This is a genomic window from Actinomycetota bacterium (assembly GCA_009923495.1).
In the GTDB taxonomy this organism is placed as follows: domain Bacteria; phylum Actinomycetota; class Actinomycetes; order S36-B12; family UBA5976; genus UBA5976.
Map to the genome: position 1 here is coordinate 1 of RFTJ01000004.1, position 57,671 is coordinate 57,671.

Here is a 57,671-nt window from a genome sequence, read left to right on the forward strand (position 1 = left end):
GTTCAATCTCTGATTTACTAACAACAGGTTACGGCTTGTTGGTGCTTGCAAAAATTATCCTTTTCGGCCTCATCTCGTACACAGCAATTAATGTCCGCAAGTCACTGGTCGAAAAGCGTCGAGCAAGCCATTTCGTGCTCTGGGAACTAGTGATGATGGGCTTGGCGGTTGGAGTTGGCGTTGCTCTGCAATTTACTGCGCCAACTCGGATTGGTAGAACTGGAAATAGCGCAGCTGAGGATTTGCTCGGCTTCAATTTTCCGCCACCGCCAAATTTTCAAAATTACTTTTTTGGCTGGCATCCAGACTGGCTAATACTGACTTTGGCACTTGTGGCTAGTGCGCTTTATGTTCGTGGGATCGCTACTTTAAAAGTGGCAAAGATTTACTGGCCTGCGCTTCGCACGATTTCTTTTTTTGCTGGCATCGCAATGCTGATTTGGGTTACCTGTGCTGGCATTGCGAAATATGCAATGGTCGCCTTTAGCGCACACATGATTCAACACATGGTTCTGGCTATGATTGTGCCGATATTTCTAGTGCTCAGCGCTCCAATTACTTTGGCACTGCGAGTATTGCCAACAAATACTCAAGACGAAAACCGATCTGCCAGATTTTGGATTATCTCATTACTACACAGTAGATATTCGAGGTTGGTAACCAATCCACTGCTCGTTCTGTTTATATTCACGGCGAGTTTATACGGAACATACTTCACAAGTATCTTCTCAGCCTTGATGAGCAGTCACGTTGGTCACATTGCTATGGAAATGCATTTCTTGATTACAGGAATTCTTTTTTCATTTCTCGTAATCGGTGTTGACCCAGCACCACGAAAACTCCCTTACTGGGCAAAACTGTTGCTGGTTTTAGTCTCGCTGTCAGTCCACGCATTCTTTGCCTTAGCAATTATGCAATCTGGAAATCCGATCGGAGTTCAGTGGTACTCGCAGGTGCAACCGCCATGGATAAAAGATGCGCTAGTTGAAACACATAACGGTGGCGGCATCGCTTGGGCGATTGGTGAAATTCCAATGTTTATTTTGTTATTAACTGTTGCAGTGCAATGGTCCCGTGCAGATGCTCGCGTGGCGAAACAAAAAGATCGAGCGGCTGATCGAGATAATGATGCTGAACTAGCTCGATACAACGAGCATCTAACTAATCTCAATAAAGAAGATGGGCGTACTTAACCTTCTTCGGTCTTGAATGCCGGCCCAAATGTAAATGCATTCTCGGTATCTATCAGTAATGCAGACCAATCAGGAAGTTGCTCAAACCAGCGGGCTCCGTCAGTCCCTTCAATCAGCAGTGCTGTTGCCAAGGCATCGGCTAGTCCGCCGTCAGGTCCAATTACAGTGGCTGAAATTAAAGCTAAGTCACGATTTCTAGTCGATGGATTAATTATGTGCTTTCCGCGTTCATACTCACCAGATGTGGCGATAGCTGAGTTAAATATTGCTGCCATAGCCAAGATCCCATCCTTATTAAATGGATCCTGAATACCTACTAGCCAAGGTTCACCGGGTGCTTGAAAGCCCCGACAGCTCACGTCTCCAGCCGCATTGACATTAACATTTAATAGTCCGCCATCCACTAAAAAGTCAGCGGCGACATCAGCTGCCCATCCCTTTACATACCCTGATGGATCTACACCGCCTGGCACTGCCCAAGGGTCGAAAACGCCATCGGTGAGTTTCTTGATTTGCTCACACTGCTCAAGTACTTGTGCAACAACTTCAGGCATCTGCACTAAGTCGGCAAAGCCCATTCTTAATGCGCTAATCGGAGTGTCAACCCGATAGGTAGAAAACCAGTCGTCAACCTGATGTAAAAACGCACTGGCCTCTTGCATAACTGTTTCGGCATTAATTGGCAGCAGTTCAGCGCGGGCCTCAAGGACTACAACTGTCCCCCAGACTTCCTCGAGATGAATAGCTTTTTGCCAGCCGTCATCGGTTGAACCGACCTGGAAAGTTGAATTCATTAGCTTCTAGAGTCCAGCATTTGTCATCGCACTAGCTAGCGACTTTCTAAAGGCATCTGAAGTGAATGAGGCACCACTTATGGTGGCGACACTTGATGTTTGATTAGTAAGGGCAGCCTGCACCAGTTTTGGGATTGAGTAACCAGAGATTCTTGAGGAATCGCCACCAGTTGGAAACTGCAATGGAGTAATGGCAGTCATTTGGCCATCCTTGACCGTTATTTTTACTTGAACAACGCCATATCCTCTCGCCCAAAACCCAGTCCCAGTGAAGGTTTGATCGGTCGTGATGGTTGGGGTAGGGGTAGTGGTTGGCGTCCTAGTAACCTCTGGACTGGGTTTGGGAGGAGTTGGCTTAGTTGGCTTTGGCTTTGGCTTATCAGTTTGCTTAGTTGATGTAGGTGTTGCTGTAGTTTTTGGCACCCTAGTTGCGGTTGGTGTCGGCGTAGATGCTTTTGATGCAGTTACCCGAGGCACTTTTGGTGTCACCTGAGTATCTGGTGTTTGGCTACTTCCTGAATCAAGTGGAATTGGTTTGCCAAGCGCCAAATCAGTTCCGGAGTTTAGTAATGGATTATTTGGCGTGTAACGAAGGGTTGCGGTAAGGCCAGCAATGGTTCCTACCGTTACGAAAAATGATCTCTTCATCTACCCTCCCTTCCTAGAATGCAAATGATTCGTGGTGTATGCGCTTTTCTGGTACTCCTGCATTGACCACCATCTTGATAACGGAATCCATAAATCCATTTGGACCGCAGACATAGATGTCGCTTTCGAGCAATGCTGGTGCGAATGCCGACATGTATGCGACCGTCATCGGATGTTGTTCCCGATTGCCTTCTAGGTAAACCAGGTTCCAGCCTTTTTGTTTCGCCAGCACATCAAGTTCTGTTTTAAGTGGGGCGTTTTGTAATTCGGACACTCGGTAAATGAAGGTTGTGTTTACCGAATGAGGCAAATCTTCAATCATTGCCCTTATCGGAGTTACACCGATGCCAGCGGCAAAAGCAGTGACGGCATTCGTATATCGCTGCTTTGCCGTGAAAACTCCATAAGGCCCTTCGGCTATGACTCGAGTTCCAGGCTTCAAATCAATTAGCAAACTAGAAGATTGGTCGCCTAGATGTTTTACTGTAATTCGTAACTGATTTGCAGTTGGCTTCATACTTAATGAATACGGATGGGCCTGCCACCACCAAGTCCGAGTCATAAATCGCCATTGAAAAAATTGTCCGCCGCTTGCGTTGAAACGGCCTAAGTTGCGGCCGGAAATATAGACACTAGCCACATCGGAACTTTCTGCAACTACTCGCTCTACCTTCAGCCCACTTTGAAGTGAAAGCCAGAGAGGAATGAAAACCCTACTCACGGCTATCAGTACAGCCACTGCAATGTAGAGGGCAATCCAAAAGGTTTTTAACAGAGGGTGCGCGATAAAAAGTAAACTCGTATTGATTTGATGACCAAACGCCAATGCAATTGCGATGTAAAAGTAGAGATGAGATGTCCACCAAGTCTCATATTTCATTCGCCTTCTAGCAATTCGGTGCGAGGCAAATCCCAAGCCAACCATTAACACAAATGCAACAGCTGCTGGAAGCATCCAGCCGTATGTAGTAACCAAAAGCCAAAGCTGATAGAGAACTCCCTTTCCTGATGACTGCGCATATCCGATGGTGGTAAATAAGACATGGACTGCAATCAGGACTAATGAATACGGCGCTATTGTTCGGTGCCACAGAATCATGCGATCATGCCCTGCTTCACGTTCTAGCCAGGCTATGCGCGATATAAGAACCATTAGCATCAAGCAAAGATAGGTCCCAGTCATGGCAGCAGTGCTACCAATCGCATTTGCTACGCCACCAGCACCTCCCACATTTGGCAAAACCGTTACTAGCGAACTACCTAGTACTGCGCCGAAGCCTAGACCCGCTATCAGGGTTGCGACATTAACTCGCCACTTTACTGGTGGCTTGTGAGTGGCTGCAATGTTTTGCGTCATTAGAATTTCCAACCGATCCAACTAACTAGTAGCTAGTAATTAGTCGTCGTCTTCCCAATCTTCATCTTCGTCATCATGTTCATCTTCAGAGTCATGATTCTCGTATTTGTCGTCGTCTTCATCGTCTTTGCTTGGTTTGTAATCTGGCGGAACGATTGGCAGGCTTGGGGCTGCAGTCTCGGTAGGTGCTGCTGGGTTTGGATTGTCTGGGTTTGGATCTGATGTATCCGCAGAACTATCCATGGGATTGACATTTGATTCATCGGAATTCGTCGATCCTTGACTACCTTCCACCGGTGGCAGTCCAGTATCCGAATTGCCACCAGAATCCAGACCTGGTGCAATTTTCTTGGAACTTGGTAGTAAAGCATCGCGATTTAACTCATCTGTAGTGACGACTACTCGCTCAACGGAGTGCTTTTTTAGCGCCTGTGAATTGATGGCAAAAGCAGAAGATCCCGCAGCCACAACGCCAGCAACGGTAAAAATCGAGATCAGCTTTGCGCTCATGTCTCTACCGTACCCAGTCATTTGCTAGGTCTCATATCCGGGAAATCCAAAAAACATCCAAATTGGGTTTGGGGACTGTTTATTTCCATAAAAACCGACAGAATTGCAGTGTGAACATTCTGCTGATTGAAGATGACCCTTCGGTAGCATCCAGTGTTAAAGACAGCTTGGAGCACGAAAACTTTGTTGTCCAACATGTAGCAACCGGAAAGGCTGGGATTGCTGAAGCAAAATCTGGTGTTGCTGACATGATTCTGCTTGACCTCGGTTTGCCAGACATAGACGGTCAGCAAGTTTGCCGAACTATTCGACTTGAAAGTAGCACACCAATAATCATCCTCAGTGCTCGCAGTGAAGAAGTAGATCGAGTCTTGGCCCTTGAATTTGGTGCAGACGATTATCTAGTCAAACCATTCGGCACTCGAGAACTTGTTGCAAGAATTCGAGCGGTTAGTCGCCGAACGAGTCTGCCAGAAGTTGAAGCCGCAGCCACCGAAAAAGTTATCGGGGCTCTTAAAATTGATACTCGTAGCCAGCGGGTTTATGTTGACAATGTAGAAGTTACTTTAACCTCAAAAGAATTTGACCTATTAGTTTTTCTGTGTTCTGACCCGGGTGCAGTTCGCCGACGCAATGACATCATGCGAGATGTGTGGGATACCGACTGGTATCAAACCACTAAAACCGTAGATGCACACATCGCTTCACTTCGTAAAAAACTTGGACACCAAGATTGGATTGAAGCAGTTCGAGGTGTTGGCTTTCGGATTTCGATTCCTTCATCATGAAACGGCGAATGCTAGCAGCCTTAGTTGGACTAAGTGTTGGTGTTTTGTTGGTACACGATGTGCCACTAGCCTCGTACCTGCGCAATGTTGAAAATGATCGACTCGTTACTGGCCTTGAGCGAGATAGCTTCATCATTGTTGGTAACGCCCATGAGGCTATCGAAGAGCCGAGCAGGAAGCATCAACTTGATCTAGAGCGATCTATTCAAAAGTATGTAGCACAAAGTAATGCAGTAGTAATTGTCACAGATGGCAGTGGACTGGTTATTGCTTCGACCGACCCAAGTATCTCAAAAGGTGACGACTTTAGCGCTCGGCCAGAGATTTCACAAGCATTGAGTGGAACAGTTGCATCTGGTCGAAGATTTTCGAACACCTTAAATTATGAGCTGCTCTATGTTTCTGTTCCAGTAATAAAGGGAAATGAGGTATTCGGCTCTGTTCGAATAACCTTCCCAGCGCAGACTGTAGACCAAATTGTTAACTCACGATTACGCATTTTGGGATCGGTTGCGGGAGTGACGATCTTGCTCGCAATTTTGTTGGCATTACTGCTGGCTTCGAGTATTACTAAGCGGCTTGACGATCTGAAAACTGTCACAGAAGAATTTGCTGCTGGAAATTACGGCGTGCGCGCAGATACAAATCACGGCGCTTCTGAAATTCGAACGCTATCGGAAAGCTTCAATTCAATGGCCGAAAGAATCTCCCTGCTTATCGCTCAACAGCGTGATTTTGCAAGCGACGCATCTCATCAACTGCGAACCCCTCTTACTGCATTGCAACTTCGCTTGGAGCGCGCGCAATCACTTGTCAGTGACGATTCATCCGAAGTTTCAGAGCGCATAGATGCTGCACTTGTTGAAACTGGTAGATTGCAGCAAATTGTTGAAGGGCTCTTAATGCTCAGCCGGGTGGAAAGTCGGTCCACCGGGAGTCTCGAAATGTTTGATCTAGCCCAAGTTGTCAAGACTCATTCTGCTCAATGGCAGGCATTGGCCAGTGACTCCGGTGTACAGCTTGACATTGAGGTTCCAGATACTGCTCGGATTGTCGCCTTGCCTGGAGTAATTGAACAGGTAGTAGATAACTACATAGATAACGCACTACATGTTTCAAGGCCTGGCTCACGGATAGTCATTCAGGTTGTTTCTGGTGAAGATTTTTCGGCACTTCATGTAATAGATGATGGACCCGGATTAAGTGAAGAAGGTCTAGACAAGGCGTTCAATCGATTCTGGCGAGCGAAAAGCGATGAGCATGGAAGTGGACTTGGCTTAGCTATTGTGGAGCGGTTGATGTTGGCCAGTGGCGGAAGTGCTGAACTGATGAATCGTCAGCCTAACGGAATTGATGCGCGAGCATTTTTCCGAAATGTTTAAACTGTTACCTGATCTGGGCCGTCGGCGTTTTTATCATTAACTTCACACATTCTCTCCAGCCACAATGCGGTAATAACCAGAATCGCTGCTGCCACCAAAATTAATCCGATAATCGAAATTCGATAACCAACCTCGGAGGTTCGAGTAAGACCAAGATTGAGAATTAGCAGGCCAGTATAAAAACCGAATACCAAGGATCCGACCCGAGAAGTTGACATGGCAAGAGCCGCAGTTCGAGCAGCGACAATCGGCGGCAGGCGCGGGCCAATCTTTTTTCGCTGCAGCTTAGGTCGAGCAATCAGAGTCCACGCAAGCAAGGTGATAGCGAGAAACCACATTGTGACTGCATTTATCCAGGGCACAGAAAGTTGGACCATAAACCAATGTGGCCAAAGGCGTCCGATTGACCAACCCAAGGCACTGGCTAAAACAGCAAGTGCGACAAGAAAACTAGGTCGCGTTCTATCAAGTTTCATGCTGGCTCAAGTCAAAATCTAGTGCTTCGAATCTCAGTACCCTTTGATTCGCTAAGGCTGATAGTAGTACCGCTACTGGCTCGCTTCCACCAAGGATCCAGTCTGGTAGAACTTCCTGTAATGGAATCAAGACGAAGGCACGTTTGCTCGCCAGCGGGTGTGGCACTGTTAAGTTTTCGCTATCTACTTGCTGGTTTTCGATGTCTACTATGTCGATATCAAGTGTTCTGGGACCCCAGCGCAGTTCTCTCACTCGACCAGCAGCTAATTCGATCTGTTGAGTTTCTGCCAACACCTGCTGCGCAGTGAGTGGAGTTTCTACTACGGCAACCATGTTGAGAAAGTCATCTTGTGCTACTTCGCCAACTGGTTCTGTTTCATAAACGGATGAAACCCCGAATACCTCTCCCACATTTTGGCGCAACTGTTCGATTGCAAAACTCAAGTTTGCTATTCGGTCGCCTTGGTTTGACCCTAGCGAGAGCACAACCTTCATCAGGGAAGTCTCCGAGTAACCGATACATCAGTGAATGGGACTTCAATCGGTGCAAATGGTTTATGAACAATGACTTCGACTGACTGAACTCCTGGCATTGACACAATTTTCTGAGCAATTAAATCTGCAAGTGTTTCGATTAAGTTGACTGGGCTGCCAGTAATTGCTGCATAAACAACATCGGCAATTAGCGCGTAATTTATTGTTTCTCCAAGGGCATCGTTAATAACCGCTTTTGAGAAATCTGTGGTTACTTCTACGTCAACACTGAATTCTTGACCCTGATTGCGCTCATGTGCCAAAACTCCGTGATATCCAAAGGCTCTGATTCCTGAAATTTTGATGGTGTCCGCCATCAACTTCTCCTTAGCTGTTCGACGACTGCTACGGCGTCTCTAGTAGTGCGGCAATCATGAACTCTTAGGGCCCATACATCAGCATGCGCCATTAGTGCACTTACCGCGATGGTTGCTGCCTCACGGTCGAGTACATCTCTAGGTTTGTCTCCCTGTGCCAGCAACTCCCCGAGAAACCGTTTGCGTGATGCGCCAATCAAAATCGGATATCCTAATTCCTGTAGTTCGTTAATTCGTGACAGCAAGGGCCAGTTTTGTTCGGGCAACTTAGCGAATCCTAATCCAGGATCAAGCACAATATGCTCAGACGCTATGCCAGCGCTGAGTGCCTTATTCACCTGACTCAAAAGTTCGGCAGTAACATCATTTACTACATCGAAGTAATGAGACTTTTCCATCATCTCGGCTGAGTGTGCTCGCCAGTGCATCATTATGTAAGGCACCTCGGATTGAGCAATTACTGAAAACATTCCGGAATCTGCCAAGCCACCGCTAACGTCATTGATTAGGTGTACGCCTGCAGCTATTGCTTGTTTTGCAACCTCTGCTCGCATTGTGTCGACACTGACAACGATTCCATCTGAAACAAGTTTTGTGACCACCGGCATTACTCGTGACAACTCTTCGTCAAGTGAAACTCTTTGTGCACCTGGTCGAGTTGATTCACCACCAACATCGACCAAATCAGCACCTGAGTCTGTCAAGTAGTGCGCGTGCTTGATTGCTGAATCTACAGATGCAAACTTCCCGCCATCACTGAATGAGTCTGACGTTACATTGATGACACCCATTACGAGTGTGCGATTAATTGCCGTCAAAGTTTCCGGTAATCCAGCAGGATGTCTACGCATGCTAATGTCCGTTTATTAGTGACATCGCTTCATTGCGGGTTGCTGCGTCCCTTAACTGACCGCGTACTGCAGAAGTTAGCGTCATTGCGCCAGGCTTGCGAATCCCGCGCATCGACATACATAAGTGTTCGCATTGAATTACTACGATGACACCAGCCGGTTTAAGTATGCGGACCAATGCATCGGCAATCTGCGTAGTCAGTCGCTCCTGCACCTGCGGGCGCCGCGCATAAAGCTCTACTAATCTGGCAATTTTGGATAGTCCGGTGATTCGCCCATCTTCACCTGGAATGTATCCAACATGTGCCATGCCATGAAACGGGACCAAATGATGTTCACAAACCGAATAAAGAGCAATATCTTTTACAACAACTAGCTCCTCGTGTCCTAATGCAAAAGTTGTCGTGAGCACATCTTCAGCTCGGGAATGTAGACCTTCGAATATTTCAGCATACGATCGGGCAACTCGAGCAGGTGTTTGCGCTAAGCCTTCACGATCGGGGTTTTCGCCAATGGCCACGAGCAATTCACGAATAGCCGCTTCAACCCGAGCGGCATCAAAAGGTGCGATTGCTGGTGGCTCAGTCAGCTGTTCGATTGGATCGACACTCACGCTTCACCAGCAGAATCTTGGTTTGGTTTCATTGAAACTGGAGGTTGACTACTAGGCAACCGACGCGCTGAACCAGTCCATGCTGGGCGTTCTGGCCGCCGCTTTAATGGAGCAAAAATTCGCTCAACCTCTTCGCGATTCAAGGTCTCTTTATCCAACAATTCGAGGACGAGCGCATCTAGTACCTCGCGATTTTCTTGGAGAATTTCGAATGCCTCATGGTGTGCGATGTCGATGAATGTTCGAACCTCTTCATCGATGGCAGCCGCGACTTCTTCTGAGTAATCGCGGGCATGGCCCATGTCGCGACCCATGAAGACTTCGGATGACTCGCTCCCGTAGCGAACTGCGCCAAGGCGCTCTGTCATTCCGAATTGGGTAACCATTTTGCGGGCCACTGTGGTTGCCTTCTCGATGTCATTACTTGCCCCGGTTGTTGGGTCATGGAATATCATTTCCTCGGCTGCCCGACCACCTAGCATGTATGCCAATTGGTTTAACATTTCGCTACGCGTAGTTGAGTATTTTTCTTCTTCTGGTAACACCATCGTGTATCCAAGGGCTCGACCGCGAGGCATAATCGTGATTTTGTGAACGGGATCAGTGTTAGGTAGTGCCGCTGCAACTAAAGCATGTCCACCTTCGTGATAGGCGGTAATAAGTCGCTCTTTATCATTCATTACTCGAGTGCGTTTTTGTGGTCCACCAATTACACGATCAATGGCTTCATCCAATATGGAATCAGTAATCAAGGTCTCGTTCAATCGTGCCGTTAGTAGTGCAGCCTCGTTCAAGACATTTGCTAAATCAGCACCGGTAAATCCAGGAGTCCGACGAGCAACAGCAGCTAAGTCAACTTCAGGTGCAAGCGGTTTGCCCTTGGCATGTACCGCCAAAATATCGCGTCGACCCAATAGGTCTGGAACATCAACAGCAATCTGGCGATCAAACCGACCAGGCCGAAGTAGTGCCGGATCAAGGATATCTGGACGGTTTGTTGCTGCAATCAGAATTACACCTGAATTGACATCGAAGCCGTCCATCTCGACCAGCATCTGGTTTAACGTCTGCTCACGTTCGTCATGTCCACCGCCTAAGCCAGCGCCACGCTGACGTCCAACGGCATCGATCTCGTCAATGAAGATAATTGCTGGTGCATTCTCTTTTGCCTGATTAAATAGATCGCGAACTCTGCTTGCACCAACACCAACAAACATTTCGACAAAATCAGAACCTGAAATAGAAAAGAATGGGACTCCCGCTTCGCCGGCTACCGCCCGAGCCAATAGGGTTTTGCCAGTTCCTGGCGGTCCGTAGAGGAGAACCCCTTTCGGGATTTTTGCCCCAACTGATAAGAATTTTGCTGGCTGGGCAAGGAAGTCTTTGATCTCCACTAGTTCTTCTACTGCTTCGTCAGCACCGGCGACATCTGCGAAGGTTGTTTGCGGCATGTCTTTGTTAACCAGTTTTGCCTTTGATTTGGCAAACTGCATGACCCGGCCACCGCCTTGCATCTGTCCGATGAAGAAAAATAGCAGGAGCATAATCAAAATTAACGGAATGATTGAGACAGCGAGGCTGACCCAAAATGATTCATGGGGAACTACAACATTAAAACCGCCAGGTAGTGCCTGCTTTTTAAGTAAATCAACTAGGTCAGTCCCTTGGCCTTGGATAAAACTAGCTACTTCTTTTGAGCCATCCGTAAGCGTTAGTGTGACCGTCTGATCTTTGTCAACGAGTACCGCTGATTTGGCTCGACCATCGGTAATGTCGGCAATCACCTTCCAAGTGTCAACCTTTTTAGCGGTATCAGATCCAGATAAGGTATTGCTCCCAATGAGAAGTGCTGTTACAGCCAGGAAAACCCAAAGAAAAGGCGAGCGGAGAAGGTTCTTAAATTTCATCGTTTTTGTTTAGTCCTAAAAGTGTCGTGACTCTTTACGGTACTACTTAAATAGGTCATCGCGCTAAGTCAGGCAAGAAGTTCTGCTAAAGGGGAAACACGGCACAGGTTCACAAATGAGTGCAATCTCCTCTTTTGCCTGTAAATCTGCCTATTCTGTAAGGGTGATTTTCAAATCGGTACTAGATTCGCGGCCTTATCCAATGCCCGAATTAACCAATGAACAGTGGGGCGAATTAGCACCGCGGCAGATTCGGTTGGATGAGCTTTCGACTATCAAGAGCACCCTTGATTTACACGAATTACTCGCAACAGATTCAACGTTCTTCGGTGACCTTTTTGCTCGAGTGGTGCGCTATCGTGGTGAACTCTACCTGGAGACTGGGCTGCATCGTGCGGTCAGAGCAGCGCTTCAAGGTCGCACATCGCTACATGCTCGGATATTCGAAATTACCGACTAGAGTCGGCCAGCCTCGTGTACGCGACGCAGAAAATCTTTAGTTGAATTTTCCTTAGGGGCATTAATTACTTGTTCGGCTGGACCCCGTTCAACAATCATTCCGTTTTCTAGAAAACACACTTCATCGGCGACTTGGGTAGCAAAACTCATCTCATGAGTTGCCAGCACCATTGTCATGCCATCGGTTTTTAAATCGCGGATGATGGATAGCACCTCATTAACTAATACGGGATCAAGAGCAGAAGTAACTTCGTCTAACAACAGCAGTCGAGGCTTAACAGCCAATGATCTGATTATTGCAACTCGCTGCTGCTGTCCTCCGCTTAACCGATCTGGATATTGATCCGCCTTATCGGCCAAATCAAAACGTCTGAGCAAGGTGAGTGCCTGGTCAATAGCTTTATCAGCTTCTAGTCCATGAACTTTGATTGGGGCTAGTGTGATGTTCTCTAATACTGTTTTATGCGGAAATAAGTTGAATGATTGAAACACCATGCCCAGCTTGCGCCTAACCAAGTCGGCATCGACTAGCGGGTCTGAAATTTCTTCGCCATCCAAAATGATTTGCCCATCATCGATGCTGTCTAGCAAGTTCACACATCTCAGCAGTGTAGATTTTCCTGAGCCTGAAGCGCCAATTAAGACTGTTGCGGTATGTTCTGGCACCGTAAGTGATACATCCGATAGGACGACTTCTGAATCAAAACTCTTTCGAAGATTAATTAGTTCTAAAACATTCATGCCGCACCTTGCGAATTCTGCTTTTCGATGGATTTTAATAAGACATAATCTGTGTACCGGGTCAACGGAATCGTGATTATCAGAAACAGAATTGCAGCAATGACATACGGTGTGTAATTAAATGTGCGTGAACTTTCAATCTGAGCGGCTCTCACCGCATCGATTACACCGAGAATTGACACTAAGCCGGTATCTTTCAATAACGAAATGAAGTCATTCAAGATTGGCGGGACTACACGCCTAAGTGCCTGTGGTAACACAACGTAACGCATTGTCTGGTTGTGAGTTAAGCCCAAAGACCTAGCCGCAGCGCGTTGGCTCGGATGAACCGACAAAATCCCACTTCGGATAACTTCGGCTACATATGCTGAGTAAGTGAGAACAATTGCAACTGTTCCCAAAATAAAGACATTTGAAGTTACGCCCTGAAGGCGAAGTGCCGGCACACCGAATCCCACAAGCAGGATAACCAGAATCAGGGGCACGCCTCGGAAAATATCTACATAAGCGGTAGCAAGAAACCGAATCGGGGTTAGCGAAGCAGAGCGAGTGGTCCTAGCCAAGGCAAGGGCCAGAGAGAGTGCGCCAATTGCCACAGAGGCTATGACCGTTAACTCAATGTTGAGTAATAAACCTTTAGCAACTACATCGACTACGGTTTGTCCATACCTGAGGTCAAAGAATGTCTGCTTAACCACATCCCAGCCAGGCGAATTGATTAGAACCGCCACGATAACTGCAAGAACTAATGCACTGGAACTAACTGATATTGCAATTCGCTTATGCAACTCGTCTTTGCGTATCTTGGCGCGCTCTTGTTCGCGGACACTCGGTGACCATGCGATAGCCCGATCCGGCTCTCGGCGAATCGGGCTATCGGGATTGGTCATGATGTTTATTTAGACAATTACTTCAGAACTGGAGCACCAGCATCGGTGCCTAACCAGGTATCGGTAATCTTCGCTAAAGTTCCATCTTTCTTTATTGCGTCTACGGCTTGGGAAACACAGCTGGTAATCGGGCTTCCTTTGGCAAGAAGTAATCCGAATTCATCGCCTGTTCCACTTGATGGCAATTGACCTACAATGATGCCATCTGGAACTTCAACCGCTGACAAATAGAAAGCGGTAGGAAGATCAACGACGATTCCATCAATCTGCTTATTTTTGAGTGCGGTGACTGCTGCTGCGTTGTCATTGAAAACGCGCGCTTGAGTTGTTGGCTTGATGACATCATTGATTGCCTGCAGTGAAGTGGTTCCTACTGCTGCACCTAACTTGGCACTGGCTAGGTCAGCGATGCCGGTCTTACCTGAAATCGGGCTTCCTTTGTAAGAAACGATTGCTTGTGGTGCTGTGTAGTAAGCACTTGAGAAATCGACGGCCTTCTTGCGCTCATCGGTAATTGAGAATTGCTGCAAGTTGAAGTCAAAGTTCTTATCACCTGGTGTAATCGCCCCATCAAATGTTGTGCGAACCCACTGGACATCAGATTTTTCAAAACCTAACTTGTCAGCGACTGCATAAGCGACTGCTGGCTCGAACCCGTCACCGGATTCGGGCTTGTCGTCAATTACCCATGGGTAATAAGCCGGATTGCCAGTTGCAATGGTTAACTTTCCTGCACTGAATGTGGTTAGCCCTTCTTTTGTGCAGTCCGATGAAATTGCACCGGTGCTCTTTGATGCACACGATGTGAGCACTGCTACAAGCGTTACTGCTGACAGTGTTGCTGTAATACGAGTTGCGATTTTCACGCTGTTCTCCTTGATGTTGTCCGTGCTTGAGCAACAGCGGTTGCTGGCCCAAGTTGGGCCCATGTGGACCCGCGCTTGCCACTTTCGTGGCCTGGTCTTTCCACCGGGGCACCCCATCGCGGTCTGCAAGGGTTGTCGGATAACTAGCCGGTACTTGTCGTTATCGCTCTTGACCTGGCTCCTATGCTAGCAAGTTCGCTAGCCAATTGGTTAATTCGTCTGCCACAATCAAGGTATGGCCAAAGACCTTGAATTGCTGATGAATTTTGCACTGGAGCAGGCAAATTTAGCTTCAGATTTAGGTGAGGTTCCCATCGGAGCAGTTGTAATCGCTGCAGATGGAAACGTCATTGGCCGCGGGCATAACGATCGGGAGAAAAGCCATAACCCCTTAGGCCACGCTGAAGTTATTGCCTTGACTCAGGCGGCGCAAAATATCGGCTCGTGGCGGCTAGATGGCTGCACGCTCGTAGTCACGCTAGAACCGTGCACTATGTGTGCGGGAGCGATCGTCCAGTCGCGTATTGCACGTTTAGTATTTGGCGCATTTGATGAAAAAGCTGGTGCTGTAGGTTCACTTTGGGATTTGGTCCGAGATCGTAGACTGCCCCATCGGCCAGAGGTAATTTCAGGAATTTTGGCCCAAGAATCTGCCCAAGTGCTGGGTGACTTCTTTGCCAGAGCCCGACAAGTTGCACCGTGATTTATTCTTTTCTTTGATTTGCAGGTAATCTAGGCGACGGTGTCGTGTCCGAGCGGCCAAAGGAGCACGCCTCGAAAGCGTGTGAGGGTTAACGCCCTCCGTGGGTTCAAATCCCACCGGCACCGCCATATCGTAACGGCTTCAGGCAATCGTCTAGTTACAAACCTTTAACGGCACTAACAACTTTAGTTAACGACTCCTTGGCATCACCGAAAAGTAGCGAAGTCTTTGGGTCAAACAACAATTCATTTTCAATTCCAGCGAATCCGGGGCGCATTGAACGCTTCAAGAAAACGACTTGACCGGCCTGATCTACATTTAGGATTGGCATGCCATAAATAGGTGCTGTCTTATCATCACGAGCAGCTGGGTTGACGACGTCATTTGCGCCAACAACTAAGGCAACATCGGCTTCGGCGAACTCTGGATTAATTTCATCCATTTCCTTCAGTTGATCATAAGGAACATTGGCCTCGGCCAGCAGTACATTCATGTGTCCTGGCATGCGACCTGCTACTGGATGAATCGCATAGTCGACATGAATGCCTTTAGCACTCAGTAGTTCGACTAGTTCACGAATAGTGTTTTGTGCTTGGGCAACAGCTAGTCCATAGCCAGGCACGATGATAACTTTTCGCGCGTAACTGAGCATGATTGCGACATCATCTGGCGAAGCAGATTTGACTGGACGGTCTTCGGTTGCCCCAGCTGTGGCTGCTGCCTTAGCTGTGAAGGCACCGAACAAAGTGTTGGTTAAAGGGCGACCCATCGCTGCTGCCATCATTCGGGTGAGCAAAGTTCCTGATGCGCCAACTAATGTGCCAGCCACAATCAGCAAGGTGTTTCCAAGTACATAGCCCGAAGCTGCTACTGACAATCCGGTGAAAGCGTTTAAAAGAGAAATCACGATTGGCACATCTGCTCCACCAACTGGCAGTACTAACAATATTCCCATCAAAAGTGACAGACCGAGTAACAGGTAAAGCAAATTGTTCGCTGGACCTGCTACCAATAGCACTGCAGTCCCGACAGTCCCAAGTCCAGCAAGTGAAGTTAGGTAGCGACCGGCTGGCAAAACTACTGGACGAGAAGTCATTAGTTCCTGGAGTTTCATGAAGGTCAGGATTGAGCCCGAAAAGGAAACCGCACCAACTAAGACCGTGAATACGGTTGCAGCCAATGCGGCTTTTGACTCACTTGCAGTCGGCGCAGAAAACTCAACTACTGAAACAACAGCCGCAGCTCCACCGCCAACGCCGTTAAATAACGCAACCATCTGTGGCATTTGTGTCATTTGTACGCGCTTTGCAGCAATCCAACCAATAATTGAACCCAGAACAATCGCCGCAAGAATGAACGGTAAGTTGTCGATGAGGTTATCTAAGCCGTCGCCATAGTACTCGTTGCCGTAAAAGAAGATCACAACGGTTGCTACGCCTGCGCCCAATGCGCCGAGCAGGTTTCCCAACCGGGCCGACTTAGGTGATGACAAACCTTTAAGCGCCAAGATGAATAGGACTGCCGCTCCTAGCTCAACAAGTCGAACCCAGGCAGGCGCTTGCGCTGTAGTTGTAGAGGCTGAAAAATTTACAAAAGTAGCGGTCATAGTTATGCCTCATCCTTTTTTGCAGGCTTAGGTTTAAACATTTCAAGCATCCGATCTGTTACAACAAATCCGCCAACCATGTTTATCGCGGCCAGAATTATCGCCCCAAGACCAAGAAAGAATCCGATACTGTATTTATCCGATTGGCCAGTTACCAAAATTGCACCAACTAGTACAACACCATGGATGGCGTTTGCACCCGACATCAGCGGAGTATGCAAGACTGCGGAGACCTTAGAGACAACCTCAATCCCGACAAAAATGCTAAGAATGAAAATTGTTAGTAGCGAAATAGCATCCACGATTAGTTTCCTTCCAAAGTTTCAGCTAAGGCTGGTAAACCTAATTGCTCACGCGCAACAGGGTTTCGAACTTCACCTGCATAGACCAATGCACTGCCTGCGATGACCTCGTCAGATAAATCAGGCACTACCTCTCCATCTTTTGTAATGAGTGAAAGTAGTGAAACTATGTTCTGCGCGTACAACTTGCTACTATGCACTGCTAGTTGGCTCGGCACATCTTTGCCACCAATAAGTTTTACGTGACCGCCCACTGCGGCAATCAGCACCTCTTCACCAGCAACAGAGCCTTCGACATTTCCACCAGTTTCAGCCGCTAAGTCCACAATTATGGAGCCCGCTTTCATGCCCGAAACCATCTCACTGGTCAAGAGCAATGGTGCGCGACGACCCGGCACTGCAGCCGTTGTGATAACCACATCTGCTGCTGCAACGTGGGGCTTTAGGGCTTCTTGCTGTGCTACTGCTCGATCTTGCGCCATTTCACGGGCATAACCACCCGAACCTTCAAGTGCATCGAGTCCAAGATCAATGAAAGTGGCACCCATGGATTTAACTTCATCGGCACTTGAGCTTCGCACATCGTAAGCGCTCACTACTGCACCCAGACGTCGAGCGGTCGCCATTGCCTGAAGTCCAGCGACGCCTGCTCCGAGAACAAGAACTTTTGTTGGCTGCACGGTACCAGCAGCAGTCATTAGCATTGGAAAAAACCGAGATGACTTTTCAGCCGCGATTAGTACGCACCGATAACCAGCGCAGAGTGCTTGTGAAGTTAGGGCGTCCATTGACTGGGCTCGTGAAATTCGCGGAACAAGTTCAAATGACAGGCTTGTGGCCTTCGCTGCACTCAGAGCCTTGATTGTCTCCAAATCGTTTGTTGGCGACAGAAATGAAACTGTAATTGCATCTGCTTTAAGTGTGCCTACTCGGGCAGGATCCAAGGGACGAACAGTTGCCACAACATCGGCTGAGGCTAATTCGCCGGCCGCAGCAGAAGTTGGAATTACTTTTGCACCAACATTTGAATACTGATAATCGTCGGCTTCGGCCCAGTGTCCCGCATTCGTTTCAATGCTGACCTCAAGTCCCAATTTGATTAATTTTGCAACAGCCTCTGGCACGAGGGCGACTCGCTTTTCGCCGGTTAGTGTTTCGGCGGGAACAAAAACCTTCATACTTGCTCACTATCTAGTTGGTCTAATCAAAGCGTAGACTCTTGCCACGGTTTATGGGCTACCGGACCCGATTAGTGAAGAAGAGTTGCATTGATAATGCAGTTAAAAGTAAGCAAAACATCGGGATCAGAATCTGCTCAGAGATATTCAAGCTCAAATAGACCCCAAGGAGCCCAGAGGGAATTCCTGAAATCCCTGCTGGAATTGCAATTTGCCAATCAACTTGATTATTTCGGTTGTGTAGAAATGTGCCAATCAGCGCAGAAACACAGATTGCTACCAAACTCGAGCCTCGTGCAACCTCGGGCAAGACTCCAGAGCAAATAATCAATGCGGGCACTATCACTATCCCACCGCCGATGCCCAATAGCCCAGCTAGAGCGCCAGACAATATTCCGATGACAACCAGGACAACCTGTCCGCTTACCCCAGTGAAAAGTTGGTGCGGTGTAGTAGACCACAACAATCTGGCGGCGACCAAAATCAGTAGGCAAGCGAAAAGGTAGGTGAGGGCCTGTGCTGAAACGCGCTGGAAAATGCGAACACCGAAAAACATGCCCAACACTGCGCCTGTCGTTACTAGCAAGGCTGCAGGCCACGAAACCTGGTCAGCGCTTATGTATCCAGCAAGAGCGGCTGCGCTAATGAACACTACTGCCAGCAATGATGACGCGTTTGCCTTCTTCTGATTCAGTTTTAGCCAAAGTACAAACAGTGGAGACATGATGAAGCCGCCGCCAATTCCGAATAGCCCAGCAAGCAAGCCTGCCATGCTCCCGACCGCTAAAGACTTGGGTAAATCGGAACTCAATGATTTAGACATCAGTCCATTATTGCTGATTGTCTGAGGACTTTTCTGGCTCTTCAAAGGTGCGAATGCCAGCGGAAATTCCAGACATTAAGTTTGTTAATTCTTCTCGTTTCTCCTGCAAGGAGACATTCAGTTCATTCGCACGATTTTCTGCTTGGGCAAAGTGTGACCCCGCTCGGGCAACTTGCTCGGTAATCGCGATGTGGGACTGTGCCCACTGTTCACGCAAAGCAGATATCCGCTCTGATAGCTCGTTCAAAACATCTCGATGATTATTTACGGCTGCCAGAGCCTGATCGCGATATTCATTCGCCGCCTGTTGAATGGCTCGAGCCTGTTTTGTTGCATTGGCAACGAGTTCAGCGGCTTCACGAGCTGCGGACTCGCGTGCAGTATCCATCAAGTGTTGAGCGGTGGACTTTGCTTCAGTCAAAAGTTGCTCAACCGTTTGATGGGCATCTGTCAGATAGGCGTTTGCATTACTCATTAAGTCAGCCGAAGACTTTTGAGCATCATCTATCATTTGCTGAGCTCGTTCTTGTGCCTGGGACAAAATCTCTTGGCTTCGGGAATTCGCATCTTCGCCAAGAGCCCGACTGTCTGAACTTGCCGTTTCTAACATTGATTGACTCGAGGCCGTTGCCTCGGTAACCAACCTTTGGGCTTCGGCTTGAGCCGTTTGCAAAAGTGTTTCGGCCTCGGTCTGAACTCGGTTTCTCAACTCTTCAGATTCACGAACTGTTGTGTCTCGGAGCTCGTTTGTGTCGCGCTCAACACGAGTTCGCAACTCCGTCACATAAGACTCAGTGCGCTCGCGCAATTGAGATAACTCTGCTTCAGTTCTCGTGCGTAATTCTGCAATCTCTTGTTCCCCGCGAGCAATAACTGCTGCAGCTTCAGCTTGGGCTGAAACCTTCAACTCGTTTGACCACTGCTCGGTACTGCTGCGCAATTCTGCGACATAGCTTTCAGTTTGTCGTCGAAGATGGGCTACTTCAGATAAGGTCGCATCTCGTAACGCGACAGTTTCGGCTTCGGTACGTTGTCGAAGTTCTGTGGTTTCTTGTTCGACTTGCTCCTTTAATAGCTGTGCTTGCAAAGCTGACGCATCTCGAATCTCAGTGGCCTTGGCCAATGTTGCATTTGCCTGGGCAGTCGCTTCGTCAATAATCGCAGCAACCTGGCCATCTGAACTTGAAATGGTGGCATCAGCCTGAGCTTGAGCAGCGGCTAGCACGGCACTCGCTTGCTCGCGAGCTGCCTCTAAGGTTGCCGTTGCTTCGCCGCGCAGTTTGCGGGCATCTACATTTGCAGCTTCGCGAATCCTTCTGGCTTCTACTTCAGCTGATTGTTTTAATGTCTCACGATCATTCTCGGCATTTGTTAAAGTCTCGGAGGCTTGTTCCATTAATTTTGCCGCACGCTCACGAGCAGCACGAATAATTACGGCGGCATCTTCAGCGACATACTTATTTAAGTCATCTTCATTAATGTCAACAAAACTCGGTCGAGTTATTTGTGCTTCTAAATCCGAAATTTGCTTCTGGAGTATTGCGATTAGTTCCTGTTGCTCAGCAAAATTTTGCGTTGACCCAGAATCAGAATCGGTTGAGCCACCGAACAGTCGGCCAATGCCTCGTGGTGCATTTTGGCTCATTGATTCCTCCCTTACGCCCAGACATCAAGAATAGGCGTAAACATACGGCTGGGTAAAAGAGTTAACCGTTTCGGGGACGCCTCGATGGGCCGCTAGCTGAAGATTTCCGCCGATTTTGCCCACCGCCCTGACGACGACCGCCGCCTGAAGGGGCACTTTTTGGCAGTTTCCAAGGCTTGCCAGAGGGAGCTTGCGCCCCAGTAATGGCAACTAACTCTCTTGAATTGGCCGAGACTCGTTGTACCTCAGGAGTAACACCAATGCGACTCATCATGCCCAATACTGTTCGTTGTTGACGAGGTCCAATCAGCGTAACGACCTTCCCTTCATCTCCAGCTCTAGCGGTGCGACCTGAGCGATGCAAGTAATCTTTTGGATCGCCGGGTGGATCTACATGAACCACAAGCGATATTCCATCAACATGAATACCGCGCGCAGCCACATCGGTTGCGACTAAAACGTCGGTTACGCCATCTCGAAATTCGTTGATGGTGCGCGTTCTCAGATTTTGAGATTTGCCACCGTGCAATGCACCAACTGGAATACCTGCGTTTGCTAACTCACCTGCAACTCTGTCTGCAGCTGCTTGTGTTCGGACAAACAGAATCGTCTTGCCGTTGCGCGCAGCGATTCTGGTTAGGACTTCATCCTTTTCAGAGCGGTCAACCACAAGAATGTGGTGCTCCATGGTAGTGACACTGGCACCAACCGCTGAAGTCTCGTGCAGGACAGGGTTCTTTAAGTATGCAGAAACAAGTCGATCTACATCGCCATCTAATGTTGCGCTGAACAAGAGTCTTTGACCTTTAGTTGGCACTAGATCTAGAATCTCTACCATCTGGGGCATAAAGCCCATGTCACACATTTGATCTGCCTCATCAAGCACAACTATTTGAATGTTGGATAAGTCTGCGTGACCTTGATCAACTAAATCACTTAGTCGTCCTGGGGTTGAAACCAGAATTTGGACTCCACGACGAAGTGCATCAATCTGTTTTGCATAAGGCATGCCGCCAGCAATGAGGCGTACATCCAAATCAACTGTGTGAGCCAGCGGTGTCAATGCATCGGTTACCTGCATGGCGAGTTCTCTAGTTGGGACTAATACCAATCCCAATGGTTGGTTTGGCTTTCCCTTACGACCAGCGAGTTTGGTGAGCATCGCCAAACCAAAAGCCAAAGTCTTTCCCGATCCAGTTTGAGCCCGTCCGAGTACATCAATGCCACTGATTGCGTCGGGTAGCGTGGCTCGTTGGATCGCGAAAGGCTCGGTTATGCCGTCTCTGGCAAGGAGCTTAACTAGGGCAGGATGTACCCCAACAGATTCAAACGTCTCATTTTCCTGCGTGGTCGGAAGCACCCGTTTTGCCACCAGTTTTGTTGGTTGCTTGGTATTGTTCGGCACTCTACGGTCCGATTTTAGTTTCTCTATCCGAGGCCTTGGGGCAGCTGACTTCTTCGCTCTAGGTTTTCGTTCACCATCAAAATCGGCTCTTTTCGACCTAGGCTTATCTTCAAATTTTGTTTTAGTGCGATCTGCTCGAGGCTCAGACTTTGCACTTCGGGAATCGAATTTTGAGCCTTTAGATTTTGCAGTGGCTCTGCTTTTCGTCTCTGATTTCTTGGGTCGCGAAGTGCTTGTTGCCAATTCCTCATCTGTCATAAATCGCTTGGGCTTGGTGTTAATCGTGCGCTTCTTAGAATTCTTAGTCTTTGTTGATGATGATTTACTAACGGCTTTTTTGGACTTTGCCGATTTTGCCGCTTTTCCAGCAGCCCGATCTTTTTGCAATTTACGCTGGCGTGGCTTTAGGGGCTTGGAATTAGACTCTGACATTTATACCCCTGAACCTGGCTAGTTAATCTAGCGGTACTAACGCTATGGGAGAAATGCTCGTTAACCTAATTCATTCAGGATTTACCTTCATAAATGCACCTTTAGGTGTCTAATGGCAAACAAATGACTTTAACTAACACTTAATTCCGACACGGTTCGAAAATTTAAAATCTTCTGCAGTAGCGCCGAAAGCGACACAACATTCTCTTCTATTAGGTCTAATGACAATTCATGTGTTGGGCCATCAGGAACATGCGCATCACCAATATCAAAGTCTCCTGAAGTCAGAATCGAGTTTGTTTTTGCTATCAGTCCGCGATTAGCATCCAGTTCATTCATGAGCCAGTTCCATCTCGCATCTATTGCATCGGGCAACGGGGGCGCAAAAAAGCTCACTGGCTGCTCAGGATCGGGCGAGACAAACAGACTGCCATCAACTACTCCGTCATAAATTTTTTCTAAAATCTCTACGGCCTGCGGAAGTGTGTAAATTCGGGTGCGCAATTTCGGAAAAGACTTAACAAGGTGAGCCATATGCATTTGCTCCATGGTGAGTACCAGACCTTGAGTTAGGGGATCTTCTCCCCTAAAAAGATCGGAAACGCCAGGGTCGGAAATTTCAAATCTTTGGGAAGCGACTACGCACCGATTATCTCCAGGAAGTGCATGGGTGCCTCGAGAGATAACTTCCACCGCAAAACCCAACTCAGCCAGCCAGCCAGCGGCTTCCCTGCGAAATATAAATTCAGCAATAGGGCTACGGCACATATTTGCCGTGCAGACAAAAGTTATTGAGTTATCTACGGTATTCATTACCTACAGCCTAAACCAGCAATGACCTTTGTCTTGACTGGATTAGGCATTGACTGCGTCCAAAGAGTAGGTGCTGGTTCAGTGCCAGTTGCCGGTTCTGCATATTTCACTAACAACTTCTGAGTCGACTGCGCTGGTAATTCCAGATCAAAACGGAGTACTTCCCTGCCCATGTCCGTGCCTTCAGCTACTGGCAGAACTTGCTTGCTGCCAATTTGTGCTGATTCGAAAACAGAACCCAGAGGTACGTGCAGGTAAACAAGCATCTTGGTAGCGCCTGGATTTCTCGGTGTCAGAGTTCCAAGGTCAAACCGGGTAGTTACATAAGCAGGAAGCCCAGAAGTTGGAGCAGTGTTATGCAAACTAATCGACATGGAAGCATCACGGAATGGGAATTCTGCCTCACAAACTCCTTGATCGTAAACAACATCGGCTTGAACATAGGCATCTAATTTGTTACCGGCGCCGTTGATGAATACAGCGGCGGCAGTTGGATTATTGAGATTATCCAATGAACCACCGATTGGAGTTCGTGAAATCTTTGCTTGGACAGATTTTTCCTTTGCCCACCCATGCAAATTCTTTTCATGAATGGCAGGAATGAAAGCCTGCAGAATTCTAAGTGGACTTATAGCGCCCGTCTGAAATTTAGCGAACGTCTTTTCAATTATTGAAAAAACGGCTGCATCCTTTTGCTTAGGGTTCTCAAAATCTTGGTAAACGCCGCGAGTTACATACTCCACAGCGTTTTCAGATGATATCTGCTTGCCTTTCACAGTAACTGGACCAGTTACTCGCATAAAATTTGCTAACGCCTGCTCATTCATTGATAGCACGCCATCGACTTGAACGCCAAAGTTCAGTTCTTCAAGGGCGACCATTAGACGAGCATTCGTTGGAAAGTCCGGCGAGAGATTAAGGTCAGAAAATCTAGATAAATCACTGCCGTAGAGATTCGCTTGATCGGACGATACATAATCGGCGTAGTTGGTTAATGGCTTTTTCATGAGTACTGTTTCTTTGTACAAGGGTGAGAGCGCCAAGCGACCTGCATCTGCAGTAAGAATTCCCCAGCCACCTGGGAATCCGCCGACCGATCTTGCCTCAGCACCATTTTGAAAAACCAACATCCACTTTCGGGGCCGATCAAGGCCAAGCAGTGAAGGGGCAACCGTGCTAAACATCTCGGCATCTGCTGTTATCGGAGCTAATGCTTGATATCCCGAAGTCAAAGTTTTAACCGGACTTGCAATCAAACTAGGCACACCACTTAGCCGTAAATTGCTTAGACTTTGTGCGCCATCGGCCACCGGCTTTCTTAAGGAAACCAACGAGTCACTAAGACTTAAAAGAAATTTGAAGTCGCGTAGCGAGCTATTGTTTGCGCCACTAGAAAGTTTTGACTCGAGCCCATTGGTGGCCGAAAGTGTGTCATTTAAGGTACCAGTGACTGTTCTAATTGCAGTTGGGGTTCGACCAATATAAGGAGTATGCGAAAAGATCCACCAAATCAAGCCAGTTGATGATTTGTGGGCATCGGCCACTTCCACCCTGATGTTAGTTAGCAGTTCGGCCGCGTCCTTGCCGTTGAAATTACTACCAGCAGAGTTGGCTTGCTGCACCTGGCTCTTAACTCGGGAGAGGTGGTACTGAACTTGAACGCCTGAATAGGTCAGATACGCAATCGAACCAATAGTAAAAAGCAGAAAGGTGATGAGGACTGGTTTTAAAAATTTCCGCAAAGGCTGACCGGGATCAACTAATTCAGTCAACTAAGTCACCTCGCTGTGATTATGTCGCACGCAGTCAATTCGCGAAAATAAACGAATGAAGCAAGTAACCGGGGGAACGCTCGACTACAACACAGTCTAATAGAAATGCCAACTAGAAAAGCGGATAGCAAGAGCTAAACTTTTAAGAAAAAGAGATTACTTTCCAGTGAACTTGTAAGTTGTCTTAATCTTGCCAATCGTCAAAACAAAAGTATTATTTTTACCCTTGATAAAAGTCTTTGCCGGAATTGTTATTGTGGCGATATTTGCCTTTGGCTTAACTTTCACCGTGATTTTCTTCTTGGTCTTCTTGCCAGCCTTGGGTGTCAGAGTTAAGACAGTTCCGGGTTTTAGGAACTTCAATTTAACAAGCGTTTTCGCCGAAATTTTGCCCGTCTTAGGTGCTGTGACACTTGGTACATAAAGTTTCACCGATGCCACTTCATCCGGAAGTTTTGGATTTGAAGGGGTGGTTACCGTGATTGTATAAATTCCAGATGCTAGGCCAGTCAATGTTTTAGTAATAGCGCCAGTCTCAGTAGTTGCATCGCTAGATTTTTTTCCAACAACGATAGTTGTGACAGCGTTTGGCTTCGCATTATTGATAGAAAGTTTGGTCTTGCCCTTCTTGGCAACAATCAAATCAGGGGTTAGCGTGGCTGAAACTGGTGTTCCAGGCGGATATGCTACGACCGGAATGTACGCACCAACAAGAACAATGGCTAATGCCAGTGCTATGGAGCGAAAATTGAACTTCACTTGATTTCCCTTCGAGACTTTCAAATCTAGAAAATCATAACCCAGATAAGGTAGTGCTCGAAACCAAATATTGGACAAAATGGCACCTTTTGACAAAAAGTTACCAATATTTAACTAAATGGAAACCTATAAATTGTGGATTTTTGGCGCAAATTGCGCTTTCCGACCGCCCAAAAGATTACACCAATTAGAACGAAGATTGCTAACGGAATCGAAACGGTTAGCATGTATTTCCATTTTTCGGCTTCTTCCCAGCCATCTGGAAGGTAATCACCACTGAACCAGCCAGCACCCAAGCCTGGCGCTAACAGCTGCACCGTTGCAAAAGAGACGATCAAAGTCAGCCAAACGCTCAAGAATTTTGCGAATGGCGCCCGATAAACACGAGGTACATCTGGATGGGAAACTCGCAATTTCCAGAGTGCGGGGAATATTGCGATGTAAGACATGAGGGTTGTAGAAACAGCGATGCCTAGGACCACAGTGAAATACTTTGCAGTATTACCTTCGCTAATTACGCGAGCTAGCACAAAGATGATGCTGGAAAGAATTCCAGACAACATATTTACCCGAACAGGTGTTCCATATTTTTCACTGAAAACTCCAAGCCAACGAGGCGCAGCGCCATCATATCCTGACACCGCAAGGGCGCGATCTGAACCCATGAGCCACGCAACGCCAGAAGAAAGCACGCACAAGACCAATAAGACTGCCGCGAATCCGCCCATAACAGTTCCCCAGCCGGCTAAGGAGACAGTGCCATCTTCGGCTACCGTGCGGCCAAATACCGTGAAAGTTTCCTTAATGGCATCAATGAATCCTTCAAGACTGCTTGCTTTATCTGCCGGCAATACCAGAATGATTCCCAAAATTGGAATACCGTATAGCAGGATTGCGGCAATCGCGGAGCGGAAGACAGCGTAAGGAACGTCGCGTTGAGAATCCTTCATCTCGTCACCAGCGCTATTTGGATTTTCGAATCCAACATAGTTGAAAAGTATTAGGCCAGCTATTGCAACAAAGCATGGCCATGTGACTTTAAAGCTGCCAAGTGTTGGGCCATGAATTCCAAATTTAGACGCATACATAATTATGGTTAGCGAGAAAATGCCCAAGAGGATGAAGCGTGCAAAAGCTCCCAAAATCGGGACCCACTTACCGACCTTAAATGACAGAATTGATGCGAAGGTGCCGACCCAAATGAATGCAAAACCTAATAGGTAGAACCAGGTTGATGAAAGCGATGCTCCGCCTAAAAAGAAGGTCTCGATTGCTGTCAGAGCAACAACAGTCAAGGTGCCACCGAACCAAACCGGATTAGTTACCCAATAAAAGAAGTTATTTATCGAAGCTGTTAAGCGGCCAAATGCTAATCGAGCCCATAGGTACGGCCCACCTTCTTCTGGAAATGCAGTTCCTAGTTCAGCGAACAGTAGAGCACTGGGAATGAAAAAGGTTATGGCGAGAATGACTAACCAGGAAAATGCCTGAGGACCAAAGAAGGCAATTGAACCTAGGGTATCGACGCCGACCAGCGTGCAAATCGTAAAGAATAAAATTTCGCGCCTGCCAAAATGTTTTTGCAGATTGGCCTTTTCTTTTTGATACTCCTCGGTGAAGTCCAAGGATTCTGAACGATCTGATGATTGCGGTGTCATGGTCATAGCAAAAATCTAGAGCACAACACCCTCATTTTGAGTGTTTACTCAATTGATTTTGCAAAATAAACCTAAGAATTTTCAAATCTAACTTGTATTTCACTAGCAAAATGTCAAATTCCTGAAAGATTACGACGACTTTCCGACTTCGGAAAGCAGAGGTCTACCGCCTCAATCTCAAAGATTTTCTACCGTTTTGTCATTTTCCACATAATCTGTAGATGTGACTGAAGAGCAAAAATTTAAAGTAGTCGACCGCATGCAGGGCTACGAGTTGCGTAGTTATCAGCCCTGTGTGGTTGCTGAAGTTGAGATATCGGCAAAATTCGAAACGGCTGCAAATGAAGCTTTTCGCTATCTAATCAATTACATTGGTGGCAAAAATGAAGCGAGAAATAAAATTGCCATGACGGCCCCGGTACTCCAAATACCTTCTCCTTCAGCCAGTTTCACTGAGGGTGAAGTTGATGATTTGAATTCACAAAGCCACTTAGTAAGTTTCGTTATGCCCAGTGAAATGCATCTAGGTAATACACCTGCGCCTGATGATTCCAGGATAAATATTCGGGAACTTCCGGAAGAGTTAGTTGCAGTCCTAAAGTTCTCTGGTCGTTGGTCTAAAGAACGCTACCTACATCAACTAGAGGTGCTCAAAGGCAAATTAGCAGCGGATGGCTTCCAAGAGGTTGACGATGCCAGATTCGCGCGCTTTGATCCACCGTGGACACCATGGTTCCTGCGCAGAAATGAGATTCAGATTCCGGTTAAGAAGATAGGCAGCAAGGATTAATTGCTGGAAACCGAATATTCGGCGAAGTGACTGCGCCGAAATGTGCTAGGTACTAGTTTTTTCTAGAGATAAATCACAAGGAGACAGCTATGCGATTTCTTATTGCCGTGATTGACACTGCAAGCAACACGGGTTCTGGAGATGAGATTGCAGCCATCGATAAATTTAATGACAAGCTACGTGAAAATGGGCATTGGATTATCGCTTGTGGCATAAATGATCCCAGTACTGCAACTGTTATCGACAACCGAAACGGGTCCGGAATCCAAAATGCTGGTCCGCTTCTAGACTCAGAAGAATACATGAGTGGATTCTGGCTAATCAATGCGCAAGACCTTGATGAAGCAAGGCAGATAGCAGCTCAGGGGTCATTAGCTTGTAATCGAAAAGTTGAACTGCGACCACTTCTCGGTTAATTGAGAATTCTCAGAAAAAGTTTGAACAGGAAATCATGGTTTCATTAATAGAAATGCCGTACCGGGAATTCGAAATTTGGCGCCAGCGTATATGGGTTTTATACCGGGAAGAACTTATTAGATCAGGAAGTTCTGAGCTCGAAGCCGAAGAAAATGTTCAATTAAACATTTCGCAAACTATGCCCGCTGGAAATTTACTGCCCGGCAACTATGTCTTCAATGTAATGAATGAAGGTCAACCTGTTGGTTCAGTCTGGCTAAACGATCATGAATCCGAATGGTTTATTTATGACATTGAAATTGCGGAATCTGAGCGCGGAAAGGGGTTAGGCCGAGCAACGATGAAAGCTATCGAGAGTTTTGTTCGAGATAACTCTGGAACTGCAATAAGTCTGTCGGTCTTTGGCTTTAATAAGGTGGCGTTAAGACTTTATGAAACTGAGGGCTACGAAGTCACTCGCCTGGCCATGAAAAAGATACTGACATAGCTGGCTGTTATTAAAAGAAGGCCGTTATCAATCTTGCGAATGCTGCTTCTTGATCGACACGACACACTCGCGATTGGAATCATAGTTGCTTTTGTAGAGCAGCGAGCCTAGCCAAAATCGGTGGATGGGTGTAATTAACGGCAACATATAATGGGTGTGGGTTCAAGTTAGTTAACGACTCCACTGCAAGTTTCTTCAGAGCGCTATCCATAAATTCGCGAGACCCTGGATATGTTTCAATCGCATACTGGTCCGCTTCATATTCATTTCGCCTTGATAGCCAATTACCGAGTAGTTCAGACACAGTCGAAATCGGTGTGAACAACAAAAGAAAAGCGAGGAGCGCCAAATGAAAACTCGGTTGCTCGGCACCAAGTGCCTTGGACAAGTCTGAATTGCCCAGCAGCCAGCCCATTAGTGAAAAGATGATTAAGGTCTGCGCACTACTAAATGCAAACATGGAGTAGACATGCTTGCGCTTGTAATGTCCAACTTCGTGAGCCAGTACGGCGACAGTTTCTTGGACTGATAATTTTTCGATAAGTGTGTCAAAGAGTCCGATAATTTTCACTTTGCCCATGCCAGAAAAGAAAGCGTTGAGTTTCGTTGAACGCTTCGAGGCATCCATTTCATAGAGCTTTGACAGCGGAAATCCTTGTGTTTGACAATACTCTTCAACGGCCGATCTCAATTCTCCGTCTGGTAATGGTTTTAGTTTGTTAAACATTGGCAGGAATATTCTCGCTCCGAACACAAAGATGAAGAGTGACACAGCGGAAAAGAGTCCCCAAGCCACAAGCCAAAATTGATTTCGTAACGAATCATAAATCCAGGCCACTGCATAAAGTAATGGCAGGCCGAGAAGCAATGACAAAACTAGCTGTTTAATGCTGTCTGCAAAAAATAGACCCTTAGTTGATTTGTTGAATCCGAATTCCTCTTCAATTACGAAAGTTGAGTAGTAATTGATGGGCAATTTAACTACTGCCATCAGTATTATCAGCAGACCAACAAAACTGACTGTGACTAGAAGTCCGCTATCAATTCGGGAGCGCAACTTTTCATCCAGGAGGGCAAACCAACCAAGGGTTATCGCTAAGAGCGAGACTGCAGTACTAATCGTTTTTGTGAATAGTTCAAGACGGAAGCGGGCGCTGTCATAGGCCATTGACTTTGAATATTCATCCGAATTGAAAATTTCCGCGCCTTGCGGACTAAGCGGTTGATTTTTTGAGCGTTCGTTGAGGAAATTAACTGCTGCCCAAAAGGCGTATTCCAGAACCACAAAAGTTACGATTGCAACCAAAATTATGCTAGATGTGTGCATACCAATTAGCATAGGGCAGGCCTCATTTGGTTAATGTGATGCGAAACTTAACTTTCTGCTCTAGAAAAAAGTTACGTGTTTGCGCAAGTGGATTACTGGGCCACCTGGGCAATATCAATAAGTTCCCAATTTAATGGGGTATCTTTTGGACAACTTCCATTGAGTTCGGCGATCTCATCATCGGAAAGTATCAGTTTTGTTCCTTCAATTGAATCAAGGATGGAACTTGATTTTGATGCGCCTGGAATTGGAATAGAAGTTGGAAATTGCGCAAGATGCCAGGCGATTGCCAGCGCATACGCCGAGACCCCTTTTTGCTCTGCCATGGCAGCAAATGAGCCGATCTCGCCTGAACCTAACCGCTTGAAATTGCCACCACCACCTAGTGGAGACCATGGTAGAAATGCTATTTCGTATTCGGTGCAAATGTCGATGACGTCGGCCCAGTGCCGATAGTTCGGGCTGTATTCATTCTGCACCGAGATAACGCCACCCTCTTGTGGAGTTCCACCAGCCTTAATTGCATGCCGGAGCATTTGGGCGTTGACATTGCTAAGTCCGATTTCAGAAACATATCCATGCTCTTTAAGTGACATGACGTTGTCAAACTGTTCCTCAAAAGAAATCGCTGGATCAGTGCGGTGATGTTGCCAAAGGGCAATTTTTGAAAGGCCCATTCTTGATGCCGAGGCTTCGACCGCTCGATATAGGTAGTGCTTGGAAGAGTTCCTGCCTGAGTGTCCAAACATTGTGCCGTTTTCTTCACGCGTAATTCCAGCCTTAGTTGTAATAACTACCTTGGCTTTTTCATCTGGTGTTCCATTCCAGCTGCGCAATGCTTCGCCAACAAGAGTCTCATTGTGACCCATGGTGTTCCAAGTGGGAGCATAAATATCTGCCGTATCCAGCAACGTTATCCCTGCATCCAAAGCTGCATGGATGACGGCAATCGCTCGTTCTGGTTCATTAATTAAATTTGGGTCACGATCGTGCGGGAACGATAGTGGCATACATCCCATGCCAATTGCGGAAACTGTAAACGGTCCAAGCCTGCGTTGAGCAATCATGTGGAAAGCCTACCCAGGTAAACAGCTAGGCAGCAGGGTGAGTAGTTATGGGATTTTGCACAGGTGGCCATGCGCGCCCGTAGGGATTCGAACCCCAAACCTTCTGATCCGTAGTCAGACGCTCTATCCGTTGAGCTACGGGCGCTTATTACAACAAGGACTTACTCTATCCGAAGGTTGGTAATCGGGAAAATCGCACTAATTAGTGACTAGATGCGTCTTCAAGTGTTGAAAAGATAGTTATTACTGAGTCCAATCCAGTGATTTTAAATACTTTGAGGACCCGCTCATTGGAAGCAACGACATCGAATGTGGACTCCGCTTCAGCGGCACGCTTGAGGCCTTTAACGATTACACCTAAGCCGCTGGAATCCAAAAATGTGACATCAGTTAGATCGACAGTAATCCGAGCAGTGGAATTACTGAGTGCTTGAATGATTGCCTCATCTAGGTCATCCGAATTCGACAAGTCGATTTCGCCTTCAACAGACACCACTGTGTGGTCCTCATTACTTCTTACCGCTAGCAACATTTGGTTCTCCTAGACTTCCAATCTATTACAACTCACCTTCCTTGCGCCAGAGGCCAGCGTTAGCACTAGCTGTTATCAATTTCGACGCAAATCCTAAAGGTCCGTAATGTAATGCGCTGCCTACTTTTACTTGGACACTGTTGGATAACACTGTGCAATCCATAAGCGTAGCGCCATTTAGTTCTGCCAACTGAGTTGCAGTATTACAAGGATTTGGATCGTCAGCGATTAACTGCCGAGCAGCTGAAAGTGCCACAACATCTGCTACCTGGGTAACCCGCAAGAAATTTAGAGCTGCACTAGCCAGCCAAAACAATGGAAAGGACATCAAAATGGTGGCCATAGCGATATAAATCGAAACTAAAGTGATAGAACCTCTATCTTCATTAATCGACATTAGTTCCCCGAGAATCACCTTGTAAGTGTGGCTCTACATCGCTAACTGTTTCAGCAACTAAGTGGATCGAAAATTTCTTGGGTAATACACCGAGCGCTCTATCGGTAGTCACTCTGACCGTTAAGTATTTTCCGTCTCGAAATTCTTCAACTCGCATTCCGCCATTATTTGCCTTAGCCAGTAGATCACTAACGAGCTCTCCTCGAGCTACATTTTTGGCAATGAGATAAGACATACTTTGGATCTGAATCTGTGTGCAGCAAAGGCTGAGAATTTGCAAAATAGTGACTGCAACAAGTATCAGACTGGGCAAGACTGCAGCAAATTCCGCAGTAGCAAAGCCGTGGTCAAGGGTGAACCATGCTCGATGGTTCACCCTTGACGGCAAGCTCTTCATCACTAACTAAACAAGCTGAAGATGAAAGCGAATGCCTGTTGGATCACTTTTGCCAAAATTTGCTCGATTCCGGAGCTGGTCAAAATCTTCAACAGGATGCCCCCGAAGCTCGCCGCTGCTACGGTTCCGATTGCATACTCGGCCGTAGTCATACCTAATTCAGATGTAATGTCGATTCGTCCGATTCTTTTCAACATAGCTGCTCCTATTTCTAATGGGTGTTGGTTTAGCAATTTTGAAACCTGCAGGTGTAATCGCAAATGGATGAATGGATTTTGGGGATTGTTGACTGCTGTGGACTAATGGATTCCAATTTAGGAAATCGCAGGTAGCAATTGCGAAGCTAAATTAAAGACAATCGGAACAACTGTTAAGAGAAAAAATGCTGGAAGGAAGCACGACCCTAACGGAAACACGCAATGGATAGGAAGGGACTTCACTTTCTGCAATGCAGCCCCGGCAAGCCGACTGCGCATTAATGCAAGCTCAATTTGTAATGACTCGAGAATTGGTGATCCATACAAATCTGCTCGAACTATAAGTCTTGCTATTTCAACAAATTCGGGATGGGCTTTGCACTCGAAGTTCAGTGATTCGCTAAGACTTACCCCTAGGTTGCACCTTGCAATGATGTCATTGGCTAGCTTGGCCAAGGTGGCATCACTATCTTCGCGAACTAAGTTCAAACATTCCATAGATGTTAGCCCGGCAGCTGAACCTAGTGCATATAGTTCTACGAAGTCACAAAGTTGCTCTATCGAAAGCCTCTTAACGCTTTCAGAATCAAAGCGACGAAGTCTTGGCACTAAGCGATCCAAAACGAAGTAGGCAGAGATTGCAAGTGCGAGATTTAGTGGAAACCGAGCTAAAGTGATTAGCGGCACGCTCAACATTAGATTCTTCCAAATTGAACGATTGCTCATCATCTAGTTGCCCTGGCAATCAATTTCCTGATCCAGAAAATTCCAAGAAGTTCAAATGTAGCCGATAGCACCAGACAGACTCGACCTACCGGCTCTGAAATTATCCAAAAGGGAATATTTATTCCTAATATCAGGCCGAGAAACATTCCCAATAGCGGCAGTAATGCAAGTACTAGAACAGTTGCCTTCACGCCCGCTAGTTCGGACCTAATTAAGTTATTCCGCTCCTGGCGACTTAGAGCATTGGCAATCAACAAGTCTAAGGACTGGGCAATAGGAGATCCGACCTTTTGATTTAGTTCCAGTATCTTCACTAATCGAATTAGTTCTGGTGAACTCAGGCTATCCACATCGGTAGAAAATGACCTAAGCAGATGTGCTGAATTTGTAGTGGAGTTATTTACAGTTGGGAAAAGTGACGCTGGCATTACTGCGCAAGTTGAACTCACTGCTGTGCTCACTGGTAGCCCAGCAGTAACAAGCTGTCGAATGCTGCTCAAGACTGAGATCAGTTGGTTATCAGTAATCCGGGGTGTTGCATGTTGTAGTAATTTTGGAACCCGTAGCCTAGTTTGCTGTTTACTTAGCGGTGCGAACCACAGTCGCAATCCAAGTACAACGCAGATTAGAGGTAGTGCTAACTTCATCTGCATTTTTGCTCTAGTAGTTCATGAAATTTGATCTGTGTCTGTTCATCACAATGCATACCCAGCTGATCAACAGCTTGAGTAACACGAGTAATGCCCTCGAACTCTTCAATCAAATGAAAGCCTGCCACCTTTCTTGTTCCGTCTTTGATTTGCACTAGTTCGATAATCACTTTGATTGCTGTGGCAAATAGGTTGTTCATGGCAACTACTGGGATTCCTGCAAGTAAGCCCAGACTTGCAACTCGTGCGGGCACATCATTGGCTGAGTTAGCGTGAATGGTAGTGCATCCTCCTGTATGCCCGGTGTTAAGTGCCGTGACTAAATCAACAATTTCAGCGCCGCGCACCTCGCCTAGAATTACCCGATCGGGGCGCATTCTTAACGCCTGTCTAACCAGTGTTCGAAGTGTCACTTCTCCTGCACCTTCGGAGTTAGAATTCCGGGCTTGTAGGCCGACAGCATGAGGATGATCGACTTTAAGTTCATGGGTGTCTTCAATGATCAGGAGGCGTTCATCATGTGGCACCTCCGAAAGTAAGGCCGATAGCAAAGTAGTTTTTCCAGAACCCGTGCCGCCTGAAATGACAAATGGCAAGCCTGAGTAGACAATTTTTCTTAAAATCCCGAGCACTTGATCATCAAACATGTTCGCTAGTTGCAAATCTGTGAGGCTTAATGATATTTGCTGCGGTATTCGTAACGATAAGCAAGTGCCTACTGTACTTAATGGCGGTATAACCGCATGCAATCGAATTCCTGAAGGTAGGTGTGCATCAAGAAACGGTTGAACTTCGTCTAATCGACGGCTCGCTTGATTCGCTAGATGTCCAACGAAATCCCGTAACTCGCTTTCGGAGTTCCATGCGATGTTTGCTCTTCGGAGCCCGTGCCCATCGTCAAACCAAACATCTGAAAATCCATTAACCAAAATATCAGTTACGCCGGGTTGTTTACTCAGTCGATCAAGTGGGCCGAGACCATCTATGTGTGTTACTAGTTCATCAAAAACTTCAAGTTTCTCTGCATTACCTAAAAGTGGAAGCTCGGAACTAACTGCTGCTGCAATGGTTTGCGCAGAGAGCAAACTTTCCTGAAGCGCTAATCTCGCTCTGATTTGATTTACCTGTTCACGCCACTGCGCGGACATAATCATTCTTGATTCGGGATTGGCAAAACTGGCTCACTACGCGATTGAACTTTGTTAAAGAGCTGCCAATTACTGCATGCCCTTGCTCGGCAAGTTCGCAGATTCTTGAATCATTCGGCACAGTCAAAGTCAAAGGAGAGTCAAGTGACTTTGCAATGGAAATTGGACTTAGGGCCGATCCAGGCAGTTCGCGAACAATTAATTCATAACCAAAAAAATCGGGTCTAGCAAAAATGGACTTAGCTACCGCACAACTTCGCACGGTGTTTGCGCACAAAACAAATTTCTGGAAATCATTTTCGCGATTTATGGCCATGGCTGGTTGCCAAACACCACAGTCGATCACCACTAAATCGCAGTGCTCTCGAATTCGACTGATTACGTCGATCTGGTAGCCATCATCAATTGAACTAAAGATTTGAGCATTCGCCAGGATGCGAATTCCACCAATTTCTGGGCAGGCGTCAATTATGGCTCGGCCCTTGGCCTGGTCGAAATCAGAAATCAGTTTCGCCCAATTTAGTCCGGAAAGTTTTTCAGCACCAGCAGAAATCTCTAGACCGACACTTGAAAGATTCAGGTCGACTAGAACAACCGATTTTCCTTGCAGTGCGAAATTGCGAGCAATCGATAGCGCTAATGTAGTGGTTCCAATTCCGCCGCTTACTCCTGCTAAGCAAATTACGGGCGCTAGTTGGCTTGGCCGACTCTGTAGATAGTCAATTAACCATTCGCGAGATTCTGGCATCAGCACGATGTTCTTTGCGCGGATTTGTGCAGCGATGCGCCATGTGTTTTGAGATGGAGAACCGGCAAGAACTAAGGAAACATCGGATTCATCTGAAAGCCACGAACTAACTAACTCAGAATTCTCACCAAAGCCATCAAACTCATGGTCAACAAATATTCTGACTCCAGACCTCGGGCTGTGACCAGAAATTTCGCTGAAAACTTGGACGTGAGCATTAGCTAGAGTGGCAATCGCCTCAAACTCGCCAATTAGTGCCTCGTTTGAACTGAAAAGTACAGTATCCATAATTCATTCCTTTCCGAATTTTTGAGAATACGCAAAGGCTTAATTGGATTGAAAGCAAAATTTGGGGCTGTGGACTAAACAGGTATGTGAAAAGGGAAGACCTCCTCGGGGGTTGAGGAGGTCTTCAGTATCGAAACGGGGGTGTCACGACACTACCTACTTGCGTAAGCAGAACTAGCGTGGCTAAGTTTGCGATTTTTCGCAAGCAGTTAGGTGAAATTGTTCGATGCGATTAGCAAAATATTCAAGAAAATTAATCTTCGAACTGGCTACGAATGGTTTCCGTTGTCGCATTTAGCGAAGCAATGGTTTTCACTGGACCCCGGATTTGCTTGAAACGACGGATCGCGAACCAAAGTGAAGCGACCGCCAAGAGCGAAATAACCAGTCCCAGAATTAGAAATGCTGCCCAAGCTGGCAGTCCTGCGGCGACTAGCCCAAAGCCAGCCGCAACTAGCAGTAAAGTCACGGCGAAATTGGCAAGGCCGAAGGTGATCAGGAAAAATGCCGACGACTGCAAACCATTGCGGAAACTCTCTAGTACTTCTGATTTGGCTAACTCAATGTGGCCACGGATTAACGTCGTAAAGTCAGAAACAATTGATTCAATCATTTCGCCTAAAGACGCTTTATTGTTATCACTCACTGTGGCCTCCTGTTTCTAGGCTAGTCGGGAAAATTCTATTCAGGAACTATTTGCCCTAATACCCTTATTACGCATTCGGACTGCTAGCACTGCAACAACAATAGCCACAGCATTTGTGAGCGCTATCCCGAACTTGGCTGTTTTTAATAGTTCCGTGTTGGCATGAAATGAAACTTCCGACACCAACAATGCAACGGTAAAACCAATAGCGGCCAGTGTTCCAACGACTAAAACATCCCACCAAGTCAATGTTGGATTTAAAGTGCCACGAGTTAACTTCGTGGTTAGAAATGCGCCTAGAGTTACACCAAGCGGTTGTCCAACTACCAGGCCAAATATGATCCCTAATGTCAATGGGTCGCTAATCATCTGGGTTATTGAGCTGTCGGCCAGCGAAATGCCGATAGAAGTAAAAGCAAAAATTGGCACACAGATTCCAGCTGATATTGGGCGCAACTTATGTTCGGCCTTATCAGCTGGAGATTCTCCGGCATCACTCTTAGCCCCAACGTTCATTGCAAGGCCAAGTGCCACACCAGCAATAGTTGCGTGAATACCACTTTGATACATCCAGTACCATGCCAAAAGTGCAATTGGAAGATTAAGCCAAAGGGCAGTTAGGTATCGCCTTTGCAGTAGGGCAAAGATTGCGATGAATGCCAGTGCTATTACAAACTCTTTCGCATTAAATCCCTGATCATAAAAAATAGCAATGACCGTGATTGCACACAGATCATTGACGACAGCAACAGTCAAAAGAAAGGACCGCAGCTCTAGTGGTAATCCACGTCCCGCGATGGCAAGCACCGCCAGAGCAAAAGCTACATCGGTTGAGATTGGAATTCCCCAGGCGCTCGCTCCGGCTTTGCCAGCATTGAAAAGTAGAAAAATTCCACCGGCGAATACCATGCCGGTTATGGCGGCGACAATCGGAACTAAGGCTTCTTTTGGATCAGCCAAGCTGCCTTTAACAAACTCGTGCTTGAGTTCATTGCCGACGACAAAAAAGAAAACTGCTAAAAGTAGATCAGCCGACCAGTGCGCAACCGAAAGGTGAAGGTTTAGTGCATCAGGGCCAAATTTGAATTTAGTAAATGATTCATAGATACCAGCTAGCGGCGAATTAGCAAGAGTTAAAGCAACTACGGCCGTGGCTATCAGTAGCAGACCACCAGTGGTTTCTTCGCGTAAAGCTCGCGCTATCCGACCAGATTCTGGTGGCTGGATTGGCTCTAGAAATACATTCTCCTCAGTCACACGTACGACGCTACCTGATAGCGAGTCGAATCGATGGCTGCGAACTAATCTTGGTCAACTCCCGCGCTCAGGCCTTGTCCAATTAAATTCATTACTGTTGGGTCAGCCAGTGTGGTCACATCGCCTAAGGCGCGGTTTTCGGCTACATCTCGAAGTAGCCGTCGCATAATTTTGCCGGATCGAGTTTTTGGTAGCTCGGCTACTACCAAAATCTGACGCGGCTTTGCGATTGGACCAATTTCTTTTGCTACGTGGTTGCGCAATTCCTGAGCAACCTCAGGACCATCCTGAACACCCGCACGCAAGATAACGAAAGCAACAATCGCTTGTCCGGTCATCTCATCGCTAGCACCTACGACAGCAGCTTCGGCAACCATCGGATTTGAAACTAATGCCGATTCCACCTCAGTGGTTGAAATTCGGTGTCCCGATACGTTCATAACGTCGTCAACTCGACCCAATAGCCAGATTGCACCTTCGTTATCCCACTTAGCGCCATCACCAGCAAAGTATTTGCCCGCAAAACGCGACCAATAGGTTTCAACAAAACGATCATGGTCACCCCAGATGCCACGCAACATTCCAGGCCACGGCTCGGTCAATACCAAATAGCCCCCACTTCCATTGCCTACTGATTGACCGTGCTCATCATAAATTTCTGCGCTGATTCCAGGCAGTGGTCGCATGGCCGATCCTGGCTTACATGGAGTAACGCCAGGCAATGGGCTAATCATTAACCCACCGGTTTCGGTCTGCCACCATGTATCCACGATGGGGCAGGTATCGGCGCCAATAACTTTGCGATACCACATCCATGCTTCTGGATTAATCGGTTCACCAACACTGCCGAGTAAGCGCAAACTCGAAAGGTCAAACTTTGCTGGAATTTCTTCGCCCCACTTCATAAAAGTTCTAATTGCAGTTGGAGCGGTATACAAGATTGTTACGCCGTACTTCGCAACAATCTCCCACCATCGTCCTAGGTGAGGAGTGTCTGGCGTGCCTTCGTAAATGACTTGCGTAGCACCGTTTGCCAAAGGGCCATAAGCAACATACGAGTGGCCAGTAATCCAGCCAACATCGGCGGTGCACCAATAGATGTCAGTTTCAGGCTTGATATCGAAAACGGCTCGATGTGTGTAGGTTGCCTGTGTTAGATAGCCACCAGTTGTGTGCAATATTCCTTTTGGCCTACCTGTCGTCCCCGAAGTGTAGAGAATGAAAAGGGGGTGTTCGGAATCAAATGATTTTGGCTTATGAGTCGTTGATTGTCTAGCAACGAGATCATGCCACCAGATGTCTGTTGTGTTGTTCCATGAAATCTCTTGCCCGGTGCGCTTTACAACTAATATTTTTTCTACAGTTGGGGCACTGCTTGCAGCTTCATCGACAGCCGGCTTTAGTGCAAAAGCATTACCGCGGCGGAAACCGCCATCGGCAGTGATAACCAATTTGGCAGATGCATCTTCGATGCGGCTTCGTAATGCCTCAGCAGAAAAACCACCGAAGACCACGGAGTGAATCGCACCTATTCGAGCACATGCCAACATCGCAAATACAGCTTCAGGAATCATCGGCAAATAGATTGCCACCCGATCCCCGTCTTGGACACCTAGTTCAGTTAGCCCATTGGCTACGCGACAAACTTCATCTTGCAACTCTTTGTAGGTGATTACCCTGGTGTCACCAGGCTCGCCTTCGAAATAAATTGCTACCCGACTTCCATTGCCTTGAGCGACGTGTCTATCTACACAATTAACAGCTACATTTAGCTCGCCGTTGACGAACCATTTTGCTACAGGTGCTTGCGACCAATCTAGAGTCTGCGACCACTGCTTATCCCACTGCAAATAACTTCCTTGCTGTTCCCAAAATGCTAATCGATCATTTTGTGCTTGGTCATAAAGGTCTGCTTTGGCATTGGCTTGCTGAGCAAATTCGGACGAAGGCGCAAAGATTCGATTTTCGCTGAGTAGGTTTTCTAAAGTCTCATCGCCCATGTTGCGTCGCTTTCGAACAGAGTTTCCTTAGACATCTTTACAGTATCTGACAGCTCTAGTCTGCCGTTTTCTGCAAATTAAGAGACAGGGAACTCATATGTCGCCAATCATCAACAAGATTGCGAACATTGGCTGGCAAGTACTTATCAATAGTGACCACAACCTTGGAATTGGAAAGTGCAGTCGGGATTTTTGGCAATGGTGAAGCAATAATTGAAGTGCTGGCAATCCAAATTACCAACGTCCAGCCAGCAAATGAAAGGGCTCCGCCTGAGAGATGATCAACTAACTGAATTGGTTCCCAAGACAGCGCCTTATTGATTCGCTTTCCGACAAATGCGCCGACTGAATTTCCTAATGAAACTGCAATTATGAAGATGAGGCCTTCGATGGCCCATCGAGTAGCTGTAGCCTGCGAACCAGCAGCAAAGTTAGTGCCAAGGTAGTGACCAATGATTGCGCCTGCAATGCTACCTAGAATTGAAAAAACTGTAACAATCAAACCTCGACGCCAGCCGCCGAGGGTAACCAAAACTATGAAGCCCACAAGTACATAATCGAGTGTTGAAAGTCCCACCGAAAACTCTTTTCTAACTTAGCTTTACAAAATCGTAGAGCATTTTTTTGCTAATTACACCATCATGACGTTTTATGATTCTTCCCGTACTATCGACAACAATAGTGACCGGTAATCCGATAATCCCTAACTCTCCAGTTAGCACTTCCTTGGAATCGACATAACTTGGAAATGATGTTCCGTTAGTTTGCATCAATTCGAAAGCGGCATGGCGAAGTGATTCACTAGCCTGCGCATCCTGAACATTGATACCGACCATTTTCGAAGCGAGCCTAGGGTCGCGCCAAAGTTCAAATTCCTTTCGGCAAGTTGTGCACCACGAAGCCCAAAAAGTTATCACAGTTGGCATTGGTAGTTCAGCAAAATGAAGTTTCTCGCCATTGGCTAAGTCAGCCAAAACAACATTAGGAACTTGTGATGCAGCTGATACAGATTTGGTGGGACCAACTATTGGTGTACCAGCGGAGTCTCCCGCTTGATTTGATATGTTACAAGCTGTCAAGAGTAGGAGTAGGGCGGCAAGAAGTGCGCGTCTCATTCGACACCAGTCTTTACGAGTTTGGCAGCAGCTGCTGGATCCACCGGCCCTTCGCCAAATGATGGACACAATTTTGCTACGGGACAGGCTCCACATGCTGGTTTCTTGGCATGACAAATCCTGCGACCAAAAAATATGAGGCGGTGATTTAGTTGTGTCCAATCTTTACTCGGCAAAATTTCCATCAAATCAAATTCAACTTTTACTGGATCGCTGTTTTTTGTCCAGCCGAGTCTTCTTGCTATTCGGCCTACATGCGTATCCACCGTGATTCCGGGAACTTCGAAGGCATTGCTCAAAACAACATTCGCTGTCTTGCGCCCAACACCGGGCAGAGTCACTAACTCTGCAAGTGTGCCTGGCACCTTGCCGTCAAACTTTGCTTCTAGTGCGTTCGCCAGACCTAAAATTGAGGTCGCTTTGTTCCGGTAAAACCCCGTTGATCTAATTAGGTCTTCTAATTCTTCACGGTTAGCCTTTGCGAGTGCCTTGACATCTGGGTATGCGGTGAAAAGTGCAGGTGTTACCTGATTGACTCGCTTATCTGTGCACTGAGCAGACAGCACTGTCGCAATGAGAAGTTGGAGTGGCGTTGCGAAATCCAGTTCGCATTTCGCTTCGGGGAAAATCTTCCCAAGAATTGAAAAAATCTTCCGGGCTCTAGTGGTTAACTCTTTAGCGGTTTCTAGATTGGTGCTTAACTTTGTGACCTGCTCTGTCTTTGGCACACTAGCAACCTTTGTAATTACTTTGCTCGGCCTTGTAGCCGACCTAATTCTAAGATGTGAACGCTTCGCGTCTCCAGCCTAATCCAGCCTCGGGATACAAAATCTGCCAACGCCTTATTGACGGTCTCACGCGATGCGCCGACTAGTTGAGCAATCTCTTCCTGCGTTAAATCATGTGGGACGGCACGCCCCGTTGCTGAATCAACACCAAATTTCTCATTAAGCTGTAACAACACTTTGGCTACGCGGCCAGGCACATCTGCAAAAACTAAATCTGACATAGTTTCACTATTTCGGCGCAAGCGATTCGCCAAAGCCTGCAGTAAAGACTGGGCAACTTCGGGGCGCTCAGTTAACCAAGGTCGTAGAACATCGTGCTTCAGGCCAAGTACTTGGACATCGGTGACTGCGATAGCGGTTGATGTTCGTGGCCCGGGATCAAAAACTGATAGCTCGCCAAACATATCGCCTGGGCCTAGTACGGTAAACAGCGATTCTCTGCCATCACTTGATGTGTGACTTAACTTAATTTTGCCTTCAGTAATTAAGTAGAGCTGATCACCTAAATCTGATTCTTGAAAAAGTACGTCACCCTTTTTTAAGGACTGGGAGTTCATTGAATCACGCAGAGCCAATGCTGAGGTTTCATCAAGTGCATTGAATAATGGTGCGTCTGGCAAATTACTGTCCATTATCAACTCCAACTCGCTGGGAAAGCGAATCAACTACTCCGAATAAAGATTCGGTCTAACTTGACTGTACCTAAAATCCCACAAATTGGCAGGAGGACTTAGTCTGAAACCTCAACAATCAGTTCAACTTCAACGGGAGCATTCAACGGTAGCACTGCCATCCCAATAGAGGAACGAGCATGAGCTGCAGCATCGCCAAACACTTCAGCAAGCAGTTCACTTGCTCCATTTATCACCGCAGGTTGATTTGTAAATGTAGGGTGACTCGCTACAAATCCAGTGACCTTTACAATCTGAGTTACTTTATCTAGATCACCAATCAATTCTTTAATCGCTGCAAGCGCATTCAATGCACACTGTCGAGCACAGGCGTACGCAACATCAACATCAACATCAACCTCGAGGATTCCGGTAGCCAATAACTGGCCGTCTTTCATGGGCAACTGACCCGAGGTAAAAATTAAATTTCCGCTACGCTTTGCCGGAATGTATGAAGCAACCGGCTTGGCAACAGACGGTAATGTAATTCCTAATTCGGCTAACCGGTTTTCAACAACGCTAGTCACAGGTCTACTTTACGCAGACTTTATTTTGTCTCGGTAGGACGGGTGACTGTTTATGCCTGGCGCACAAATGCCACAGGATCAACGCGGCCATACTCTTGTCGGGCACTCATAAGTAATTCACGCCATGAGGTTACATTGCTGCGGCGACGCAATAATGCACGTCGCTCTCGTTCGGTCATGCCCCCCCAGACGCCATATTCAATTTGGTTGTCGAGAGCAACAGCCAGACATTCGGTGCGCACATTACAACCTGCGCAAATAATTTTTACTCGGTTTTGTGCGGCGCCTTGGACAAAAAGCATGTCTGGATCAGTATCAACACAAGCGGCTTCATTGTTCCAGTTGTCATTCCAGTCAGACTGCACTTAAGTATCCCTTCACACTCGACTTCTTTGTCGATGTAGCGCACACTATGTGCGTGACCCGATGACATAAGCATCGTACTTTCGCCACATTGTTGTCAATACCCAATTCGGGAATTTTCCAAACAGCAGTGGCAGTTCTCATTTGCCCATTCCTGCGTTTAGCATGGAACTACTATGACAAAAGCCGAGGATTCAAAAACTTCTGAACCTCGTTTTGGTTTGCTGCTGAAAATGGCGATTTTTGTCGGCTTTGCGGGCATCGTTGCGGGTATCGCTGCTATCCCTGTAGTGGGAACTTTGGGACTAATTACCAAGAACTCCGCCAATGGTTTTTCTCAGCTTCCGGCCGATCTAACTGATGTTCCGCTTCCGCTACAGAACACCATTACTGACGCTCAGGGTAATGTAATCGCCACCCTATTTTCGCAAGATCGTATTGAGGTTGCACTTGAGAATATCGCCCCAGTTATGCAGCGTGCTGTTATTGACATCGAGGATCAGCGCTTTTACCAACATGCCGGGATTGATGTCCGCGGAACACTTCGCGCACTCATTTCCACTGGCTCTGGGACCCAAGTTCAAGGTGGCTCAACGATCACTCAACAGTATGTGAAGCAGATATTATTGGCTGCCGCACAGACTCCGGAAGAGCAAAAGGCGGCCATTGAGCCTTCGCTTGGCCGTAAAATTCGAGAAGCCCGATATGCCATTGGTCTAGAAAACAAACTATCTAAGCAGCAGATTTTGCAAGGCTACCTAAACATTGCTTACTTTGGCAGTGGTGCTTATGGAGTTGAAGCCGCGGCTCGGCGCTATTTCTCAACTACCGCTAGTCAACTCACGCTTACTCAATCGGCCACATTAGCTGGACTAGTACAAAGTCCATCACGTTTCGACCCAATTCAATTTCCTAAAGCTGGTGAACTTCGCAGGAATGAAGTCATCTCGGCGATGTTACGAACTGGTGACATAACTCAAGATGAAGCAGATACCGCGATAGCTAGACCCATCTCTGCTGACCTAAAGCCCTCAATAATCCCAAATGGATGTGCGAGTTCAAAGTCGCCATTTTTCTGCGACTATGTTTTGACTGTTTTACGAGATGATCCGACCTTTGGTGCCACTCCAGAAATTCGAGCTCATTTACTTGACGTTGGCGGGCTGACGATTAAAACTACCCTTGACCCTAAGGCTCAGTTAGCAGCGCAGAAATCGGTAGCTCGATATATTCCGATCAAAGATCCAAGCCAAAAGGCAACTTCAATCACCATGATGAAACCTGGAACCGGCGAAATAGTTGCGATGGCCCAAAATCGGCTTTGGGGCACTTCCGGCATCGGTAAGACGACTATTAATTATGGTGCTCCCCTAAATCACAATGGGACCGTTGGTTTTCAAGCGGGTTCGACATTTAAACCTTTTACACTTGCCGCAGCGCTTAAGCAAAGAATCAGTCCGTTCAAGTACATTCCTTCACCATCTGGAAAGACTTTTTACAATTTCCGTGATTGTGCTACTGGCAATTTGCGAGAACCTTGGACGGTAGCAAACTCCACCAGTTCTGGAACATTTAACATGTTGCAGGCAACTGCCTATTCTGTAAATACCTATTTCGTCGGCTTGGAGGAACAAACGGGAATCTGTGATCCACCGGCTATCGCTAAATCGCTAGGTGTGACCCTGGGCAATGGCCAAGACATTCCAGAACTACCTTGTTTCACGCTGGGCTGTTTTGATGTAACCACACTTGATATGGCTGAGGCAATGGCTACTTTTGCTGGACACGGAATACACTGCAATCCCATCGCGATACTTAGTATTACTGACCGTGACGGCCAGGCAATTGATACTCCCTCGCCAAGTTGTAGTCAGGTATTGGATGAAAAGGTCGCTGACAGTGTTACTGCAATTCTTGCTGGGGTTATTGATGGTCCACTTGGCGGTCGAACGGGAGCACAGATGTACTTTGATCGCCCAGCTGCTGGTAAGACGGGAACGACTGATAACCATGCTGCGGTTTGGTTTGTTGGCTTCACTCCAGACTTAGCCGCTGCTGTTTGGGTCGGGGACCCAAGAGGTGGTCAACAATATCCGATGAGCAATGTAACGATTAATGGGACTTACTACGCCCAGGTTTACGGATACTTATTACCAGGTCCCATCTGGCGAGATGCGATGGCCGGGGCATTAGCAGGTACACCAAAGACCAAATGGAGATTGAAGACGCTCTTTGGACTTAACGCTGGCGGTTACGACAATTACGGACAGTTTGGTTTATGTCCGAACATGACGGGTGCCGAATTAGAAAAGTGTAATGCAGCTAATAACTTCTTTAGCTATTTTCCTAGTGCTTCTGCAAGTCCAAGTTCTAATGTGACTAATAGACCAGCAGGAACGCCAACCAGTCGGCCAACGAAAACATCTGCGCCTACAAAACCACCGACACCTACGCCGACAGATCCTGCTCCGACCACTGAACCAAACCCATAGACTTTTGCTGATTAGGAGAAATCATGAACTCACTGAAAGAAACTTTGCAGGCCGATTTAAATGACGCAATGCGCAGTAAAGAAACACTTACTGTCTCTACGCTCAGAATGGTTCTCGCTGCTATCACTAATGAGGAAGTTTCCGGAAAGCAAGCCCGCGAATTAAGTGATCAAGAAGTAGTCACTGTACTAAACCGTGAGGCAAAGAAACGTAAGGAAGCCAGCGTTGCCTACACCGATGCAAGTCGACCAGAATTGGCCGCGCAAGAAGACTTAGAACTTGCGGTCATCAAGAAGTACTTGCCGGAGGAACTGTCTGAGGATGAGCTATCTGCAATCATCGCGAGTGCGGTAGCCGAAGTTTCCGCAAGTGGACAGGCTGGTCCTAGTGCTATGGGAGCGGTCATGAAAATTGTCCAGCCGCAGGTTTCTGGACGCGCTGACGGCGGTCAAGTCGCATCCTTAGTTAAAAAACTATTGAGCGAGTAATCGACTAGATAAAGTGCGCACAAATTGGAAGTAACTTTTCAAGCGCTTCCCGTTCGCCGATACTGATTCGCACACCCTCGCCTGCAAAACAACGCACGGCTATGGCTACACAAGCGCAGGCTTGGGTAAATTCTTCGGAACGACTGCCCAAACCCAGCCACACAAAATTTGCTTGGCTCTTTGGCAGGTCAAATCCTAACTTGGCTAACTCGGCTTCAAACCAGGTTCGTAATTGCGCTAACTCGGCAACTCGTTCCAGTAATTCAGATTTGTGATCTAGCGATGCAATGGCTGCTGCTTGAGCAACTGATGACACTCCGAATGGAACAGCAGTCTTGCGAACTGCCTCAGCAACATTTTCCGGCGCAATCACATAACCAACGCGTAATCCTGCCAATCCGTAAGCCTTAGAGAAGGTGCGCAGCACGGCTACATTGGAATGGTTCTTGTATGCCAAAATTCCGTCAGTTGCGTCCTCGTCGCAATTGAATTCAATGTACGCCTCATCTACAACAACGAGAATGTGTTTTGGCACTTCGCCTAAGAACTCAACTAGGTCAGCATGCTTAACGATGTTTCCTGTCGGGTTGTTTGGGGTGCAGACAAAAATTAGTCGGGTTCGATCCGTAATGGCATCAAGCATTCCTCTAAGATCGTGCGATCCATCATCAGTAAGTGGAACCCGAACCGCCACTGCACCAGCTATGGCCGTAATTATTGGATAAGCCTCAAATGAGCGCCAAGCAAAAATTACCTCATCCTGAGCATCACAGAGCGCCTGCACAATTTGCTGGCAAACTCCTACCGAGCCAGTGCCTAAAGCAATGCTGGATTCTGCTACTGCGAACTCGCTCGCTATGCGTTTCACTAATGCCGACGCACTTGGGTCTGGATATCGATTTACCTCTTGCCCCGCTTGAGCAATTGCCAATGCAACGCTCGGTAGTGGATTTAGTGGGTTTTCGTTGCTAGATAGCTTGAATGGCTCATGGTCTGCGATGGCCACAGCGGCGGCCCCAGCTTTATAACCGGGCAGCCTCTCAATGACTTTTCTTATTTTGACTCCATCGTTCATACTGACTCCCGACTAATTGCCACAATCGTAATGTCATCCTGCTTTTCCCAGTTTTCAAAATTGACGTCTTTAGCAAAGGCTTGCATGTCGTCAACAATTTGTTCGATAACTTCTTGAGGAGTTGATTCTGTAGACACTTTAGTTAGGGCATTAACAATCTGATCGACTTCAAAAAACTCGCTTCCATCGCTATTTCGCAATTCATGTAAACCATCTGAAGCCACAATGAGTTTCATGCCTGGTTCAAAAAAGAATTGTCTGATGTCCCAAACTTGCCCGAATCCTGCCAACATTGGGCCACTTGAATTTAAGAGCACCTTGCTGCCATCGCCCTTAGCTAAAACTGCTGGAGGGTGGCCAGCACTAAGCCAACTAGCAGGCTTGCCTATGTCTCTGGGAATCTCAATCACGAATGCGGTACTAAATTTCGGATACTCATCGGTGTCATCAGGAACCAAAATGTCTGAGACCGATTTAACTATGCGATGAAGTTCTACTTCCGCTGCGATTGCTGCGGCAAAGATCGCTTTCGTCTGCAGGCCAGCAATCGCTGAGGCGTTGTCGTGCCCTTCAACATCGACTTGGACTAGGTAATGCGACTCTCGATTGGAGAAAATGTCCCACCAATCGCCCGATGTAACGCCGGCATTTGCTCGTACATAGGAGTCAACATTTAGGGGGTGGATGTCTTTGCGCCTGAACCTTGGAGTTAACGCAAATCTGACTTCACGCACCATCGGCGCATTTGAATTAAGTGATTTTTCTGCAGACTTTGTTAATTGGATCTGATCTAACAGGTCTTTGTTTCGCTCATCAGCGCGGGCGATTTCGGTAACCAAACTTTTTCGCATGGATTCAGAGTCGGCAAAAATATTTCGGATTTCTGGTGCTCCATTAACCGGCTTAATCTCAACTGTGCGATCATTGTTCGCGACTTTGCGCAAAAGTCGACTCAGCCTAAGGAGCGGGACAACAACCCAACGCCTTGCAAAATATGTAGCAAGAGCCAGAATGATCAAGTTGATTATCGCTGAAATAGTAAGTACGGCGACAAGCTGATTTCCAACTCGTACTAGATCGGCATCTTCTGGGACTAAGGTGTTGACCTGAGTTCTAGCCTGGTCATAAGCCCTAATTTCCCAAACGGACACCGCAGCCATCACGGTTGTGACAAGGCCAAGAAAAAGCCACAGGCGAGTAGTGAGCTTCACACTCCCACTCTAGACGGTTAACTAATTTGAGTGAGTTCTTGAATAGCAGATTCAAATAGTTGCTGATGCTTGTCTACATCTTCAACAGTTGTCGCCGGGCACATTAACGCCATGTTATGAAATGGGGTCATAAGTACGCCACGATTACACATGTACAGGTGCATAAATTCATCAAGTGCATCGTCACTGGCATTTGCTGAATCGGTGCCACTAGTTGGCGCTGGTGACACAAAACGATATTCAGCCCGAGCACCTATTTGTGCGATGGACCAATCTACCTCGTACTTGGTCAAGATTTCCTGCACCTGGTTTGTGTACCTAGTTCCTAATTCGATCATGTGAGCAAAAGCCGCATCAGTGAGCACTTCGCCGAGTGTTGCCCGCATCGCAGCCAGTGACAGCGCGTTACCAGCCAATGTTCCACCTACTCCACCAACATCAATTAAGTCAGCTTCAGCGTGTGCAGCAATTGCCTGAGCAACTTCATTTGTAATTCCATATGCGCCAGATGGAATGCCAGCGCCGATGGATTTTCCAATTATGAAGATGTCGGGCTGGAGGTTATCGCGTGCGGTCATGCCACCCGGACCAGCGGAAAATGTATGTGTTTCATCAATCATTAATAGAGCTTGATATTTTGTTGCTAGTTCGCGTAATCCTGGCAAAAATCCGGGCCTTGGAAGAACGATACCGATGTTGGTTAAAGCGGGCTCGGTCAAAATTGCAGCGACATCGCCATGGGCAAGCTCGCGCTCTACGGCTGCTAAGTCGTTGAACTCAACAACTCGAGTGGTGTGGTGTAACGGAATAGGTGGGGCAACATTGCCTGGCCGGGAAACGGCCTTGCCAGTTTCATCCGGCACGGCAAAAGTTTCATCTACTGATCCGTGATAGCAGTATGAGAAAACTAAAATCTTTGACTTGCCGGTTGCCAGTCTGGCCAAGCGGATCGCCCAGCGATTTGCATCCGTAGCAGTTAGAGTGAACGACCACAGTGGTAAGCCGAAGCGCTTAGTCAGTTCGGCGCCAACCCACTGCGCATCTGCGGTAGGAAGCATCGTTGTTATCCCACCAGCATTAATAATGCGCTCAGTTATTGCCGAAATGCTCGCCTGTGGGCTGTGCCCGGCCATCGCACCAGTATCGCCAAGCGCAAAGTCGATGTAGGTGTGGCCATCAACGTCTGTAACACGATTACCATGTGCTCGCTCTAAGTACAGTGGGAAGCCACCTGACCATTTATTCATCCAAGTCATTGGCACTGAACCAAATAGGTTGTCCGCCTGCTCGTATAACGACAACGATTTTGGGTTATTCGTGCGGTAGGTTTGGCGCTCCCGAATTAACAGCTCGGCAAGATGTGCTCGATCAATGATTGTCATGCCTAAGAGGACGCTGCCATCTCGGCAAAACGACTGTAATGACCCTGCCAAGCTACAGTAACAATTCCTGTTGGTCCGTTGCGGTGCTTAGCCAAAATAAAGTCTGACTCGCCTCGGCGTTGCGAGTCCGGCTCGTAGAACCCTTCACGGTGCAACAAGATCACCATATCAGCGTCCTGTTCCAGGGATCCAGATTCGCGCAGATCAGAGAGCATCGGCTTCTTGTCTTGACGTTGTTCCGGACCTCGGTTCAACTGGCTAAGCGCAACGACCGGCACATCAAGCTCTTTGGCGAGCAATTTCAGCGAGCGTGAAAATTCACTAACTTCTACTTGACGACTTTCTACTCGGCGGCCAGAACTCATCAGCTGGATGTAGTCAATGATGATTAATCGTAAGTCGTGACGCTGTTTCAACCGACGAGCCTTAGCCCTAATTTCCATCATGGTCATGTTTGGTGAGTCGTCAATAAATAATGGCGCTTCTGAAATACCACCCATGCGTTTAGCCACCCGATCCCAGTCGGCCTCGACTAGATTGCCTCCACGCATTGCGCTTAGATTTACTGTTGCTTCGGCAGAGAGTAGACGCATCGCAATTTCATTACGGCTCATTTCAAGTGAGAAAATTGCGGAGGTCATATTATTTTTGATGCTTGCACTGCGGGCAAGGTCAAGTGCCAAAGTGGACTTACCCATACCTGGTCGGGCGGCAACAATTATCAGCTGACCGCCATGTAGTCCGTGTGTGATGTTGTCCAGTCCTGAAAAGCCAGTGGGCACGCCCAGTAGCTGGCCGCCATGACCCTCAATAGCTTCAATTTCCTCGAGTGTTTTTGGGATGATGACGGACAGCGGTTGGTAATCTTCTGACCGGCGTTGCTTAGTTACATCAAAGACTTCGGATTGCGCACGATCAACTAAGGCATCAATTTCACCATCGGCTGAGTAACCCATCTGAGTGATGCGGGCACCTACTTCAACAAGGCGGCGTAGTACTGCGCGTTCAGTTACGATGCGGGCGTAGTAACCAGCATTAGCTGCGGTTGGTACACCAGAGACAAGGGTGTGCAGGTAACTTACACCGCCGATGTTGCTTAATGTGCCAGCTTTAGTTAAGTAGTTTGAAACTGTGATTGCGTCAGCTGGCTCACCTCGGCCATAGATATCTAGAATCGCCGCAAAGATTGTGGAGTGAGCTGGCTTGTAAAAATCATTTTCGTGAAGGTGTTCGATTACGTCAGCAATCGCGTCCTTGCTCAGAAGCATCGCGCCCAAAACAGATTGTTCTGCAACTAAATCTTGGGGCGGAGTTAAAAGTTGATCTGCTGGATATCCCCTTGGGATTTCTGCCACGCTCATGTGCACCTTCAAATTCTCTTTACGCGATAGCCCGACTTTAGATTGCTGCCCTGACACTGACAATGACCCCTGTTGATAACTCTGTGGATAAAATGGGGAAAATGCCTTGTTTACCAGTTATTGCTTGGTGATAACTTGTGCGAGTTAACCGAAAGTTTGACAAAATTCCTTGTAAATACGGGGTTTTTTTAGTTAATACCTGTGCACAAAAAATATATTTTAGGTTAAGCCATCTTGGGTCGGCGTCAGTTGCTTTCGCAGTTTTTCAGCCATAAGAGCCGAAATTCCACAACCTAAAATTAGTAGAGCTATCCATTGGTAGGGCCAATTGCGATGCAGCATGAACCCGCCGATTGCTGGGCCAATGGCACCTGAAAGAGACCAGTTCAGCGAACTCACGGCGTTGTACCGGCCCCGTAGATGCTCTGGCGCTAAATCATTCGGGATAGCGGGCCCAACTGGAGACCAAACCATTTCTCCAACTGCAAAAATCGCCATTGCTAGTCCAGCAAGAACGGCCGGTAATAACCCGGGCAACTTCAGCCCAACTCCCAGAGCTATCCAAGATGTTGCCCATAGCAAGGAAATGACTTGCAGGAGTCGAGAGCGTGAACGTCCCTGTAAAAGTTTTATGAAGTAAAGCTGACCTATCACGATCACAAAAGTATTGATTGCCCATATAGGTCCTAGCGTCTTTGCCGATTGTCCTGCAAAAACGGTAAGCAGTGGAGCAATACCCGCATCCATCATCGACCCATAACCGCAAGTCAACATTAGTAATGTTGTGAAGAAATAGTAAATGAGTTTGCGATCCTTCAATAGGTCTCGATAACTCCCTTGACTACTTTCATGCTCAGAATTGAATTTGAAATTAGGAATTGATGCGATGACGGCAAGGTAGAGCAAATACGAACAGGCGTCTATCAGGTACAACCGGACAAAACTTCCTGGGTCATTCAAGTCAACGATGAGTGCACTTGCTAGACCGCCAATGCCAAGTCCAAGATTCAAAAACATGAATGAGATGCCGAAAATGTTTTGGCGCTTTTCTGGTGGCACCATTCGGGCAACGATGGTATTTTGTGCGGGCCAAAGTCCTGACTGCCCAAGTGCGGTTAGTGCAGCGATTAGATACGCCTGCGAAGGTGAGTGAACGAAAGACCAGCTGGCAGTTGCCACAGTCTGGATGGTTAGTCCAGTAATCATCACCGGTTTTGGACCAAAACGGTCAATTGCCCACCCAACTGGTCCAGTCGCCACCAGGCCAAAGATCGACATCCAAGAAATTACTAATGCAGCAGTTATTAACGAGAAGCCACGAATTTGGTTTAAGTAAACAATCAACAGTGGCAGAGTCAGGCCACTTCCAAGAGAACTTAGGAAGTTTCCGAAAAGCAAACGGCGAGTAAGTGCTGGGGTCTCGCGAAGAACCTCAAACATTTCGTCACCTTTGACTTAGTTGCTTAACTAACGATACAAAAAAGGGGCCGCATGTGCGGCCCCGCTGTGGAGACTAGGGGAATCGAACCCCTAACCCCCTGCTTGCAAAGCAGGTGCTCTACCAATTGAGCTAAGTCCCCTGGATAAATCCAGAACTCTAAACTACTCAGAAGTAGCTTGTGTCCACAAGTCCTGTTCGGCTTTATTGGCTTTTGCTTGCTTGTAACCAACGAAACCGACCAGTGCGAGTACAGCTAATAAAAACTTTTTCATCGCAATCCTTTCTTGAACTTGCGTGGGCCTAGATGGACTTGAACCATCGACCTCTTCCTTATCAGGGAAGCGCTCTAACCAAGCTGAGCTATAGGCCCTTACTTTGATCGACTTTGGATCGACCTCTTCCTTGCACCAGGACTATAACCAAGCTGAGCTATAGGCCCTTACTTTGATCGACTTTGGATCGACCTCTTCCTTGCACCAGGACTATAGCCACTTTGGGCTAATGACGCTGGTATTTTTCGCGCGGTTTACGAGATTACCGCAACTTCGCGAATCTCCCAAAATGGGGGCTAGTTTGACTGCTCATCTGCGACATCCACTTCAATTCCACCAGTGAACCCTACGCTGAGGTTGTAGAGGGCAGCGAAAATTGTAGATAGAACGCTAAGTAGCACAATTTCAATAGCAGAAATCACCATGGAAAGTCCGACTAGTCGCCCCAAGGACAGGAAGTTCACGCCAGCTGAATCTTCATTTCCTGAAACGGATCTAAATAGTCCCGTTATCGCCTCAAAAACTCCGGCGGCGGACAGAAGCAGCCAAAGCACAATGGTCGCAACGATGATGATGCCAGCGATTGCTACGCCCAAGATAAACGAGGACTTGGCAACTGACCAAGGATCAAGTCGAGTAATCCGAACTTTGCGAGTGCTCGGGGCAAAATCTGCTTCTTCGGAACCTGTTGTCATCTGCTTACTCCGACTCAGATGTTTCTTCAGTTACCTCTTGGGCATCCAAAACTTCAACATCGGTTGGTTCGTCAAGATTTAATTCCTCTAGTCGTGCCAATGTCTCTGCTGATGACCTAGCAACTGCGACTACCTGGTCCTCATCGGCGACTCTCATCAACGAAACGCCCATGGTGTCGCGACCAGCTGCGCGAATTTCATCAACACGAGTGCGAATCACAATGCCATTTGAAGCAATCGCAAATAATTCATCATCGCCTTTACAAACAAGTGCGCCAGCGAGCCCGCCCCTGCGTTCGACTAAACGCATTGCCCGAACGCCTTGATTTCCGCGTCCCATAGAGCGCCACTCAGACAACTCGGTGCGCTTTGCCCAACCTCCATCAGTGACAGTAACGAGGAAGTCTTCAGCATTCGCAACTTCGAGAGACAACAGGAAGTCGTCTTCAGACTTGAACCGAATTCCTATTACACCAGTTGCACTACGACCCATCGGACGCAAAATTTCGTCAGATGCATGGAAGCGGACCGAGTAACCAAGTTTGGAAACTAAAATGACATGATCCTGCGCGCTTACCAACTGAGCACTAACGAGTGTGTCCTCGTCTTTTAGGTTGATCGCAATCAATCCAGTACTACGCGGTGAATCGTATTCGGTTAGTTTTGTCTTCTTCACAATTCCACCACGAGTTGCCAAGACCAAATACGGAGCTTGTTCGTAACTCTTCAGATCTAATACCTGGGCGATCTCTTCATCTGGTGCTAACTGTAAGAGGTTGGCTACATGCTGGCCACGAGCATCGCGACCAGCTTCGGTCAATTCATAAGCTTTAACCCGGAAAACTCGACCCCGGTTAGTGAAGAACAAAATCCAGTTATGTGTCGTGGTGACAAAGAAATGGGCAACCACATCGTCTTGCTTAAGAGCCGCTCCCTTCACGCCTCGACCCCCACGGCGCTGTGCCCGATAGAGTGCCGCCTTAGTTCGCTTTACATAACCGTCTGCGGTAATAGTGACGACGACTGGCTCATTTACAATCAGATCTTCGTTAGTTACTTCATTTTCGTCCGCAACAATCTGCGAGCGGCGCTCATCACCAAACTTCGCCACTATTTCGGCTAACTCTTCACTGACAATCGTGCGCTGGCGGATAATGCTACCCAAGATGTCTTGATAGTCGGCAATTTCAGCCATCAACTTGTCATGCTGGTTCTGCAGTTCGCTTGCTTCTAGTGCTGCAAGCTTACGTAGTTGCATATCCAAAATTGCTTGTGCCTGAACTTCGTCAATCTCAAGTAGATCTTGTAGGCCTTGTTGAGCAACGGCTGCCGATGCTGAACCACGGATTAATGCAATCACTTCATCGATTCGGGATATAGCTTTGAGTAAGCCAATCAAGATGTGGACGCGCTCCTGCGCAATGCGAAGTCGGTAGGCAGTGCGTCGCTGGATAACTTCAATCTGATGCGCAATCCAGTTCGTGACAAACGCATCGACAGTGAGTGTGCGCGGCACGCCATCAACAAGCGCCAGCATGTTTGCGCCGAAATTGTCCTGTAGTTGAGTGTGTTTGAACAGGTTGTTTAAAACAACTTTTGCGACTGCATCGCGCTTGAGAACAATGACGATGCGCATTCCAGTGCGCGAACTTGTTTCATCGATGATGTCTGCGATGCCAGAAATCTTTCCTTGATCGTGCAGTTCAGCAATGCGTGAAATTAAGTTGTCCGGATTTACCTGGTAGGGCAATTCGGTGACAACTATGACAGTGCGCCCGCGTTTATCCTCGGTGATCTCTGTGACAGCGCGCATGGTGATGGACCCACGACCAGTGCGCTGGGCATCTTGTATCCCTCGTCTGCCAACAATTAATGCGCCGGTTGGAAAATCTGGTCCGCTAATTCGCTCCATGAGTGCTTCGAGTAACTCTTCGCGACTTGCCTCGGGATTTTCTAAAGCCCACTGCACGCCAGCGGCTACCTCGCGCAAATTATGCGGTGGGATGTTGGTTGCCATTCCCACGGCAATACCCGAAGATCCGTTAACCAACAGGTTTGGGAAGCGAGAGGGCAGTACAGTCGGTTCAAGATTTTTGCCATCATAGTTTGGAGTGAAGTCGACGGTGTCTTGATCGATGTCGCGTACCATCTCCATCGCAATTGGCGCCAAGCGGGCCTCAGTGTAACGAGCAGCAGCTGGCGAGTCGTTTCCTGGCGAGCCAAAGTTTCCCTGACCTTGCGCAAGTGGATAACGAAGCGACCAACTTTGGGTTAGACGAACCAAAGTATCGTAGATGGCACTGTCACCATGCGGGTGATACTGGCCCATCACTTCACCAACTACACGAGCGCTCTTATTAAATGCTCGGTCTGGTCGGTATCCGCCGTCATACATTGCATAAATAACTCGACGATGTACTGGCTTTAACCCATCGCGAACATCCGGTAGCGCGCGTGAGACGATAACACTCATCGCATAGTCAAGATAGGACCGCTGCATTTCTACATGCAGGTCGACTATTTCAATCTGGTCGTTGGTTTCTGAAATTTCAGTCATTAAATATCCAAGAAGCGTACGTCGCGAGCATTGCGCTGGATGAAAGTGCGGCGACTTTCGACATCTTCACCCATAAGTGTTGAAAAGAGCTGGTCTGCTTGCGCAGCATCATCAACCGAGACTTGCAGTAGGACTCTACGTTGTGGATCCATGGTCGTTTCCCAAAGTTCTTCTGCGTTCATTTCGCCAAGACCCTTGTAGCGCTGAATGTCTTCATTACGAAGTTTCTTGCCAGCAGCTAGTCCAGCTTCAACAACTTCGTCGCGCTGACGATCACTGTAAGCATAAGCAGGCGCTTCCCGAGACCATTTAATTTTGTACAGCGGTGGTTGCGCTAGGTAAACAAAACCACCATCAACTAGCGGTTTCATGTAGCGGAACAAAAAAGTTAGTAGCAAGGTGCGGATGTGCTGTCCATCGACATCAGCATCAGCCATCAAAACTACTTTGTGATAACGCAACTTATTTATGTCGAATTCGTCCTGAATTCCAGTACCAAACGCTGAAATTAGCGACTGAACTTCGGTGTTTGCCAACACTTTATCGAGTCGGGTTTTTTCAACATTCAAAATCTTTCCGCGAATTGGCAAGATAGCTTGGGTACGTGGATCACGTCCTTGACCCGCAGAGCCACCGGCTGAGTCCCCTTCAACAATGAACACTTCACACTCGCCAGGCTCAGTGCTAGAACAGTCCTTAAGTTTGCCCGGCAGTCCGCTGCCGCCAAGTAGGCCTT

General features: G+C 47.4%; 60 protein-coding genes, 4 tRNA genes and 1 riboswitch (1 of these 65 running past the window's edge). Of the genes, 11 read left to right on the top strand and 53 right to left on the bottom strand.

The window, feature by feature from the left end; genetic code table 11:
* A partial coding sequence (locus EBS36_02505) for a cytochrome c oxidase assembly protein (protein ID NBU32028.1) occupies positions 1–1,193 on the top strand: 1,193 nt, incomplete at its 5' end.
* On the opposite strand, the gene EBS36_02510 is transcribed toward EBS36_02505, so the two are convergent.
* From EBS36_02510 to EBS36_02525, 4 genes are read right to left on the bottom strand one after another with little or no spacing between them, the layout of a single operon-like run.
* Positions 1,190–1,987, bottom strand: a complete 798-nt coding sequence (locus tag EBS36_02510) for an FAD:protein FMN transferase (GenBank protein ID NBU32029.1) — start codon at positions 1,985–1,987, stop codon at positions 1,190–1,192. The genes EBS36_02505 and EBS36_02510 overlap by 4 nt on opposite strands.
* A gap of 6 nt (positions 1,988–1,993) precedes the next feature.
* Positions 1,994–2,635, bottom strand: a complete 642-nt coding sequence (locus EBS36_02515; protein ID NBU32030.1) for an FMN-binding protein — start codon at positions 2,633–2,635, stop codon at positions 1,994–1,996.
* A gap of 13 nt (positions 2,636–2,648) precedes the next feature.
* The gene (locus tag EBS36_02520) at positions 2,649–3,992 is read right to left on the bottom strand and encodes a hypothetical protein (protein NBU32031.1); all 1,344 of its coding nucleotides are present in this window, start codon (positions 3,990–3,992) and stop codon (positions 2,649–2,651) included.
* Between the two features lie 39 nt (positions 3,993–4,031).
* The gene (locus EBS36_02525; protein NBU32032.1) at positions 4,032–4,502 is read right to left on the bottom strand and encodes a hypothetical protein; all 471 of its coding nucleotides are present in this window, start codon (positions 4,500–4,502) and stop codon (positions 4,032–4,034) included.
* Between the two features lie 110 nt (positions 4,503–4,612).
* Here EBS36_02525 and EBS36_02530 point away from each other — a divergent pair, with 110 nt between their 5' ends.
* Both EBS36_02530 and EBS36_02535 read left to right on the top strand, forming a co-directional pair.
* Positions 4,613–5,290, top strand: a complete 678-nt coding sequence (locus tag EBS36_02530; GenBank protein ID NBU32033.1) for a DNA-binding response regulator — start codon at positions 4,613–4,615, stop codon at positions 5,288–5,290.
* Complete coding sequence (locus tag EBS36_02535; GenBank protein ID NBU32034.1) at positions 5,287–6,672, top strand: HAMP domain-containing protein; 1,386 nt, start codon at positions 5,287–5,289, stop codon at positions 6,670–6,672. The genes EBS36_02530 and EBS36_02535 overlap by 4 nt, the downstream gene beginning before the upstream one ends.
* Here the strand turns inward: EBS36_02535 and EBS36_02540 are convergent.
* From EBS36_02540 to hflB, 6 genes are read right to left on the bottom strand one after another with little or no spacing between them, the layout of a single operon-like run.
* The gene (locus EBS36_02540; protein ID NBU32035.1) at positions 6,669–7,148 is read right to left on the bottom strand and encodes a DUF3180 domain-containing protein; all 480 of its coding nucleotides are present in this window, start codon (positions 7,146–7,148) and stop codon (positions 6,669–6,671) included. The two genes, EBS36_02535 and EBS36_02540, sit on opposite strands and share 4 nt — an antisense overlap.
* Entirely contained in the window at positions 7,138–7,644 is a 507-nt protein-coding gene (gene folK, locus EBS36_02545) for a 2-amino-4-hydroxy-6-hydroxymethyldihydropteridine diphosphokinase (protein NBU32036.1), read from the bottom strand. Before folK ends, EBS36_02540 begins: the two co-directional genes overlap by 11 nt.
* Positions 7,644–8,000, bottom strand: a complete 357-nt coding sequence (gene folB / locus EBS36_02550; GenBank protein NBU32037.1) for a dihydroneopterin aldolase — start codon at positions 7,998–8,000, stop codon at positions 7,644–7,646. Before folB ends, folK begins: the two co-directional genes overlap by 1 nt.
* Positions 8,000–8,851 (bottom strand): dihydropteroate synthase, encoded by an 852-nt coding sequence (gene folP, locus EBS36_02555; protein ID NBU32038.1) that lies wholly within the window; start codon positions 8,849–8,851, stop codon positions 8,000–8,002. Before folP ends, folB begins: the two co-directional genes overlap by 1 nt.
* A 1-nt stretch (position 8,852) precedes the next feature.
* A complete protein-coding gene (folE, locus tag EBS36_02560) occupies positions 8,853–9,464 on the bottom strand; it encodes a GTP cyclohydrolase I FolE (GenBank protein ID NBU32039.1) in 612 nt (203 codons plus the stop codon).
* Positions 9,461–11,371: an ATP-dependent zinc metalloprotease FtsH gene (gene hflB / locus EBS36_02565; GenBank protein ID NBU32040.1), complete on the bottom strand. Its 1,911-nt coding sequence runs from the start codon at positions 11,369–11,371 to the stop codon at positions 9,461–9,463. The genes folE and hflB overlap by 4 nt, the downstream gene beginning before the upstream one ends.
* A gap of 163 nt (positions 11,372–11,534) precedes the next feature.
* Here hflB and EBS36_02570 point away from each other — a divergent pair, with 163 nt between their 5' ends.
* Positions 11,535–11,831: a type II toxin-antitoxin system VapB family antitoxin gene (locus tag EBS36_02570; GenBank protein NBU32041.1), complete on the top strand. Its 297-nt coding sequence runs from the start codon at positions 11,535–11,537 to the stop codon at positions 11,829–11,831.
* Here EBS36_02570 and EBS36_02575 read toward each other — a convergent pair.
* Genes EBS36_02575 through EBS36_02585 form a run of 3 tightly spaced genes read right to left on the bottom strand, consistent with a single transcriptional unit; the run spans position 11,828 to position 14,390 of the window.
* The gene (locus tag EBS36_02575) at positions 11,828–12,571 is read right to left on the bottom strand and encodes an amino acid ABC transporter ATP-binding protein (protein NBU32042.1); all 744 of its coding nucleotides are present in this window, start codon (positions 12,569–12,571) and stop codon (positions 11,828–11,830) included. The genes EBS36_02570 and EBS36_02575 overlap by 4 nt on opposite strands.
* Entirely contained in the window at positions 12,568–13,461 is an 894-nt protein-coding gene (locus tag EBS36_02580; protein ID NBU32043.1) for an amino acid ABC transporter permease, read from the bottom strand. The genes EBS36_02575 and EBS36_02580 overlap by 4 nt, the downstream gene beginning before the upstream one ends.
* A gap of 17 nt (positions 13,462–13,478) precedes the next feature.
* Positions 13,479–14,390, bottom strand: a complete 912-nt coding sequence (locus tag EBS36_02585; GenBank protein ID NBU32044.1) for an amino acid ABC transporter substrate-binding protein — start codon at positions 14,388–14,390, stop codon at positions 13,479–13,481.
* A gap of 3 nt (positions 14,391–14,393) precedes the next feature.
* Positions 14,394–14,502: riboswitch (SAM riboswitch) on the bottom strand.
* A gap of 84 nt (positions 14,503–14,586) precedes the next feature.
* Between EBS36_02585 and EBS36_02590 the strand changes: the two genes are divergently transcribed.
* Positions 14,587–15,030 carry a nucleoside deaminase gene (locus tag EBS36_02590; GenBank protein NBU32045.1) on the top strand — a complete coding sequence of 148 codons (444 nt, stop codon included), beginning with the start codon at positions 14,587–14,589 and terminating at the stop codon, positions 15,028–15,030.
* Between the two features lie 38 nt (positions 15,031–15,068).
* Positions 15,069–15,158, top strand: a tRNA-Ser gene (locus tag EBS36_02595).
* 29 nt (positions 15,159–15,187) lie between these two features.
* Here EBS36_02595 and EBS36_02600 read toward each other — a convergent pair.
* The 10 genes from EBS36_02600 to EBS36_02645 form a co-directional block, all read right to left on the bottom strand.
* On the bottom strand, positions 15,188–16,636 hold the full coding sequence (locus tag EBS36_02600) for an NAD(P)(+) transhydrogenase (Re/Si-specific) subunit beta (GenBank protein ID NBU32046.1): 1,449 nt from the start codon (positions 16,634–16,636) through the stop codon (positions 15,188–15,190).
* Positions 16,637–16,638: 2 nt separating this feature from the next.
* Positions 16,639–16,938: an NAD(P) transhydrogenase subunit alpha gene (locus EBS36_02605; protein ID NBU32047.1), complete on the bottom strand. Its 300-nt coding sequence runs from the start codon at positions 16,936–16,938 to the stop codon at positions 16,639–16,641.
* Positions 16,939–16,940: 2 nt separating this feature from the next.
* Positions 16,941–18,116, bottom strand: coding sequence for an NAD(P) transhydrogenase subunit alpha (locus EBS36_02610; protein NBU32048.1), 1,176 nt, complete (start codon positions 18,114–18,116; stop codon positions 16,941–16,943).
* Positions 18,117–18,174: 58 nt separating this feature from the next.
* A complete protein-coding gene (locus EBS36_02615) occupies positions 18,175–18,939 on the bottom strand; it encodes a sulfite exporter TauE/SafE family protein (protein NBU32049.1) in 765 nt (254 codons plus the stop codon).
* Between the two features lie 7 nt (positions 18,940–18,946).
* Entirely contained in the window at positions 18,947–20,584 is a 1,638-nt protein-coding gene (locus tag EBS36_02620) for a hypothetical protein (GenBank protein ID NBU32050.1), read from the bottom strand.
* Between the two features lie 61 nt (positions 20,585–20,645).
* Positions 20,646–22,247, bottom strand: a complete 1,602-nt coding sequence (locus tag EBS36_02625) for a DEAD/DEAH box helicase (GenBank protein ID NBU32051.1) — start codon at positions 22,245–22,247, stop codon at positions 20,646–20,648.
* Positions 22,248–22,550: 303 nt separating this feature from the next.
* Positions 22,551–23,234: a hypothetical protein gene (locus EBS36_02630; GenBank protein NBU32052.1), complete on the bottom strand. Its 684-nt coding sequence runs from the start codon at positions 23,232–23,234 to the stop codon at positions 22,551–22,553.
* Positions 23,234–25,006, bottom strand: coding sequence for a DUF4012 domain-containing protein (locus EBS36_02635; GenBank protein ID NBU32053.1), 1,773 nt, complete (start codon positions 25,004–25,006; stop codon positions 23,234–23,236). The genes EBS36_02630 and EBS36_02635 overlap by 1 nt, the downstream gene beginning before the upstream one ends.
* Before the next feature lie 156 nt (positions 25,007–25,162).
* A complete protein-coding gene (locus EBS36_02640; protein NBU32054.1) occupies positions 25,163–25,861 on the bottom strand; it encodes a hypothetical protein in 699 nt (232 codons plus the stop codon).
* 14 nt (positions 25,862–25,875) lie between these two features.
* Complete coding sequence (locus EBS36_02645) at positions 25,876–27,423, bottom strand: APC family permease (GenBank protein ID NBU32055.1); 1,548 nt, start codon at positions 27,421–27,423, stop codon at positions 25,876–25,878.
* 223 nt (positions 27,424–27,646) lie between these two features.
* Here EBS36_02645 and EBS36_02650 point away from each other — a divergent pair, with 223 nt between their 5' ends.
* The 3 genes from EBS36_02650 to EBS36_02660 all read left to right on the top strand — a co-directional run bounded on the left by EBS36_02650 (position 27,647) and on the right by EBS36_02660 (position 29,117).
* Positions 27,647–28,213: a heme-binding protein gene (locus EBS36_02650; GenBank protein NBU32056.1), complete on the top strand. Its 567-nt coding sequence runs from the start codon at positions 27,647–27,649 to the stop codon at positions 28,211–28,213.
* 89 nt (positions 28,214–28,302) lie between these two features.
* Positions 28,303–28,629, top strand: coding sequence for a hypothetical protein (locus tag EBS36_02655; GenBank protein ID NBU32057.1), 327 nt, complete (start codon positions 28,303–28,305; stop codon positions 28,627–28,629).
* Between the two features lie 35 nt (positions 28,630–28,664).
* The gene (locus tag EBS36_02660) at positions 28,665–29,117 is read left to right on the top strand and encodes a GNAT family N-acetyltransferase (GenBank protein ID NBU32058.1); all 453 of its coding nucleotides are present in this window, start codon (positions 28,665–28,667) and stop codon (positions 29,115–29,117) included.
* Positions 29,118–29,196: 79 nt separating this feature from the next.
* Here EBS36_02660 and EBS36_02665 read toward each other — a convergent pair whose 3' ends face one another.
* From EBS36_02665 to EBS36_02760, 20 genes are all read right to left on the bottom strand, one after another.
* Positions 29,197–30,456, bottom strand: a complete 1,260-nt coding sequence (locus EBS36_02665) for a M48 family peptidase (GenBank protein ID NBU32059.1) — start codon at positions 30,454–30,456, stop codon at positions 29,197–29,199.
* Positions 30,457–30,536: 80 nt separating this feature from the next.
* Positions 30,537–31,511 (bottom strand): aldo/keto reductase, encoded by a 975-nt coding sequence (locus tag EBS36_02670; protein NBU32060.1) that lies wholly within the window; start codon positions 31,509–31,511, stop codon positions 30,537–30,539.
* A 72-nt stretch (positions 31,512–31,583) separates the two neighbouring features.
* Positions 31,584–31,656 (bottom strand) — tRNA-Arg (locus EBS36_02675).
* A 57-nt stretch (positions 31,657–31,713) separates the two neighbouring features.
* Positions 31,714–32,043, bottom strand: coding sequence for an anti-sigma factor antagonist (locus tag EBS36_02680; GenBank protein ID NBU32061.1), 330 nt, complete (start codon positions 32,041–32,043; stop codon positions 31,714–31,716).
* A gap of 25 nt (positions 32,044–32,068) precedes the next feature.
* Positions 32,069–32,440, bottom strand: coding sequence for a hypothetical protein (locus EBS36_02685; protein NBU32062.1), 372 nt, complete (start codon positions 32,438–32,440; stop codon positions 32,069–32,071).
* Positions 32,430–32,837 carry a hypothetical protein gene (locus EBS36_02690; GenBank protein NBU32063.1) on the bottom strand — a complete coding sequence of 136 codons (408 nt, stop codon included), beginning with the start codon at positions 32,835–32,837 and terminating at the stop codon, positions 32,430–32,432. The genes EBS36_02685 and EBS36_02690 overlap by 11 nt, the downstream gene beginning before the upstream one ends.
* Before the next feature lie 2 nt (positions 32,838–32,839).
* Positions 32,840–33,034: a DUF4244 domain-containing protein gene (locus tag EBS36_02695; GenBank protein ID NBU32064.1), complete on the bottom strand. Its 195-nt coding sequence runs from the start codon at positions 33,032–33,034 to the stop codon at positions 32,840–32,842.
* 117 nt (positions 33,035–33,151) lie between these two features.
* The gene (locus tag EBS36_02700; protein ID NBU32065.1) at positions 33,152–33,763 is read right to left on the bottom strand and encodes a hypothetical protein; all 612 of its coding nucleotides are present in this window, start codon (positions 33,761–33,763) and stop codon (positions 33,152–33,154) included.
* A complete protein-coding gene (locus EBS36_02705; protein ID NBU32066.1) occupies positions 33,760–34,407 on the bottom strand; it encodes a hypothetical protein in 648 nt (215 codons plus the stop codon). The genes EBS36_02700 and EBS36_02705 overlap by 4 nt, the downstream gene beginning before the upstream one ends.
* Positions 34,404–35,564, bottom strand: a complete 1,161-nt coding sequence (locus EBS36_02710) for a TadA family conjugal transfer-associated ATPase (protein ID NBU32067.1) — start codon at positions 35,562–35,564, stop codon at positions 34,404–34,406. The genes EBS36_02705 and EBS36_02710 overlap by 4 nt, the downstream gene beginning before the upstream one ends.
* On the bottom strand, positions 35,539–36,594 hold the full coding sequence (locus EBS36_02715) for a hypothetical protein (GenBank protein ID NBU32068.1): 1,056 nt from the start codon (positions 36,592–36,594) through the stop codon (positions 35,539–35,541). The genes EBS36_02710 and EBS36_02715 overlap by 26 nt, the downstream gene beginning before the upstream one ends.
* Before the next feature lie 253 nt (positions 36,595–36,847).
* Complete coding sequence (locus EBS36_02720; protein NBU32069.1) at positions 36,848–37,240, bottom strand: phage holin family protein; 393 nt, start codon at positions 37,238–37,240, stop codon at positions 36,848–36,850.
* 39 nt (positions 37,241–37,279) lie between these two features.
* Entirely contained in the window at positions 37,280–38,497 is a 1,218-nt protein-coding gene (nhaA, locus tag EBS36_02725; protein NBU32070.1) for a Na+/H+ antiporter NhaA, read from the bottom strand.
* 44 nt (positions 38,498–38,541) lie between these two features.
* Complete coding sequence (gene acs / locus EBS36_02730; GenBank protein NBU32071.1) at positions 38,542–40,497, bottom strand: acetate--CoA ligase; 1,956 nt, start codon at positions 40,495–40,497, stop codon at positions 38,542–38,544.
* Between the two features lie 55 nt (positions 40,498–40,552).
* Positions 40,553–41,074: a CvpA family protein gene (locus EBS36_02735; protein NBU32072.1), complete on the bottom strand. Its 522-nt coding sequence runs from the start codon at positions 41,072–41,074 to the stop codon at positions 40,553–40,555.
* A 13-nt stretch (positions 41,075–41,087) separates the two neighbouring features.
* Positions 41,088–41,708, bottom strand: coding sequence for a TlpA family protein disulfide reductase (locus tag EBS36_02740; GenBank protein NBU32073.1), 621 nt, complete (start codon positions 41,706–41,708; stop codon positions 41,088–41,090).
* A complete protein-coding gene (gene nth, locus EBS36_02745) occupies positions 41,609–42,388 on the bottom strand; it encodes an endonuclease III (GenBank protein ID NBU32074.1) in 780 nt (259 codons plus the stop codon). Before nth ends, EBS36_02740 begins: the two co-directional genes overlap by 100 nt.
* Positions 42,358–43,032: a Crp/Fnr family transcriptional regulator gene (locus EBS36_02750; protein ID NBU32075.1), complete on the bottom strand. Its 675-nt coding sequence runs from the start codon at positions 43,030–43,032 to the stop codon at positions 42,358–42,360. The genes nth and EBS36_02750 overlap by 31 nt, the downstream gene beginning before the upstream one ends.
* A 98-nt stretch (positions 43,033–43,130) precedes the next feature.
* On the bottom strand, positions 43,131–43,598 hold the full coding sequence (locus tag EBS36_02755) for a RidA family protein (GenBank protein NBU32076.1): 468 nt from the start codon (positions 43,596–43,598) through the stop codon (positions 43,131–43,133).
* Positions 43,599–43,648: 50 nt separating this feature from the next.
* The gene (locus EBS36_02760) at positions 43,649–43,900 is read right to left on the bottom strand and encodes a WhiB family transcriptional regulator (protein NBU32077.1); all 252 of its coding nucleotides are present in this window, start codon (positions 43,898–43,900) and stop codon (positions 43,649–43,651) included.
* Positions 43,901–44,137: 237 nt separating this feature from the next.
* Here EBS36_02760 and EBS36_02765 point away from each other — a divergent pair, with 237 nt between their 5' ends.
* Together EBS36_02765 and EBS36_02770 are read left to right on the top strand one after the other, a co-directional pair.
* Entirely contained in the window at positions 44,138–46,453 is a 2,316-nt protein-coding gene (locus EBS36_02765) for a penicillin-binding protein (GenBank protein NBU32078.1), read from the top strand.
* A 23-nt stretch (positions 46,454–46,476) separates the two neighbouring features.
* A complete protein-coding gene (locus tag EBS36_02770; protein NBU32079.1) occupies positions 46,477–46,941 on the top strand; it encodes a GatB/YqeY domain-containing protein in 465 nt (154 codons plus the stop codon).
* Positions 46,942–46,945: 4 nt separating this feature from the next.
* Here the strand turns inward: EBS36_02770 and hisC are convergent, their stop codons facing one another.
* The 10 genes from hisC to gyrB all read right to left on the bottom strand — a co-directional run.
* Positions 46,946–48,016 (bottom strand): histidinol-phosphate transaminase, encoded by a 1,071-nt coding sequence (hisC, locus tag EBS36_02775; GenBank protein NBU32080.1) that lies wholly within the window; start codon positions 48,014–48,016, stop codon positions 46,946–46,948.
* Positions 48,013–49,227 carry a serine/threonine-protein phosphatase gene (locus tag EBS36_02780; GenBank protein NBU32081.1) on the bottom strand — a complete coding sequence of 405 codons (1,215 nt, stop codon included), beginning with the start codon at positions 49,225–49,227 and terminating at the stop codon, positions 48,013–48,015. Before EBS36_02780 ends, hisC begins: the two co-directional genes overlap by 4 nt.
* A gap of 17 nt (positions 49,228–49,244) precedes the next feature.
* Positions 49,245–50,609 (bottom strand): aminotransferase class III-fold pyridoxal phosphate-dependent enzyme, encoded by a 1,365-nt coding sequence (locus EBS36_02785; protein NBU32082.1) that lies wholly within the window; start codon positions 50,607–50,609, stop codon positions 49,245–49,247.
* Positions 50,610–50,611: 2 nt separating this feature from the next.
* Positions 50,612–51,970, bottom strand: coding sequence for a replicative DNA helicase (gene dnaB / locus EBS36_02790; GenBank protein ID NBU32083.1), 1,359 nt, complete (start codon positions 51,968–51,970; stop codon positions 50,612–50,614).
* A 219-nt stretch (positions 51,971–52,189) separates the two neighbouring features.
* Positions 52,190–53,410 carry an MFS transporter gene (locus EBS36_02795; protein ID NBU32084.1) on the bottom strand — a complete coding sequence of 407 codons (1,221 nt, stop codon included), beginning with the start codon at positions 53,408–53,410 and terminating at the stop codon, positions 52,190–52,192.
* Between the two features lie 67 nt (positions 53,411–53,477).
* Positions 53,478–53,550 (bottom strand) — tRNA-Ala (locus tag EBS36_02800).
* A 156-nt stretch (positions 53,551–53,706) separates the two neighbouring features.
* Positions 53,707–53,781, bottom strand: a tRNA-Ile gene (locus EBS36_02805).
* A gap of 198 nt (positions 53,782–53,979) precedes the next feature.
* Complete coding sequence (locus tag EBS36_02810; protein ID NBU32085.1) at positions 53,980–54,378, bottom strand: DUF3566 domain-containing protein; 399 nt, start codon at positions 54,376–54,378, stop codon at positions 53,980–53,982.
* A 4-nt stretch (positions 54,379–54,382) separates the two neighbouring features.
* Positions 54,383–56,935: a DNA gyrase subunit A gene (gyrA, locus tag EBS36_02815; protein NBU32086.1), complete on the bottom strand. Its 2,553-nt coding sequence runs from the start codon at positions 56,933–56,935 to the stop codon at positions 54,383–54,385.
* Positions 56,935–57,671 carry the final stretch of a DNA topoisomerase (ATP-hydrolyzing) subunit B gene (gyrB, locus tag EBS36_02820; protein ID NBU32087.1) on the bottom strand. Its footprint extends 1,231 nt past the window's final position, so the window shows 737 of its 1,968 coding nt (coding positions 1,232–1,968); its start codon lies beyond the right edge, outside the window — the gene reads right to left on this strand; its stop codon occupies positions 56,935–56,937. The genes gyrA and gyrB overlap by 1 nt, the downstream gene beginning before the upstream one ends.

Coding starts and splice junctions, on each gene's coding strand:
- EBS36_02510 (NBU32029.1), bottom strand. CDS start 1,987: ATGAATTCAACTTTCCAGGTCGGTTCAACCGATGACGGCTGGCAAAAA.
- EBS36_02515 (NBU32030.1), bottom strand. CDS start 2,635: ATGAAGAGATCATTTTTCGTAACGGTAGGAACCATTGCTGGCCTTACC.
- EBS36_02520 (NBU32031.1), bottom strand. CDS start 3,992: ATGACGCAAAACATTGCAGCCACTCACAAGCCACCAGTAAAGTGGCGA.
- EBS36_02525 (NBU32032.1), bottom strand. CDS start 4,502: ATGAGCGCAAAGCTGATCTCGATTTTTACCGTTGCTGGCGTTGTGGCT.
- EBS36_02535 (NBU32034.1), top strand. CDS start 5,287: ATGAAACGGCGAATGCTAGCAGCCTTAGTTGGACTAAGTGTTGGTGTT.
- EBS36_02540 (NBU32035.1), bottom strand. CDS start 7,148: ATGAAACTTGATAGAACGCGACCTAGTTTTCTTGTCGCACTTGCTGTT.
- folK (NBU32036.1), bottom strand. CDS start 7,644: ATGAAGGTTGTGCTCTCGCTAGGGTCAAACCAAGGCGACCGAATAGCA.
- folB (NBU32037.1), bottom strand. CDS start 8,000: ATGGCGGACACCATCAAAATTTCAGGAATCAGAGCCTTTGGATATCAC.
- folP (NBU32038.1), bottom strand. CDS start 8,851: ATGCGTAGACATCCTGCTGGATTACCGGAAACTTTGACGGCAATTAAT.
- hflB (NBU32040.1), bottom strand. CDS start 11,371: ATGAAATTTAAGAACCTTCTCCGCTCGCCTTTTCTTTGGGTTTTCCTG.
- EBS36_02575 (NBU32042.1), bottom strand. CDS start 12,571: ATGAATGTTTTAGAACTAATTAATCTTCGAAAGAGTTTTGATTCAGAA.
- EBS36_02580 (NBU32043.1), bottom strand. CDS start 13,461: ATGACCAATCCCGATAGCCCGATTCGCCGAGAGCCGGATCGGGCTATC.
- EBS36_02585 (NBU32044.1), bottom strand. CDS start 14,390: ATGGGCCCAACTTGGGCCAGCAACCGCTGTTGCTCAAGCACGGACAAC.
- EBS36_02590 (NBU32045.1), top strand. CDS start 14,587: ATGAATTTTGCACTGGAGCAGGCAAATTTAGCTTCAGATTTAGGTGAG.
- EBS36_02600 (NBU32046.1), bottom strand. CDS start 16,636: ATGACCGCTACTTTTGTAAATTTTTCAGCCTCTACAACTACAGCGCAA.
- EBS36_02610 (NBU32048.1), bottom strand. CDS start 18,116: ATGAAGGTTTTTGTTCCCGCCGAAACACTAACCGGCGAAAAGCGAGTC.
- EBS36_02615 (NBU32049.1), bottom strand. CDS start 18,939: ATGTCTAAATCATTGAGTTCCGATTTACCCAAGTCTTTAGCGGTCGGG.
- EBS36_02620 (NBU32050.1), bottom strand. CDS start 20,584: ATGAGCCAAAATGCACCACGAGGCATTGGCCGACTGTTCGGTGGCTCA.
- EBS36_02625 (NBU32051.1), bottom strand. CDS start 22,247: ATGACAGATGAGGAATTGGCAACAAGCACTTCGCGACCCAAGAAATCA.
- EBS36_02630 (NBU32052.1), bottom strand. CDS start 23,234: ATGAATACCGTAGATAACTCAATAACTTTTGTCTGCACGGCAAATATG.
- EBS36_02645 (NBU32055.1), bottom strand. CDS start 27,423: ATGACACCGCAATCATCAGATCGTTCAGAATCCTTGGACTTCACCGAG.
- EBS36_02655 (NBU32057.1), top strand. CDS start 28,303: ATGCGATTTCTTATTGCCGTGATTGACACTGCAAGCAACACGGGTTCT.
- EBS36_02660 (NBU32058.1), top strand. CDS start 28,665: ATGGTTTCATTAATAGAAATGCCGTACCGGGAATTCGAAATTTGGCGC.
- EBS36_02665 (NBU32059.1), bottom strand. CDS start 30,456: ATGCTAATTGGTATGCACACATCTAGCATAATTTTGGTTGCAATCGTA.
- EBS36_02670 (NBU32060.1), bottom strand. CDS start 31,511: ATGATTGCTCAACGCAGGCTTGGACCGTTTACAGTTTCCGCAATTGGC.
- EBS36_02680 (NBU32061.1), bottom strand. CDS start 32,043: ATGTTGCTAGCGGTAAGAAGTAATGAGGACCACACAGTGGTGTCTGTT.
- EBS36_02685 (NBU32062.1), bottom strand. CDS start 32,440: ATGTCGATTAATGAAGATAGAGGTTCTATCACTTTAGTTTCGATTTAT.
- EBS36_02690 (NBU32063.1), bottom strand. CDS start 32,837: ATGAAGAGCTTGCCGTCAAGGGTGAACCATCGAGCATGGTTCACCCTT.
- EBS36_02695 (NBU32064.1), bottom strand. CDS start 33,034: ATGTTGAAAAGAATCGGACGAATCGACATTACATCTGAATTAGGTATG.
- EBS36_02700 (NBU32065.1), bottom strand. CDS start 33,763: ATGATGAGCAATCGTTCAATTTGGAAGAATCTAATGTTGAGCGTGCCG.
- EBS36_02705 (NBU32066.1), bottom strand. CDS start 34,407: ATGAAGTTAGCACTACCTCTAATCTGCGTTGTACTTGGATTGCGACTG.
- EBS36_02710 (NBU32067.1), bottom strand. CDS start 35,564: ATGATTATGTCCGCGCAGTGGCGTGAACAGGTAAATCAAATCAGAGCG.
- EBS36_02715 (NBU32068.1), bottom strand. CDS start 36,594: ATGGATACTGTACTTTTCAGTTCAAACGAGGCACTAATTGGCGAGTTT.
- acs (NBU32071.1), bottom strand. CDS start 40,497: ATGGGCGATGAGACTTTAGAAAACCTACTCAGCGAAAATCGAATCTTT.
- EBS36_02740 (NBU32073.1), bottom strand. CDS start 41,708: ATGTGGAGCCTGTCCCGTAGCAAAATTGTGTCCATCATTTGGCGAAGG.
- EBS36_02750 (NBU32075.1), bottom strand. CDS start 43,032: ATGGACAGTAATTTGCCAGACGCACCATTATTCAATGCACTTGATGAA.
- EBS36_02760 (NBU32077.1), bottom strand. CDS start 43,900: ATGCTTTTTGTCCAAGGCGCCGCACAAAACCGAGTAAAAATTATTTGC.
- EBS36_02765 (NBU32078.1), top strand. CDS start 44,138: ATGACAAAAGCCGAGGATTCAAAAACTTCTGAACCTCGTTTTGGTTTG.
- EBS36_02770 (NBU32079.1), top strand. CDS start 46,477: ATGAACTCACTGAAAGAAACTTTGCAGGCCGATTTAAATGACGCAATG.
- hisC (NBU32080.1), bottom strand. CDS start 48,016: ATGAACGATGGAGTCAAAATAAGAAAAGTCATTGAGAGGCTGCCCGGT.
- EBS36_02785 (NBU32082.1), bottom strand. CDS start 50,609: ATGACAATCATTGATCGAGCACATCTTGCCGAGCTGTTAATTCGGGAG.
- dnaB (NBU32083.1), bottom strand. CDS start 51,970: ATGAGCGTGGCAGAAATCCCAAGGGGATATCCAGCAGATCAACTTTTA.
- EBS36_02795 (NBU32084.1), bottom strand. CDS start 53,410: ATGTTTGAGGTTCTTCGCGAGACCCCAGCACTTACTCGCCGTTTGCTT.
- EBS36_02810 (NBU32085.1), bottom strand. CDS start 54,378: ATGACAACAGGTTCCGAAGAAGCAGATTTTGCCCCGAGCACTCGCAAA.
- gyrA (NBU32086.1), bottom strand. CDS start 56,935: ATGACTGAAATTTCAGAAACCAACGACCAGATTGAAATAGTCGACCTG.